The sequence below is a fragment of the Aliivibrio sp. SR45-2 genome (genome assembly GCF_963890165.1).
In the GTDB taxonomy this organism is placed as follows: domain Bacteria; phylum Pseudomonadota; class Gammaproteobacteria; order Enterobacterales; family Vibrionaceae; genus Aliivibrio; species Aliivibrio salmonicida.
In genome coordinates, this window is record NZ_CAWPRC010000099.1 from 1 (window position 1) to 57671 (window position 57671).

General features: G+C 40.0%; 48 protein-coding genes and 2 tRNA genes (1 of these 50 running past the window's edge). 39 read left to right on the forward strand and 11 right to left on the reverse strand.

Features of this window, described 5'->3' with window-relative positions:
* Both srmB and AACV33_RS04350 read right to left on the reverse strand, forming a co-directional pair.
* Positions 1 to 1145 (reverse strand): ATP-dependent RNA helicase SrmB (gene srmB / locus AACV33_RS04345; RefSeq protein WP_182699921.1); only part of this gene is annotated, 1145 nt, incomplete at its 3' end.
* 88 nt (positions 1146 to 1233) lie between these two features.
* Complete coding sequence (locus AACV33_RS04350) at positions 1234 to 1938, reverse strand: tRNA1(Val) (adenine(37)-N6)-methyltransferase (RefSeq protein ID WP_182699922.1); 705 nt, start codon at positions 1936 to 1938, stop codon at positions 1234 to 1236.
* 288 nt (positions 1939 to 2226) lie between these two features.
* On the opposite strand from AACV33_RS04350, the gene brnQ reads away from it, so the two are divergent.
* Positions 2227 to 3540 (forward strand): branched-chain amino acid transport system II carrier protein, encoded by a 1314-nt coding sequence (brnQ, locus tag AACV33_RS04355; RefSeq protein WP_017020417.1) that lies wholly within the window; start codon positions 2227 to 2229, stop codon positions 3538 to 3540.
* Positions 3541 to 3668: 128 nt separating this feature from the next.
* On the opposite strand, the gene fldB is transcribed toward brnQ, so the two are convergent.
* Positions 3669 to 4187, reverse strand: coding sequence for a flavodoxin FldB (gene fldB, locus AACV33_RS04360; protein WP_182699923.1), 519 nt, complete (start codon positions 4185 to 4187; stop codon positions 3669 to 3671).
* A 142-nt stretch (positions 4188 to 4329) separates the two neighbouring features.
* On the opposite strand from fldB, the gene xerD reads away from it, so the two are divergent.
* The 6 genes from xerD to AACV33_RS04390 all read left to right on the forward strand — a co-directional run bounded on the left by xerD (position 4330) and on the right by AACV33_RS04390 (position 12519).
* Positions 4330 to 5226: a site-specific tyrosine recombinase XerD gene (xerD, locus tag AACV33_RS04365; protein ID WP_182699924.1), complete on the forward strand. Its 897-nt coding sequence runs from the start codon at positions 4330 to 4332 to the stop codon at positions 5224 to 5226.
* A gap of 79 nt (positions 5227 to 5305) precedes the next feature.
* The gene (dsbC, locus tag AACV33_RS04370) at positions 5306 to 6082 is read left to right on the forward strand and encodes a bifunctional protein-disulfide isomerase/oxidoreductase DsbC (RefSeq protein ID WP_182699925.1); all 777 of its coding nucleotides are present in this window, start codon (positions 5306 to 5308) and stop codon (positions 6080 to 6082) included.
* A 79-nt stretch (positions 6083 to 6161) separates the two neighbouring features.
* A complete protein-coding gene (gene recJ, locus AACV33_RS04375) occupies positions 6162 to 7901 on the forward strand; it encodes a single-stranded-DNA-specific exonuclease RecJ (RefSeq protein WP_182699926.1) in 1740 nt (579 codons plus the stop codon).
* 266 nt (positions 7902 to 8167) lie between these two features.
* Positions 8168 to 9266, forward strand: a protein-coding gene (gene prfB, locus AACV33_RS04380) for a peptide chain release factor 2 (RefSeq protein ID WP_096325320.1) whose coding sequence is annotated in 2 segments (ribosomal slippage) — positions 8168 to 8242 and positions 8244 to 9266 — 1098 coding nt in all. Because the reading frame shifts where the segments join, the coding sequence is not laid out codon by codon here.
* A 13-nt stretch (positions 9267 to 9279) separates the two neighbouring features.
* Positions 9280 to 10785 (forward strand): lysine--tRNA ligase, encoded by a 1506-nt coding sequence (gene lysS / locus AACV33_RS04385; protein WP_012549374.1) that lies wholly within the window; start codon positions 9280 to 9282, stop codon positions 10783 to 10785.
* Positions 10786 to 11181: 396 nt separating this feature from the next.
* Complete coding sequence (locus tag AACV33_RS04390; RefSeq protein ID WP_012549375.1) at positions 11182 to 12519, forward strand: sigma-54-dependent transcriptional regulator; 1338 nt, start codon at positions 11182 to 11184, stop codon at positions 12517 to 12519.
* A gap of 66 nt (positions 12520 to 12585) precedes the next feature.
* On the opposite strand, the gene mutH is transcribed toward AACV33_RS04390, so the two are convergent.
* Entirely contained in the window at positions 12586 to 13254 is a 669-nt protein-coding gene (gene mutH, locus AACV33_RS04395; protein ID WP_012549376.1) for a DNA mismatch repair endonuclease MutH, read from the reverse strand.
* A gap of 593 nt (positions 13255 to 13847) precedes the next feature.
* Here mutH and rppH point away from each other — a divergent pair.
* From rppH to AACV33_RS04420, 5 genes are all read left to right on the forward strand, one after another.
* Positions 13848 to 14360 (forward strand): RNA pyrophosphohydrolase, encoded by a 513-nt coding sequence (gene rppH / locus AACV33_RS04400; RefSeq protein ID WP_012549377.1) that lies wholly within the window; start codon positions 13848 to 13850, stop codon positions 14358 to 14360.
* A 36-nt stretch (positions 14361 to 14396) separates the two neighbouring features.
* On the forward strand, positions 14397 to 16658 hold the full coding sequence (ptsP, locus tag AACV33_RS04405) for a phosphoenolpyruvate--protein phosphotransferase (RefSeq protein WP_182699927.1): 2262 nt from the start codon (positions 14397 to 14399) through the stop codon (positions 16656 to 16658).
* A complete protein-coding gene (locus tag AACV33_RS04410; protein ID WP_182699928.1) occupies positions 16659 to 17462 on the forward strand; it encodes a sulfite exporter TauE/SafE family protein in 804 nt (267 codons plus the stop codon).
* Between the two features lie 10 nt (positions 17463 to 17472).
* Complete coding sequence (gene lgt, locus AACV33_RS04415; protein WP_012549380.1) at positions 17473 to 18324, forward strand: prolipoprotein diacylglyceryl transferase; 852 nt, start codon at positions 17473 to 17475, stop codon at positions 18322 to 18324.
* A gap of 84 nt (positions 18325 to 18408) precedes the next feature.
* Positions 18409 to 19260 (forward strand): thymidylate synthase, encoded by an 852-nt coding sequence (locus AACV33_RS04420; RefSeq protein ID WP_065611658.1) that lies wholly within the window; start codon positions 18409 to 18411, stop codon positions 19258 to 19260.
* 68 nt (positions 19261 to 19328) lie between these two features.
* On the opposite strand, the gene AACV33_RS04425 is transcribed toward AACV33_RS04420, so the two are convergent.
* Positions 19329 to 20474, reverse strand: a complete 1146-nt coding sequence (locus AACV33_RS04425) for a Na/Pi symporter (protein WP_017020423.1) — start codon at positions 20472 to 20474, stop codon at positions 19329 to 19331.
* A gap of 376 nt (positions 20475 to 20850) precedes the next feature.
* Here AACV33_RS04425 and nhaR point away from each other — a divergent pair, with 376 nt between their 5' ends.
* Positions 20851 to 21753: a transcriptional activator NhaR gene (gene nhaR / locus AACV33_RS04430; RefSeq protein WP_023604103.1), complete on the forward strand. Its 903-nt coding sequence runs from the start codon at positions 20851 to 20853 to the stop codon at positions 21751 to 21753.
* A gap of 50 nt (positions 21754 to 21803) precedes the next feature.
* Positions 21804 to 22100 carry an ArsR/SmtB family transcription factor gene (locus AACV33_RS04435; protein ID WP_023604104.1) on the forward strand — a complete coding sequence of 99 codons (297 nt, stop codon included), beginning with the start codon at positions 21804 to 21806 and terminating at the stop codon, positions 22098 to 22100.
* 121 nt (positions 22101 to 22221) lie between these two features.
* Here the strand turns inward: AACV33_RS04435 and rpsT are convergent, their stop codons facing one another.
* Positions 22222 to 22482, reverse strand: a complete 261-nt coding sequence (rpsT, locus tag AACV33_RS04440) for a 30S ribosomal protein S20 (RefSeq protein WP_012549385.1) — start codon at positions 22480 to 22482, stop codon at positions 22222 to 22224.
* Between the two features lie 221 nt (positions 22483 to 22703).
* Here rpsT and murJ point away from each other — a divergent pair, with 221 nt between their 5' ends.
* The 9 genes from murJ (at position 22704) to carB (ending at position 36030) form a co-directional block, all read left to right on the forward strand.
* Positions 22704 to 24263: a murein biosynthesis integral membrane protein MurJ gene (gene murJ, locus AACV33_RS04445; protein ID WP_012549386.1), complete on the forward strand. Its 1560-nt coding sequence runs from the start codon at positions 22704 to 22706 to the stop codon at positions 24261 to 24263.
* A gap of 90 nt (positions 24264 to 24353) precedes the next feature.
* The gene (gene ribF, locus AACV33_RS04450; RefSeq protein ID WP_182699929.1) at positions 24354 to 25286 is read left to right on the forward strand and encodes a bifunctional riboflavin kinase/FAD synthetase; all 933 of its coding nucleotides are present in this window, start codon (positions 24354 to 24356) and stop codon (positions 25284 to 25286) included.
* Between the two features lie 36 nt (positions 25287 to 25322).
* Entirely contained in the window at positions 25323 to 28181 is a 2859-nt protein-coding gene (ileS, locus tag AACV33_RS04455) for an isoleucine--tRNA ligase (protein WP_065611640.1), read from the forward strand.
* A complete protein-coding gene (lspA, locus tag AACV33_RS04460) occupies positions 28181 to 28696 on the forward strand; it encodes a signal peptidase II (protein WP_017020427.1) in 516 nt (171 codons plus the stop codon). Before ileS ends, lspA begins: the two co-directional genes overlap by 1 nt.
* A 94-nt stretch (positions 28697 to 28790) precedes the next feature.
* A complete protein-coding gene (gene fkpB / locus AACV33_RS04465; RefSeq protein WP_017020428.1) occupies positions 28791 to 29222 on the forward strand; it encodes an FKBP-type peptidyl-prolyl cis-trans isomerase in 432 nt (143 codons plus the stop codon).
* A gap of 24 nt (positions 29223 to 29246) precedes the next feature.
* Positions 29247 to 30191, forward strand: a complete 945-nt coding sequence (gene ispH / locus AACV33_RS04470; protein ID WP_017020429.1) for a 4-hydroxy-3-methylbut-2-enyl diphosphate reductase — start codon at positions 29247 to 29249, stop codon at positions 30189 to 30191.
* Positions 30192 to 30260: 69 nt separating this feature from the next.
* The gene (gene dapB / locus AACV33_RS04475) at positions 30261 to 31070 is read left to right on the forward strand and encodes a 4-hydroxy-tetrahydrodipicolinate reductase (RefSeq protein ID WP_182699930.1); all 810 of its coding nucleotides are present in this window, start codon (positions 30261 to 30263) and stop codon (positions 31068 to 31070) included.
* Between the two features lie 557 nt (positions 31071 to 31627).
* Complete coding sequence (carA, locus tag AACV33_RS04480) at positions 31628 to 32782, forward strand: glutamine-hydrolyzing carbamoyl-phosphate synthase small subunit (protein WP_023604107.1); 1155 nt, start codon at positions 31628 to 31630, stop codon at positions 32780 to 32782.
* Positions 32783 to 32799: 17 nt separating this feature from the next.
* Positions 32800 to 36030, forward strand: coding sequence for a carbamoyl-phosphate synthase large subunit (carB, locus tag AACV33_RS04485; RefSeq protein WP_182699931.1), 3231 nt, complete (start codon positions 32800 to 32802; stop codon positions 36028 to 36030).
* Between the two features lie 101 nt (positions 36031 to 36131).
* On the opposite strand, the gene dacB is transcribed toward carB, so the two are convergent.
* Both dacB and AACV33_RS04495 read right to left on the reverse strand, forming a co-directional pair.
* Positions 36132 to 37544 carry a serine-type D-Ala-D-Ala carboxypeptidase gene (gene dacB / locus AACV33_RS04490; RefSeq protein ID WP_182699932.1) on the reverse strand — a complete coding sequence of 471 codons (1413 nt, stop codon included), beginning with the start codon at positions 37542 to 37544 and terminating at the stop codon, positions 36132 to 36134.
* Positions 37545 to 37686: 142 nt separating this feature from the next.
* Positions 37687 to 38640, reverse strand: coding sequence for a porin (locus AACV33_RS04495; RefSeq protein WP_182699933.1), 954 nt, complete (start codon positions 38638 to 38640; stop codon positions 37687 to 37689).
* A gap of 582 nt (positions 38641 to 39222) precedes the next feature.
* Here AACV33_RS04495 and greA point away from each other — a divergent pair.
* Positions 39223 to 39696 (forward strand): transcription elongation factor GreA, encoded by a 474-nt coding sequence (greA, locus tag AACV33_RS04500; RefSeq protein WP_012549397.1) that lies wholly within the window; start codon positions 39223 to 39225, stop codon positions 39694 to 39696.
* A 94-nt stretch (positions 39697 to 39790) separates the two neighbouring features.
* Here greA and yhbY read toward each other — a convergent pair whose 3' ends face one another.
* Complete coding sequence (gene yhbY, locus AACV33_RS04505) at positions 39791 to 40087, reverse strand: ribosome assembly RNA-binding protein YhbY (protein ID WP_012549398.1); 297 nt, start codon at positions 40085 to 40087, stop codon at positions 39791 to 39793.
* Between the two features lie 118 nt (positions 40088 to 40205).
* Here yhbY and rlmE point away from each other — a divergent pair, with 118 nt between their 5' ends.
* From rlmE to nlpI, 15 genes are all read left to right on the forward strand, one after another.
* Complete coding sequence (gene rlmE / locus AACV33_RS04510) at positions 40206 to 40835, forward strand: 23S rRNA (uridine(2552)-2'-O)-methyltransferase RlmE (protein WP_017020438.1); 630 nt, start codon at positions 40206 to 40208, stop codon at positions 40833 to 40835.
* Positions 40836 to 40920: 85 nt separating this feature from the next.
* On the forward strand, positions 40921 to 42903 hold the full coding sequence (gene ftsH / locus AACV33_RS04515; RefSeq protein ID WP_017020439.1) for an ATP-dependent zinc metalloprotease FtsH: 1983 nt from the start codon (positions 40921 to 40923) through the stop codon (positions 42901 to 42903).
* A gap of 63 nt (positions 42904 to 42966) precedes the next feature.
* Entirely contained in the window at positions 42967 to 43800 is an 834-nt protein-coding gene (folP, locus tag AACV33_RS04520) for a dihydropteroate synthase (protein ID WP_023604111.1), read from the forward strand.
* Between the two features lie 56 nt (positions 43801 to 43856).
* Complete coding sequence (glmM, locus tag AACV33_RS04525; protein WP_182699934.1) at positions 43857 to 45194, forward strand: phosphoglucosamine mutase; 1338 nt, start codon at positions 43857 to 43859, stop codon at positions 45192 to 45194.
* 151 nt (positions 45195 to 45345) lie between these two features.
* Positions 45346 to 45678 carry a preprotein translocase subunit SecG gene (gene secG / locus AACV33_RS04530; protein WP_012549403.1) on the forward strand — a complete coding sequence of 111 codons (333 nt, stop codon included), beginning with the start codon at positions 45346 to 45348 and terminating at the stop codon, positions 45676 to 45678.
* Between the two features lie 9 nt (positions 45679 to 45687).
* Positions 45688 to 45772: transfer RNA gene (locus AACV33_RS04535), tRNA-Leu, on the forward strand.
* Between the two features lie 70 nt (positions 45773 to 45842).
* Positions 45843 to 45919: transfer RNA gene (locus AACV33_RS04540), tRNA-Met, on the forward strand.
* A 167-nt stretch (positions 45920 to 46086) separates the two neighbouring features.
* Positions 46087 to 46542: a ribosome maturation factor RimP gene (gene rimP / locus AACV33_RS04545; RefSeq protein WP_012549404.1), complete on the forward strand. Its 456-nt coding sequence runs from the start codon at positions 46087 to 46089 to the stop codon at positions 46540 to 46542.
* Positions 46543 to 46558: 16 nt separating this feature from the next.
* The gene (nusA, locus tag AACV33_RS04550) at positions 46559 to 48046 is read left to right on the forward strand and encodes a transcription termination factor NusA (RefSeq protein WP_012549405.1); all 1488 of its coding nucleotides are present in this window, start codon (positions 46559 to 46561) and stop codon (positions 48044 to 48046) included.
* A 23-nt stretch (positions 48047 to 48069) separates the two neighbouring features.
* Entirely contained in the window at positions 48070 to 50745 is a 2676-nt protein-coding gene (gene infB, locus AACV33_RS04555; protein ID WP_017021048.1) for a translation initiation factor IF-2, read from the forward strand.
* 113 nt (positions 50746 to 50858) lie between these two features.
* Positions 50859 to 51266 carry a 30S ribosome-binding factor RbfA gene (gene rbfA / locus AACV33_RS04560; RefSeq protein ID WP_012549407.1) on the forward strand — a complete coding sequence of 136 codons (408 nt, stop codon included), beginning with the start codon at positions 50859 to 50861 and terminating at the stop codon, positions 51264 to 51266.
* Positions 51266 to 52222 carry a tRNA pseudouridine(55) synthase TruB gene (gene truB / locus AACV33_RS04565; RefSeq protein ID WP_012549408.1) on the forward strand — a complete coding sequence of 319 codons (957 nt, stop codon included), beginning with the start codon at positions 51266 to 51268 and terminating at the stop codon, positions 52220 to 52222. The genes rbfA and truB overlap by 1 nt, the downstream gene beginning before the upstream one ends.
* Before the next feature lie 162 nt (positions 52223 to 52384).
* Complete coding sequence (gene rpsO / locus AACV33_RS04570) at positions 52385 to 52654, forward strand: 30S ribosomal protein S15 (RefSeq protein ID WP_012549409.1); 270 nt, start codon at positions 52385 to 52387, stop codon at positions 52652 to 52654.
* Between the two features lie 329 nt (positions 52655 to 52983).
* Positions 52984 to 55113, forward strand: a complete 2130-nt coding sequence (gene pnp, locus AACV33_RS04575) for a polyribonucleotide nucleotidyltransferase (protein ID WP_023604114.1) — start codon at positions 52984 to 52986, stop codon at positions 55111 to 55113.
* 111 nt (positions 55114 to 55224) lie between these two features.
* On the forward strand, positions 55225 to 56208 hold the full coding sequence (nlpI, locus tag AACV33_RS04580) for a lipoprotein NlpI (protein WP_182699935.1): 984 nt from the start codon (positions 55225 to 55227) through the stop codon (positions 56206 to 56208).
* Positions 56209 to 56293: 85 nt separating this feature from the next.
* Here the strand turns inward: nlpI and AACV33_RS04585 are convergent, their stop codons facing one another.
* Both AACV33_RS04585 and ubiU read right to left on the reverse strand, forming a co-directional pair.
* Positions 56294 to 57172 carry a U32 family peptidase gene (locus AACV33_RS04585; protein WP_017021051.1) on the reverse strand — a complete coding sequence of 293 codons (879 nt, stop codon included), beginning with the start codon at positions 57170 to 57172 and terminating at the stop codon, positions 56294 to 56296.
* A 9-nt stretch (positions 57173 to 57181) separates the two neighbouring features.
* Positions 57182 to 57671 carry the 3' end of a ubiquinone anaerobic biosynthesis protein UbiU gene (gene ubiU, locus AACV33_RS04590; RefSeq protein WP_017021052.1) on the reverse strand. It continues 512 nt past the right edge of the window, so only the last 490 of its 1002 coding nucleotides appear in the window; its start codon lies beyond the right edge, outside the window — the gene reads right to left on this strand; it ends in the stop codon at positions 57182 to 57184.

A 57671-nucleotide genomic window follows, 5' to 3' on the forward strand; every position in this document is an offset into this window, starting at 1 on the left:
GGTTTTAACCCTTCAACAAAGCGTTCTTTAATAATTTCATCTTCTTCTTTAACGTAACGGCCAACGCGTTCCATCATTTTTTGATCATGTGCTTCAATCAAAGAAACAGCATTGCCTTTTTTACCTGCACGAGCAGTACGACCGATACGGTGTAAATATACATCTGCTGTACGAGGCATATCAAAGTTAATCACATGACTAACATCGGGTAAATCGATGCCACGAGCAGCAACATCTGTAGCAATCAATACGTTAACTTTACCATCACGGAAACGAGAAATTGCATTGTTACGGCTTTCTTGAGGCATTTCACCTTGTAACCAAGCACATGAAATCTTAGCTGTTTCTAAGTGACCACGAAGTTCAGCAAGACGCTCACGAGTTTTTACAAATACAATCGCGCGCTCAGTTTGGTTCGTTAGAATGCTTTTCAGTAATTCTATTTTATGTGGCAAGCTATCGGCACGGTGATACCACTGAGTGATTTTCTTACGTTCACGGCGCGATGGTTCTGCGACAATTTTTGCTGGTTCGTTTAATAGATCAGCGGTAAAACCATCAACACCACGACCTTCTAATGTTGCAGAGAACAAGAAGGTTTGTTTACGCCAGCGACACTCTTTTGAAAGACGATCAACAACAGGACCAAAACCCATGTCTAACATACGGTCGGCTTCATCAAGGATCAGGGTTTCAATGGCACGACAATCAAAACGTTCAGCTTCGATGTACTCCATTAAACGACCTGGCGTTGCTACCACAATATCTTGAGTTCTTGCCAAAATGTCAGCGTGCTCTTGGTAGCTGATACCACCAGTGATAGTAAATACTTTATGGTGAGTGTATTTAGCTAATTCACGAGCTTCATCCGCAACTTGGATAGCAAGTTCACGAGTTGGCGTTAGGATTAATACACGCGCAGGACCTGGATCACGACGAGGAAAATCGTCAAGATGCTGTAAAGCGGGCAGTAAAAAAGCCGCAGATTTACCAGTTCCAGTTGGAGCAGAAGCAAGGATGTCTTTACCTTCTAATGCTTCAGGGATCGCCATAGCCTGAACTTGAGTTGGACGTTGATAACCAATCTCCTCAAGAGCGCGCAGTAGGTTAGGGGATAGATCGAGATCAGCAAACGTTTTGATCACTGTTAGATTCTCCGTTCAGGTCTAAAGAGTATAAATATGATATTAGCCAGACATTATAGTGATTTATTAGAGACGGATCACCGATCTTTTAAGCCATATTGAGATAAAAGTGTCTAGTGAGCTGAATAAAGTCATTACTATAACCATCTTTACTGTGGATTATTAATGTAGTCTCTTGATAAATATAAGGAAAAATTGATAGCTCAATCAATAATCTAGAAACATCTTTTTTTTCTGTGGTTTGTATTTTTGTTAGTTTTGTAAGGTGAAAACTGTGTTTTTTAGCAATTTCAATGAATTGATTACCTTCAATGAATGGAAGAATGAAACTTGCACGCCCTTTAGAGGACATTAATGCCTTACAGCATTTTAATAATTTATCAAAAGGTAGGCTATCAGTATGGCGGGCAATTGAGCGTTCGCCTTTCTGTGATTGCTCACCATTATTGAAATAAGGTGGATTGCAAATAATAGCGTCATATAAATGAGCGGGGTGATAATGAAGAATATCTTGATGAATTAAGTGTAAACGGTTTTTCCAAGGGCTTTGAATAAAGTTTTGTAAAGCAACTTCAGCAGCAAGGGGCATTAACTCTACCGCATCAACATGACTATTTTCATTTCTCTGAGCACTCATAAGGCTTAATAACCCCGTTCCGCAGCCAATATCTAAAATATTTTTGCTTTGTTCAATATTAGCCCAAGCACCAAGAAGCACGCCATCGGTGCTTACTGGCATTCCGCATAGACCAATATTGATATGGAACAGTTTGAAAGTGAAGCCTTTATTCATTAGATGCTCATTTATAGTTATAGTTGTTAATTTTGTGTTTCTTATGTTAAGTGGTTTATTGTTCTATTTTGGATCTATTGTTAAATGCTTAAGTATTGAATTATGGTTCTTATTTTGGCCTATAAAACAGGGTATTAAACTGCTTGGTAGGTTGTGTTTGTATATATTATGGTGTTTTTATCTACACTATTGCGATTTAATGATTAATTGGTCATTATTCTTAAATAAATATCAAAAAAGATATAAAAATACGAAATCAAACACACAACATTATAAGAAGGGTTTTCTGTGAAACAATCACTAAAACTAACCGATATCATAGCCGTTGGCTTTATGCTTTTTGCCTTCTTTTTAGGTGCAGGCAATATTATATTTCCACCAATTGCAGGTCAGATGGCCGGTGAACATGTTTACAGTGCAATGGGGGGGTTCCTTATTACTGCGGTAGGTTTACCTCTTATGACCATTATTGCTATTGGTGTAGCTGGTGGATCTTGGCAGCAACTTACTCGTGATTTACCACCAAAAGTAGCGATTATTATGGCTATTTTGATGTTTGTTATCATTGGGCCTGCATTTGCTGCCCCTCGTACAGGTTTAGTTGCTTATGAAATGGCTGCAAAACCATTTATGTCTGCTGATGCCGGACAAATATCATTAACACTATTCTCAATCGCATTCTTTTCAATCGCAATGTTTTTTGCCTGGTCGCAAGGTAAGCTTATCGATACGATTGGTAAGTTTTTAACGCCAGCATTATTCATTGGTTTAATCATTTTAGCGATTGCGGTATTTGTTAATCCACAAGGTGAGATTGTTGCAGCAACAGGTAACTATATCAATCAACCATTAACGACTGGTTTCTTTGAAGGTTATAACACCATGGATACGTTTGGTGCGTTAATGTTTGGTATTTTAATGATTGATGCATTAAAAAAGAAAGGCATTACAGATCATAAAGCGACCACTAAATATTTAACTGCTGCAGGTTGTATTGCGGCATTAGGCCTAGCATTTGTTTATGTCTCTTTATTCTACCTTGGTGCGACGTCTAGCTCTGTTGCTCCTGGTGCAACAAATGGCGGTGAGATTTTAACTGCATATACTCATGCGCTATTTGGTTCTTCTGGCCAAATCGTATTGTCTATTATAGTCATGATTGCTTGTTTAACGACGGCTATCGGTCTTATTTCCGCTTGTGCTGATTACTTTAGTTCAATTTGTAAGGTGACTTATAAAACATGGGTTATTGTTGTTGGTGTGGCTTGCGCTATTGTGGCTAATGTTGGTCTCACTCAGCTTATTGCACTATCGGTACCAGTATTATTCCTACTTTACCCTATTGCGATGGCTCTGATTGTTTTAGCATTTTTGCGTCATATGATGCCGAATCCTCGTCTGGCATACCGTGTCGTCGTTACTGTTGCAACTTGCTTTGCTGTATTAGATGCGGCGAAAGTAGCGGGTGCAGATATGTCGGCATTCTCGATGCTACCAATGTTTGATCGCGGTATGGCTTGGGTTATCCCTACGTTTGCGTCAATTATCATTGTTCGTTTTATTGGTAAGAAAGAAGACGAGTTAGTGACTAAAGAGGTGTAATTATCTCTAGATAATAGAGTTTCTTGCTTTTCTTCTATTAAGAGCTAATGCTGAACTTGTTAGATATTTAATGTTCTAACTGGGTCACATTAGCTCTTATTCGTTTTCGTTAGTAAAGTGATTTGAATTTAAAGAGAGTCGTGGTATTCCACTAGGATTTGTTCACACCATTGCTCAATACGCTCGTCACTTTTATCGTATTGGCTGTCTTCATCTAATGCCAAACCAACAAAGTGAGATTTGTCTTCTGTTAATGCTTTTGAGGCATCAAATACATAACCTTCATTTTTCCAATAACCAATAAAAGTTGCATCAGTCGCTTTTAATTCATCGTGTAATAACCCCATTGCATCTAAGAACCATTCGCCATAACCTCCTTGATCGCCAAGACCAAATAAAGCAATGGTTTTCCCTTTTAAGGACAGTCCGTCTAATTCTTCCCATACCGCCAACCAATCTTCTTGGATTTCACCAAAATCCCACGTCGAAATCCCGAGTATGAGCAGATCGTAGTCATTCATTGCTGACGCTGACGTGTCTTTAATATTGAAAATATCAACGATATCTTCACCAATGGTTGAGCGTATTTTCTCTGATGCCATTTCGGTATAGCAGGTAGAAGAACCATAAAATAGGCCGATTTTCATTCTATATTCCATAACAATGAGGATTAGTTGTAGTGTACCGCAAATGATTCTTAAAATTAAACTTGCATTGAAAGTCAGTTAAATTGTTTAATACTGTAATTCTAACCAGTGTTTCTGGTATGCAGTTTTTGTGGTGATGGTAATGAATAATGATATGGCGTTGATCGAGCGTTTTTTAGATACCATGTGGATGGAGCGTGGATTATCTGAAAATACGTTATCTTCTTATCGAAACGATTTAATGAAATTATTGAGTTGGTTAGATGAGAATCACTATAAGTGTGCTTCTATCTCTGCAATGGGATTAAATGAATACCAAGCTTATTTAGTTGATAAACAATATAAGCAAACATCTCGAGCTCGTATGCTTTCTGCTTTGCGTCGATTTTTCCAGTATTTACATCGTGAAAAAATTAGAGGTGATGATCCTACCGCGTTACTAATGAGTCCCAAGTTACCGCAACGATTACCGAAAGATCTAAGTGAAGAACAAGTAAATGACTTACTGGAAGCACCTAATGTAGATGATCCATTAGAACTCCGTGATCGCGCTATGTTAGAACTGCTTTACGCGACAGGTTTGCGTGTGACGGAATTAGTGAGTTTAACGATGGAAAATTTGAGTTTACGTCAAGGTGTCGTACGAGTTACTGGTAAGGGAGATAAAGAGCGTTTGGTTCCAATGGGAGAGAACGCGGTTTATTGGATTCAAACATTTTTAGATCAAGGTCGATCAACTCTATTGGGCGAAAAAAGCTCAGATGTGGTTTTTCCTAGTCGACGTGCAAGACAAATGACAAGACAGACATTCTGGCATCGCATAAAGCATTATGCCGTAATTGCAGGGATTGATACGGACAAATTATCGCCTCACGTTTTACGCCATGCTTTTGCGACACATTTGCTAAACTATGGGGCAGATCTTAGAGTCGTACAAATGTTATTGGGACATAGTGATCTTTCTACCACACAAATATATACTCATGTAGCAACAGAGCGTTTGAAACAGATACATCAAGAGCATCACCCTCGTTCTTAATGAATGGGAACTTCTTGGTTTTTCTAAACTCTAATGATTTAAACGTTCTTACATCACACTTTTTTATAGGTAACCTTTTATGTCTTTTATTCGCCGTACTAGCGCAATGATTATTGCTCTATTGAGCGTCGCTTCTTTTACTGCTTGTTCTGATGAGCAAGTAAAAGAAACTGCAACACCGGCTTCTCCTGTAGTGGCATCTAATAGTGATTCAACAATTGCGATTACTCAACGATTAACGACATTAGGTTTACCTGTTGAAGCCATTCATGATTCTGATATTGATGGCTTCAAACAAGTTGAAACCCCATTTGGTATTTTTTACGTCTCTGATGACGGTAAGCACTTTATTCAAGGTCGAATTTTTGAGTTTGATGAAAATGGTAATATGAAAGATTTGTTAGCGGCTCGTTTTGCTAAGCTAGTCGATAGCCAAAGTGAGAACATGATCATGTTCCCTGCAAAAAACGAAAAGTATGTGATTACCGTCTTTACCGACATCACCTGTGGTTACTGTACAAAACTGCATAAAGAGATGAAAGAGTATAATGATGCAGGAATTACGGTTCGTTATTTAGCGTATCCTCGTCAGGGCTACCAAGGCTCAGTTGCCGATAAAATGGCGCAAGTTTGGTGTGCTGATGATAAACAGCAAGCGATGGAAGATGCGAAATCTAATCGCCCAATAAATGGTTCAAAACCCGCGACTGCTCAGTGTAAAAATATCATTAAAGAGCAATATCTTTTAGGTCGTAAAATGGGTGTAAATGGCACTCCAGCTATTGTTTTACCTAATGGCGATTTAGTTCCTGGTTACAAACCTGCGAAAGAATTGCTTGCCGATTTAGAAAAATAATTTCTCTTTCTTTAATCGAAATCCCCGTCTTGTTACGGGGATTTTTTGTATTTAATAAACGTAATGTTAGGCCAATATCATGATTGAAGTGAAACGTCGTATTATTCCTGTTATTCCAAACTTTCCGAGTTCAATTCCTTCAATCTTACAACGGATTTATGCGACTCGTGGGATCACATCCAATAATCAGTTAGAACGCGGTGCTAAGAATTTACTGTCATTTCAATCAATGCATGGTATTGAAAAAGCGGTTGATATTTTAGTTGAAGCGATAGCAAAACAAACACGAATTATTGTTGTGGGTGACTTTGATGTTGATGGAGCGACGAGCTCTGCACTGTCAGTCATGGCATTTCGAATGATGGGCAGCAATAATGTGGATTACTTAGTCCCTAACCGTTTCGAAGATGGGTACGGATTAAGTCCTGATGTGGTTGATCAAGCCAAAGCAATGGGGGCTGAGATCATTATGACCGTTGATAATGGCGTATCGTCTATTGATGGTGTCGCTGCTGCTAAAGCTTATGGTATGCAAGTGGTGGTGACGGATCACCATTTACCGGGGTCATCATTACCAATTGCAGATTCGATTGTGAATCCAAACCTTGAAGAGTGTGCCTTTCCTTCTAAATCGTTAGCTGGCGTAGGGGTTGCTTTTTATTTGATGTTGGCTATCCGTGCGCGTTTACGTGAAAACAACTGGTTTGAAACGCAAAATATTCCTATCCCTAACCTTGCTGACTTATTGGATTTAGTCGCTTTAGGTACCGTTGCTGATTTAGTGGCTTTGGATGAAAATAACCGTATTTTAGTGCATCAAGGTATTCAACGTATTCGAGCTGGGAAATGCCGTCCAGGAATTCAAGCGTTGATCGAAGTTGCCAATAAAGTGCCATCTAGGATCAATGCTTCAGACTTTGGTTTTGCGTTAGGCCCTAGAATTAATGCGGCAGGGCGTTTGGATGATATGTCATTTGGCGTAGAACTTTTGATGTCCAACAATATTCATGCTGCTCGTCGTATGGCGTCAGAATTAGATGCTTTAAATCAAACTCGTAAAGAAATAGAACAAGGCATGAAAGAAGAAGCGATAGCAATCTGTGAGCGCTTAGAGTTTGGTGCACAAAGTGAATTGCCATTTGGTTTAGTTTTATTTCAACGAGATTGGCACCAAGGTGTGATTGGTATTTTAGCGTCTCGTCTCAAAGAGAAATACCATCGTCCAGTGATTGCTTTTGCTGATGGTGGTGATGGGTTAATTAAAGGATCATGCCGTTCAATCTCGGGTTTTCATATGCGTGATGCGTTGGATTTAATTGATACCCGAAACCCCGGTTTAATATTAAAATTTGGTGGTCATGCGATGGCTGCGGGATTAAGTATTAAAGAAGTCGATTACAAACGTTTCTCCCAAGCGTTTGATGACGTGGTCCGTGAATCAGTAGAAGAAGAAGCGTTAACTGGGGTGGTATTATCTGATGGCGAATTAATGCCCGAAGAATTTACCTTAGGAACGGCTGAGATCCTTCGTGCTGGTGGTCCTTGGGGACAAGCCTTCCCTGAACCTATTTTTGATGGTGAGTTTAAAGTATTGAATCAACGTTTGGTTGGTGAAAAACACCTTAAGTTAATGCTAGAGCCAATACATAAAGATTTTCCAACCAACAAAATGATCGATGCCATTGCCTTTAATATTGACGTACGTCGTTGGCCAGATGCTTCAGTACAAAAAGTGAAGTTAGCTTACCGTTTAGACATTAATGAATTCAGAGGCAATCAGACATTGCAGTTAATGGTTGACTATATAGAACCGATATAGAGTCTTGATTTAGGGACTAAAGTTAATTTTAACTAAACCTTGCGTTAATAAATACTTAATGACTTGTTGCATTTATAGCCTGTATGAAAATGGAAAGGCTCGTATTCCAAGCTGAAGTTAAATAAAAAGGGATTTGGTGTGATGAAATTTACACCATTTTCTAAAAGTGTATTGTTCTTGCTTTTAGAGGTTGAAATACCTCGATTTCTATCACACTTTTGGTTAAAATCGTTAGGTTATTTTTTATTCGGCGATGATAAAACACCATGTTCGAAATTAATCCTATAAAAAACCGCCTCCAGGATGTGTCTGAACGCACAAATATCCTGAGGGGGTACCTTTGACTACGATGCGAGAAAAGAGCGTCTAGAAGAAGTCAATGCAGAGCTAGAACAACCAGAAGTATGGAATGAACCAGAGCGCGCTCAAGCGCTAGGTAAAGAACGTGCCTCATTAGAAGCGATTGTTGAAACAATTGACCAATTAGATCAAGGCGGTGAAGACGTTGAAGGTTTACTTGAGTTAGCAGTGGAAGAACAAGATCAAGAAACACTTGATGAAATTGAACCTGAACTTGCTGAATTAGAAGCAAAACTGGCGACACTAGAATTCCGTCGTATGTTCTCAGGCGCGCATGATTCATCAGATTGTTATATTGATTTACAATCGGGTTCTGGCGGTACAGAAGCGCAAGATTGGACATCCATGATGCTGCGTATGTATTTGCGTTGGGCGGAAGCGAAAGGATTTAAAACCGAAGTTATCGAAATTTCTGATGGTGATGTTGCTGGTCTTAAAGGCGCAACAGTTCGAATCTCTGGTGAATATGCTTATGGTTGGTTACGTACCGAAACGGGTGTACACCGTCTAGTTCGTAAATCACCTTTTGACTCAAGTGGTCGCCGACATACCTCATTTGCTTCAGCGTTTATCTATCCTGAAATTGACGATAACATTGAAGTGGATATCAATCCTGCTGATTTACGTATTGATGTATACCGAGCTTCTGGCGCGGGTGGTCAGCACGTAAACACCACTGAATCTGCGGTTCGTATTACTCACGTTCCGACAAATACAGTAGTGCAATGTCAAAATGATCGTTCTCAGCATAAAAACAAAGCACAAGCGATGAAGCAGTTGAAAGCGAAACTGTTTGAACTTGAGCTTCAGAAACAAAACGCAGAGAAACAAGTAAACGAAGATTCCAAATCCGATATTGGGTGGGGCAGTCAGATTCGCTCATACGTATTGGATGATTCGCGCATTAAAGATTTGCGTACCGGCATTGAAAATCGTAATACGCAAGCCGTTTTAGACGGCGATTTAGATAAATTTATCGAAGCCAGCTTAAAATCTGGATTATAAGAAAGGGTTCATTATGACTGACCAAGTACAACTAGATGAAAACAAACTGATTGCAGAACGCCGTGGTAAATTAGACCATATCCGTCAAGCATGTAAGGCTAATGGCCACCCGAATGACTTCCGTCGTGACAGTCTTGCTGCGGATCTTCAATCGGAATTTGGTGAAAAGACCAAAGAAGAGCTAGAAGAATTAAACCACATTGTAGCAATTGCTGGCCGTGTAATGGCGAAGCGCGGTCCTTTCTTATTGATCCAAGAAGTGTCTGGCAAGATCCAAGCTTACGCATCAAAAGATGTGCAAAAAGAGCTTAAAGAAAAATACCAAGGCCTAGATATCGGTGACATCATCGGTGTTAAAGGTGCTCTACATAAATCAGGTAAAGGCGATCTTTACGTGAATATGGAAGAGTTCGTACTGCTAACTAAAGCACTACGTCCATTGCCTGAAAAATTCCACGGTTTAACTGACCAAGAAATGCGTTACCGTCAACGTTATGTTGACCTTATCGTAAATGAAGATTCTCGTACTGCATTTATTATCCGCTCTAAAGTGGTTTCTGCAATTCGTAACTTCATGGTTGATAAAGGCTTCATGGAAGTTGAAACGCCAATGATGCACGTTATCCCTGGTGGTGCATCGGCTCGTCCATTCGTTACTCACCATAATGCACTTGATGTTGACATGTACTTACGTGTTGCACCTGAGCTTTATCTTAAACGTCTAGTTGTTGGTGGTTTTGAGCGTGTATTCGAAATCAACCGTAACTTCCGTAATGAAGGTCTTTCTCCTCGTCATAATCCAGAATTCACAATGATGGAATTCTACATGGCGTATGCAGATTACAACGATCTTATGGATTTAACAGAAGCAATGCTATCTCAAGTGGCTATTTCTGTTTTAGGCAGCGATAAAATGCCTTACGGCGAATACACAGTAGATTTTGGCGGTAAATATGCACGTTTGAGCATGTTAGACGCAATCAAAATGTACAACCCTGAGCACGCTGAAATTCAAGCGCTAACGTATGATGGCGTTCAAGATCGTGATCTTATGGTTTCTATCGCGAAATCAGTTCATGTAGAAGTAGAAAGCTTCTGGACATGTGGTCAACTTCTTGAAGAAATCTTTGGTGAAACAGCGGAACCTAAGCTAATGCAACCAACGTTCATTACTGAATACCCAGCGGATATTTCACCACTGGCTCGTCGTAATGATAATAATGCTTTCATTACTGACCGTTTTGAATTCTTCATTGGTGGTCGTGAAGTTGCAAATGGCTTCTCTGAGCTGAATGATGCACAAGATCAAGATGAACGCTTTAAAGCACAAGTAAGCGCGAAAGAATCTGGTGATGATGAAGCAATGTTCTACGATGCAGATTACATCACTGCACTTGAGCACGGCTTACCACCAACAGCAGGTCAAGGTATCGGTATTGACCGTCTAGTAATGTTATTCACTAACACTCACACTATTCGTGACGTGATTTTATTTCCTTCTATGCGTCCACAAGCATAAGTTGAATAAAAAAAATAGATAACAAATTGAAAGAGCGGCTTTTTAGTCGCTCTTTTTTTATCTGAATTATGACGATATAAAGTGATAAATTTAAAATAAATAGCAGTTATGATTCAATTGACTTAATTTTTACAATTCTCTTCTTACTCACTAATACCTCTAAAAAGTAATTAAAACATGATTCCTTATGGCTTTTTTTTGATTAATTCTCATTAATGAGTCTACCATGAGGCTGTTATGTTAATTATCAGCTATTATTTGGTGTGATTTCATGTTTTTTTTGTTAAAACAATGACGGCCATCTCGTTTGTGAGACTCGTGTTCGTCTTAAAACCTGTATAGTCGTTCTTAAGAGATATTTTAGTTGGTTTATATAAAGAATTTAGAGGTAGTTTTATGGGTACTCAGTTTCGTATGGATTCGGTTCCTGGTTCATTAGTTGTCGTTGGTGGTAGCTACGAACCTTGGTTAGCGGTCTTAGAACAAGTAGGTTGGCGTTGTCACCGTTGTTACGACTTACGTGCAGCACAAACATTATTTGACGAAATTGGACCATGTATTGGGATTGTTGATTTAAGCCAAGATGATTTCAGTTTAAATGGAATTGCCACGCTAGTTAATAATAATAAACAAGTTCGTTGGATTGCGTTTATTCGTGAATCTCAACTGGGTTCTGATACGATTTGCCAATTTATTGTGAATTTTTGTATCGACTTTTTTACCGCTCCAATCCCTGATGCGCAGCTATTGAGTACTATCGGCCATCAACTGGGAATGCTAAAGCTTGAGCGTAAAGTATGGCCAAATTTAGGAAATAAATCAGATTTAGGTATTTTAGGTGAAGCACCAGCAGTGAAACGCCTAAGAGATCAGATCCGAAGAGTTGCCCCTACCGATGTCTCTATTTTAATTTCAGGTGAGAGTGGTGTAGGTAAAGATGTCGTTGCTAAAGCGGTGCATGATTCTTCAGGTCGTAATAAAGGTCCCTTTGTATCGCTGAACTGTGGTTCATTGTCTGAAGTGAAAATTGAACAAGAATTATTTGGTTTGAATTCTGAATTCCCAGAAACATCAAAATTATTACAAGCCAATGGTGGTACATTATTTTTAAATGACATTAATGATTTACCAGTCAGCCAACAACAACTTTTATTACGTTTTCTACAAGAAAGCAATATGGAAACGCCTCAAGGACTTGTTGATCTTGATGTTCGAGTTATTGTTGCAAGTCATATTGATCTTGAAAAAGCGATCGAAGAAGGGGACTTCAAGGAAGAGCTTTATTATCGCTTAAATGTATTGCGTATTCATGTACCTGCATTAAAAGAACGCAGTTCAGACATTTCGATTCTAGCTGAGCATTTTTTACAGCGATATGCGAAAGAATATAATACTCAGGCACGTACTTTCTCAGAAGAAGCACTACAAACGATGATTCATTACCCATGGCCTGGTAATGTGAGAGAGCTGGTTAATCAAGTGAAACGAGCGGTATTACTTGCTGATAGTATGACGATTGATCTTGAGCATTTGGATCTTCCTCAGCGTAATGATACAAAACGCAGTTTACGCACAATCCGTGAAAATTCAGAACGTGATGCTTTACTATTGGTTCTGGAATCACATGATGGTCAAGTATCATCAGCAGCGAAAGAGTTAGGGGTATCCCGTGCTACGATGTATCGTTTATTGAATAAACATAACCTTATTTCTGAGCCAAGAACATACAGTTAATTCGTACAGTAAGCGAGTAACTCACTCATGTTTAAAGCCATTGTATTTATAAATACAGTGGCTTTTTTAGTTAAAAAAGGATGTTAATATAGAGTGGGTAAAGTGCGTTTTTAAGTAAAACCCTCTAGGTAAGGTTTTTATTGGCTGACCATTATCACCATAGGCTTCTGTTAATGCTCTACTGTTTGCTGCTTTTGGTCTTAGTTGTAATACTTCCCCATGCCTTGCCGTAATTGATTCTACTTTTCCTAACACGATGAGATCCATTAACTCCTCCCAATCTTGTTGTAATTGTTGTTCTTCTTTGATTGATGGTTTCCAAAGTACTGGGTAACCGACATGACGATCACCGACCGGAATTTCTCTTTCTCCTTCCACGGGGATCCACAATACATGAGAGAGCTTGTGTCTAACGTGTGATTCTTTCCATTGTAGGCTATGTACGCCAGTTAAGGGGGCGACACACACAAAGGTGGTCTCTAATGGTTTACCAGAATGACTGATTGGAATTGTTTTTAATTCAATATCAAGATCAATGAAATCAGGTACAGGTTTACTGCCTGCTGACGCACCAAGATGCCATTCGAGTAATTGACCTACCCAGCCTTTATCGCGCTTTAGATTTTCAGGTACGGGTATTCCAGCTTGCAGCGCAAGTTCTGCCAAGGTATAACCAGCAATGCTTTCTGCTCTAGATAACAGTTCATCAATTGTTTTAGGTGGTAAGGGAGTCATAGGCCTTAAATTGATTAGATAAAAGATAAGATTACCATATTCTTCATTTTTTATTGAGTTTGTCTGGATCGAATAAAGTTATCCACATTATGCTATATTTTTCTTCCTTAGCTATTTTTCTGGATCTATATACAGTGCTTTATTTATGAATAACTTATTGACTTTTCAATGGTCTAGTCATTAATTACGACTTAGTTGTGGATAGTTGGCTCATTGTTCGATCTTTAACCGATCTGTGTTTATATTATTCAATGGCTTTTTTTGATAAACGATCCTTTAAAAGATCCTCTCGTTAACCTTATGTTTATTATCTGATTTATTGTTTTTGAATGCAGCTCATATTGAAGGCTAAGGATTCACTGCTTTCTCTATTTATTCGCTCTTTTAGGTTTCTACACAAAGTTATGCACAGAAAAGGTGAATAAATGTGGAGTAGCTCTCATTGTTATGTTGATAAGTTACTCGATGATTAAAAGTTATTCAGAATTAACGGTTATTTTAGTAAAACGTGACAAGAAAGCGTGATCCTGTTTGCTCAAAGAGACGATCTGTGAAAAAATCAAGGGAATATAAGTTTATGATGAGGTCATCCTGTGATAGATGGCGATGGTTTCCGCCCGAATGTCGGGATAGTGATATGCAATAGCCATGGTCAAGTATTCTGGGCGAAGCGATATGGACAGCATTCATGGCAGTTTCCGCAAGGTGGTATTGATGACGGTGAAACTCCAGAGCAAGCCATGTATCGTGAATTGTATGAAGAAGTCGGTCTAACTAAGAATGATGTACGTATTTTAGCAAGTAGCCGTCATTGGCTACGCTATAAACTGCCAAAACGTTTAGTTCGATGGGATTCAAAGCCTGTTTGTATTGGACAGAAACAGAAATGGTTTTTGTTACGCTTAGAATGTGATGAATCTAAGGTGAATATGCAAAGAGATCGCTCACCTGAGTTTGATGGTTGGCGATGGGTAAGTTATTGGTACCCAGTAAGACAAGTTGTATCATTTAAGCGAGATGTTTATCGTCGAGCTCTTAAAGAGTTTGCGGCAATTGCAATGCCGTTTAAAGAACGAAAATTTAAAAGGAAAGGTAAAAAAGGGTAAGCTGTCTATACCTTATAGCCTTAAGGATTGGTCAGTATGCTTACTCAACTCAGGGATATTGTTGACCAAGTCGCTAAAGCGGAATCACTGGATGATGCTTTAGCGTTATTGGTTAAAAGTACGCGCCATTCAATGCGCACTGAATGTTGCTCAGTTTATCTTATGAGTAATGACAGCCTGCGCTTAGAATTAATGGCAACAGAAGGCCTGAAGGCCAAACCTAACACGGTTTCCTTAAGTATTGATGAAGGCCTTGTGGGTTTAGTTGCGCGCAGCTGTGAGCCTCTTAACTTAGCAAATGCCTCTGTTCACCCCTCATACAAATACATACCTAGTATTGCTGAATATAAATTTAATTCTTTTTTGGCGACACCGATTATTTATCGACGTCAAAATCTTGGAGTTCTGGTTGTTCAGCAAAAAGAAAAACGTCAATTCACCGAAGTAGAAGAATCATTTATTGTGACTCTGTCGGCGCAATTGGCTGTGGTTCTTGCTCACGCTAAAGCACAAGAGAGCTGGTCAAGCCAACTTCAACTAACGTCTGTTAATCAAAAGCAATTTAAAGGATTGTCAGCATCGACTGGAGTGGCTATCGCCCCTTTGTGGTTTGATGATGCTCAACCTAACGTTGAAGCGGTTTTACCGAGTTCTTGTATTGATACAGAAAAAGAACAAGATCGACTTGGTAGTGCTATTGAGTTTGCATTAAAAGATTTTCGTCGAGCAAAAAAGAGATTTGAACAAGAGTTAAATACAGAAACCTTAGCTATTTTTGATCTGTTTACCCACTTATTGAATGATCCGATGTTGAAGGGGGATCTTAAAAAACAGATCAACCAAGGAGATTCTGCTGAGTGGGCATTACGTCAGGTTATCGAGTCTTATGCCGCGCGTTTTGGACGCATGAGCGACTCTTATTTAAGTGAAAGAGCGAATGATGTTCGAGAATTAGGGCAGCGTTTACTTTATTTCTTAAATTATGAGAATAAATTTGATCTCGAACTCTCGGAACCGGTCATCTTAGTAACTACCCAGCTAACAGCGTCGATGCTTGCCAGTATTCCTAGAGAAAAATTAAAGGCGGTTATCTCATTAGAAGGCGCGGCGAACTCTCACGCGGCAATTCTATCAAGAGCGCTTGGTATTCCTGCGATCATGGGGGTTGAGTTTAATCCTGCGCATTATCATCAAAAGCTTGCCATCGTTGATGGCTATAGTGGCATGCTATATATAAAGCCGACAGAGGCTTTAGTTCAAGAATATATTGAACTGCAAAATGAAGAATTAGCCTTATCTCAGCTTATTACTCTGGATTTAGATAAGCCCACCTTTACTCGTGATGCCCATCAAATGAGAATACATTTGAATGCAGGTCTCAGCGCCGACACCACGATTGCTGTAAACCAAGGTGTTGATGGTGTTGGTCTTTATCGAACGGAAATCCCGTTTCTTTTACAGCAGCGCTTTCCTTCTGAAGAAGAGCAATATCTTCAATATAAATCGATTTTAGAAACCTATATTGATAAACCCGTCATAATGAGAACATTAGATATTGGCGGGGATAAACCATTACCTTATTTACCAATAGAAGAAGACAACCCATTTTTAGGTTGGCGCGGGATCCGTTTTACTCTGGATCATCCTGATATTTTCTTATTACAGTTAAAAGCAATGGTAAGAGCGAATATCGGTAATAATAATCTTTCTATCATGTTACCGATGATTTCTGGTATTCCAGAGCTAAAACAATCAAGAAAGTTGATCAATCAAGCTTATGAAGAAGTATTGAATGAATCGGGTGTTTCTTTTGTTCTACCTCGGATTGGTATGATGATCGAAGTGCCGTCTATGTTGTATTTACTCCCAAGAATTACGGAGTTGGTGGATTTTATTTCTGTCGGGACAAATGATTTAACACAATATTTACTCGCGGTTGATCGTAATAATTCAAGAGTTTCTCATGTGTATGAGTCATATCATCCTGCGGTGCTATTGGCTTTAAAGCAGATTATCGATACGGCTCAGCAATATAATTTACCGGTGAGTGTGTGTGGTGAGTTGGCTGGCGATCCTATTGGCTGTTTATTGTTGATGGGATTAGGTTACGAACATCTCAGCATGAATACCTCTAACGTGGCCAAAGTAAAATACATAATTCGTAAAGTTACATTAGAAGAAGTAAAAGAGATTGTTGAAAAACTTTTATACCATGATGATGCAGAGAGTATTTTGGCTGATATGATGGTCTTTTTTGAAAAGCATGATCTTTCAGGGTTCATCAGAGCAGGAAAATAAATGGTCATTAGTGTATGGGAGCTATTTGCTCTCTATCTTGCCTTAGGCAGTATTGTTGGTGTTATGGCAGGGTTATTAGGGATTGGCGGGGGCTTATTAGTTGTGCCTGCATTACTTTGGTTACTGCCCCAAGCTGGGATTTCCTCTGATATTGTGATGCAAATGGCTTTAGGAACTTCTCTGGCGACGATTATTTTGACATCCGCGTCATCTGCATTGAACCATTTACGGTTAGGCAATGTCGAATTCAAACTCATTAAAGGGTTAGCACCAGGCGTTATTGTTGGTGGTTTTCTAGGGAGTTATGCGGCTGAATTAATTCCTAGTCAATATTTACCTAAAGTATTTGGTGTGATTGTCTTACTATTAGCTTTACAAATGTTATTAGCGTTAAAATTTACAGCGACAAGACCGTTACCACCGCCATTAAAAGTGGGTATTAGTGGTGGGTTCATAGGTGTGATATCAAGCCTTGCTGGGATCGGTGGTGGTTCACTTACCGTACCTTATTTAAATTTTCATGGTGTAGAAATGCGAAAAGCCATTGGGAGTTCTTCATTATGTGGAATGCTTATCGCAATGGCAGGTATGATTGGCTTTATTATTCATGGTGCACAAGTCTCTGATTTACCACCAATGAGTTTAGGCTATGTTTATTTACCTGCATTATGCGGGGTTGGACTTACCTCCATTTTTACAACCCGTATTGGTGCAAAGTTAACATCGTATTTACCTACACCAACATTAAAAAAAATCTTTGCCGTATTTCTAGTATTTATCGGCACTAAAATGTTCTTAGGATAAGAGAGTAATCATGAGTCAGGGGTATTTAAACTTCCCACATATCGATCCAATATTATTTCAAATTGGACCATTGGCGATACGTTGGTATGGCTTAATGTATTTATTTGGTTTTATGTTTGCATTATGGCTAGCAAATAAACGTGCAGATAAACCAAACAGCGGTTGGACGAAAGATCAAGTCAGTGATCTTCTTTTTGCCGGCTTTCTTGGTGTCGTTATTGGTGGTCGAATTGGTTACGTCCTGTTTTATAATTTTGGATATTTCCTAGATAATCCGTTGTATTTATTTGAAGTATGGACCGGTGGAATGTCTTTCCATGGTGGGTTATTAGGTGTTATTAGTGCGATGCTTTGGTATGGCTATAAAAACAACCGTAGCTTTTTTACCATTGCCGATTTTGTTGCACCCTTGGTTCCGTTTGGCTTAGGCGCTGGTCGTTTAGGTAATTTCATGAATGGTGAACTGTGGGGAAGAGTCACTGATGTGCCTTGGGCGATGGTATTCCCTAGTGGTGGTCCATTTCCGCGTCACCCATCGCAATTGTATGAATTTGCATTAGAGGGAATTGTACTCTTCTTAATTTTGAACTGGTTTATTCGTAAACCTCGTCCATTAGGAGCGGTTTCTGGTTTATTCTTATTTGGATACGGCACATTCCGTTTCTTGGTTGAATATGTTCGTGAACCTGATGCACAATTAGGGTTGTTTGGCGATTGGATTTCAATGGGACAAATTCTATCATTACCAATGGTGATAGGTGGTTTATTGATGATGGTTTGGGCATTTAAGCGTAATCTTTATGCGACTGATTTGAAGAACAGTGGCGATAAGCAAAATAGCTCAAAACAAAAAGCAAAATAAGCTAGAATAGCGATAATAACGATTTTTAGTAATGGCCTCTTCGTTAGAGGCCATTTTTTTAAGCCAATTTTAGAGAGCATGACCGTGAAGCAGTATTTAGACTTATGCCAACGTATCGTTAGTGAAGGAACTTGGATTGAGAACGAGCGCACCGGAAAGCGTTGTTTGACGGTAATTAATGCCGATTTAACTTACGATGTTGCCAATGGTGAATTTCCTTTGGTGACAACTCGCAAGAGTTTCTGGAAATCTGCGGTTGCCGAAATGATTGGTTATATTCGTGGTTATGATAATGCCGAAGATTTTCGTCAGATTGGTACTAAAACATGGGATGCCAATGCGAACTTAAATAATGCTTGGTTAAATAACCCTCACCGTAAAGGTGAAGATGACATGGGACGTGTGTATGGCGTTCAAGGTCGTTCATGGGCAAAACCTAACGGTGAGTTTATTGATCAACTAAAAAAGATCATTGATGATTTAAGCCAAGGTATTGATGACCGTGGGGAAATTTTAAATTTCTATAATCCAGGCGAGTTTGATATGGGGTGTTTGCGTCCGTGCATGTACTCACACCACTTTTCGCTATTAGGTGATACATTATACTTAAATAGTACTCAACGCTCTTGTGATGTCCCTCTAGGCTTAAATTTCAATATGGTTCAGGTGTATTTTCTACTGGCTATCGTTGCTCAAATTACAGGACATAAAGCAGGTAAAGCGTACCATAAAATTGTGAACGGTCACATTTACGAAGATCAGCTTGAATTGATGAAAGACGTCCAGTTGAAGCGTGAACCGTTGAAAGCGCCGGTCTTTAAGATTAACCCTAAGATTACTTCTTTAGAAGATTTAGAAACCTGGGTCACAATGGATGATTTTGAAGTGATTGGCTATGAAAGCCATGAAGCGATTAAGTATCCTTTTTCTGTATAATATGTACTGAAAAATAAAAAGCCCCAGAGTGATTACCACTCTGGGGCTTTTTTATTTATCTGCTCAGTTTACACGGTTAACGCTAAAACACTGCCAGGAAGGATAATAAATACAAAGCTTAAATATCCAGCCACAACACCTTTGTTGCGGTTTGCCATTTCAGCAATCCATTCTGCGCCTTTCAGTGGCAATTCACGTAGGAAAGGAGTGCCATAAATAACTAAGGTAGCAATAACATTAAAGCATAAGTGAACCAGTGCAATTTGCAGAGCAAATACTGCGTACTCACCAGAGACTGCAGTCGCTGCTAATAACGCGGTAACACACGTTCCAATGTTTGCTCCAAGAGTAAATGGGTATACATCACGAACTTTAAGTACACCAGTTCCAACTAAAGGAACCATTAGGCTTGTTGTTGTCGATGAAGATTGAACTAATACCGTCACAACAGTACCAGAAGCAATACCATGCATAGGACCACGGCCAATTGCGCTCTTTAGAATATCTTTAGCACGGCCAACCATTAAGCTCTTCATCAATTTACCCATTAAGGTAATCGCGATGATAAGAATAGCAATACCAAGACCAATCATAACTAAACCTCCCGTCATGCTTCCAAAGCTAGACAATGGTTCTTTGATTGCGCTAATTACTGGTTTTGTAATTGGTTTAATGAAATCAAATCCTTTAATACTCATGTCGCCTGCGTTTAGCAGTGGAGATACCAACCATGCAGATAATTTTTGGAAAATACCAAACATCATCTCTAGTGGTAAGAAGATAGCAACAGCAAGTAGATTAAAGAAGTCATGCACGGTAGCACACGCAAAAGCACGTCTAAATTCAACTTTACAACGAGCGTGACCAAGGCTGACCAGAGTATTGGTGACTGTTGTTCCAATGTTTGCACCCATCACCATAGGGATGGCTGTTTCTACTGGTAAACCACCGGCGACTAATCCAACAATAATTGAGGTTACTGTAGAAGATGATTGAATTAATGCCGTTGCCACTAAGCCGATCATTAGACCTGCTATTGGGTGAGAAGCAAATTCAAATAGTACTTTAGCTTGTTCACCAACAGACCATTTAAATCCTGTTCCGACCATTGCAACAGCTAATAAAAGAAGGTAAAGCATAAATGCTAAGTTTGCCCAACGCAGCATGCGTGAGGTATTGCTCATTGTTGCTGCAGGAATTGATTGGGTATTCATAGTAAAGCTCCGTACCGAAATAATAGGTTGTCGGTTTATTTAATCTGAAGCGATAGTAGATAATGAATATTTCAGAAATATTACAGTGGTGGATAAAACGGTAATAAATCCGTCACACAATGTGGAATGGGATTCATTATGTTTGTATTTCATTTTAATTTATTGATATTTAACAGGTTTTATTCTTTATGACAAAAGGTAATATAAATTATTTTTTGAAACTATTTTGTTCTATATTGCGTAAAGATGACGTTTATAATAATTTAAATACGGAATATCCGATGTTTTTGGTGTTTTTTTTATGCTTTTTACGAAATGAATGTCTTCGCTGTCATAAATGACGTATCTTTTGGAAAAGATCAATGTAGGAACCGTTATGTCACATTTAAACTATAACCATCTTTATTATTTTTGGATGGTGTGTAAACAAGGATCGGTAACTAAAGCTGCTGAAGCATTATTTTTAACGCCGCAAACGGTGACTGGGCAAATCAAGGCATTGGAAGAACGCGTTGATGGTAAATTAACGAAACGTAATGGACGCAACATTGAGCCAACAGAATTAGGGCAATTAATTTATAAATACGCCGATCGTATGTTTGGCCTTAGTTATGAGATGTTAGATATAGTTAATTATAGTCAACAATCAAATGTGCTATTTGATGTTGGCGTTGCTGATGCTCTTTCTAAACGATTAGTGAGTAAAGTACTTTCAACCACTATTCCTGAAGATGCATCAATACATCTTCGCTGCTTTGAATCGACCCATGAATTGCTACTTGAACAATTATCTCAACATAAATTAGATATGATCTTATCGGATTGCCCTGTTGACTCAAGTCAGAATTCTGGACTTTTCAGCAAAAAATTGGGTGAATGTGGAATGAGTTTTTTCTGCTCTAAAGAAATGACGGATATTCAATTCCCGGAAGTATTAGAGAAAAAAAAGGTACTGATCCCTGGCAGTCGAACATCAATGGGAAGAAAGGTGGTTCAGTGGTGCGATCAGCAAGGTATTACGCCTAATATTCTAGGGGAATTTGATGACGTTGCTCTAATGAAGGCCTTTGCCCGTGAGAATGACTCTGTATTTTTAGCCCCCACGGTTTATATGAATGAGGCTGACTCTGATCTTTCTTTGCACCGAATCGCTGATGTAAAAGATTTAAAAGAAGAATATTACGTTATTTTTGCAGAACGAATGATTCAGCATCCGGCAGTAAAAAGTATTTGTGAAGCTGATTTTTCACAGTTATTTGATTTTAATTTGCAAAAATAGAATGCTTTAAGCTAAATTAGCAGAAACTAAATTAGATGGCAGGTATATTTATGGATTTACAACAAATGGAGAAAAACGCTCCGCAAGCAGTCACACTACTAAAAGCAATGGCTAATGAACGTCGATTATTTATTCTTTGTTTATTGCTGGAAGGTGAACTTTCAGTGGGTCAAATAGCAGAACAGTTGTCATTAAGTCAATCTGCATTGTCTCAACATCTTGGTTGGTTGCGTAAAGATGCGTTGGTTTCGACAAGAAAAGAGTCTCAAACCGTGTTTTATTCATTAAGCAGTCATGAAGTTAAATCAGTAATCCAATTATTACATAATTTATATTGTTCAAAATAAAACAGAATTAACGTAGATAAGGAAGATGAAGAGGTGGCACTCTTTGTTTTCTAAATAACAGACATAAAAAAACCGACCTAGGTCGGTTTTTTCTTATTTCTAACTGAGAATCAAATTTCTATTAAAGAGCTTTGATTGCTGCAGTGAAACGCGCTTTATGACGTGCAGCTTTATTCTTATGAATAAGGCCTTTAGTCGCCATGCGGTCTAGAAGTGGAGTTGCAATAGCTAGTGCAGCAGTTGCAGCTTCTTTATCACCAGCTTCAATAGCTGCGATAGTTTTTTTCATGTAAGTGCGCATCATTGAACGACGGCTAGCGTTGTGCTGGCGACGTCTTTCAGCTTGAGTTGCGCGCTTCTTAGCAGATTTACTATTTGCCAAGGGTTTAACTCCCAAAAACGTAGTTCGGTGACAATTTAAGGTCGGGAAATATGCACCCATTGAACCTAAATGTCAAATGATTTGTGTAAAAACCAAGCTGTCTCAAACAAAAGTTTGATGAGAATGGCAAAACACGGTTAAGATGGCGTGCATTCTAACAGCATTTTTTACAGTTAGTAAGCTCTTTATGGTCATCATCACCATCTTTGTGAGGTTTTTTTGTGAGTAAACGACTTTTACGTTCTGGCTTAATCGTCAGTATCATGACTTTAGTGTCTCGAGTACTCGGTTTAGTCCGTGATGTAGTAGTGGCAAATTTAATGGGCGCAGGGGCATCTGCAGATGTTTTCTTCTTTGCGAATAAGATACCTAACTTCTTACGCCGCTTATTTGCTGAGGGGGCTTTTTCACAAGCCTTTGTCCCTGTATTAACCGAATATCACGCCAGTGGTGATGATAATAAAACGCGAGAATTAATTGCGAAAGCGTCGGGAACTCTTGGTGTGCTTGTCACCATTGTTACTTTTTTCGGTATTTTAGGCTCTGGTGTCGTAACTGCATTATTTGGGGCCGGTTGGTTTATGGATTGGTTGAATGATGGGCCTAATGCGCCTAAATTTGAGCTTGCTAGCTTCTTATTAAAAATAACCTTTCCTTATCTCTGGTTTATTACCTTTGTTGCTTTATCCGGTGCGATTTTAAATACGTTAGGTAAATTTGCCGTTTCTTCTTTTACTCCTGTTTTTTTAAATGTAGCCATTATTGCTTGTGCCTATTTTATTTCACCAAACTTAGAGCAACCTGAAATTGGGTTAGCGATTGGTGTTTTTCTTGGCGGTTTAATTCAATTCTTATTCCAGATCCCATTTCTTTATAAAGCCAAAATGTTGGTTCGTCCGCAATGGGGTTGGAATGATCCTGGTGTTGTAAAAATTAGAACCTTAATGATCCCTGCATTATTTGGGGTATCGGTAAGTCAAATTAACTTATTGTTTGATACTTTTATCGCGAGTTTCTTAGCGACGGGTTCTATCAGTTGGCTTTACTATTCGGATCGTTTATTAGAGTTCCCATTAGGGTTATTTGGGATTGCTATTGCCACTGTGATCCTACCTGCACTCTCTCGTCAGCATGTTGATGCAAAAGGGGCGGGGTTCTCTAATACGATGGATTGGGGAGTCAGAATGGTTATTTTACTTGGGATCCCTGCAATGTTAGGTTTAATGGTATTAGCAAAACCCATGCTAATGGTATTGTTCATGCGTGGTGAATTTTCACCAAATGATGTACATAACGCCTCGCTGTCTTTGATCGCCTATGGGTCAGGCTTATTAAACTTTATGTTAATCAAGATATTAGCGCCTGGTTATTATGCAAGGCAAGATACTAAAACTCCGGTTCGTTACGGCATCATTGCGATGGTTACGAATATGGTTTTTAATGCTATTTTTGCGTCTTTCTATGGCTATGTTGGCCTAGCAATGGCAACAGCATTGTCTGCATTTGTGAATATGGCATTATTATATCGCGGATTACATTTAGCGAATGTTTATAAATTATCAAAAGAAACCATGATATTTATTGTGAAATTGGTTTTATCTGGTGCCATTATGGTTGGCGTTTTATTGTGGTTTATACCAGCAATGAACGTATGGCTTGAGTGGGATCTAGCAAAAAGAATGGCCATGTTATTAAGCTTTATTGCTCTTGGTGCGGTAAGTTATTTAATTCCTGCTGTGATATTGGGTTTGCGCCCACGTCAATTACGAGTTAATGCATAATCTTGTTATTCACTGAGTTGAGTGGTTTGGCTAGTAAGATTAGTATATAATTCGTCAGTTTTTTTGAGCAAATAAATTGATATTGAGATAATGGAATTAATCCGAGGCATTCATAATATTACGCCAAACCATCAAGGTTGCGTAATGACTATTGGTAATTTTGATGGCATTCACTTAGGACATCAACAAGTATTACAACAAGTTAAGGCCAAAGCTAAGCAATTAGGTTTGCCTTCTGTTGTCATGACATTTGATCCTCAGCCAATGGAATTTTTTGCTAAAGAAAAAGCGCCAGCTCGACTGACTCGTTTACGAGATAAATTTGTTCAGCTTAATAAGTTGGATATAGATCGCCTGCTTTGTATTAATTTTAATCATAAATTTGCACAGCAAACGGCAGATGAATTTGTTGAACACTTGTTGGTTAAGCTATTGGGTGTTAAGTTTCTGGTTATTGGTGATGATTTTTGTTTTGGAAAACATCGCTTAGGTAATTTCGATATGCTACAAAAAGCGGGTGAAAAATACGGCTTTGAAGTAGTGAATACAAAAAGTTTTTGTATTGAGAAACAGAGAGTCAGCAGTACTGAAATTCGTAATGCGCTTGCTGAAAACAGATTAAAAGATGTCGCCGTGATGTTAGGGCGAGATTACAGTATTACCGGCCGTGTATCCCATGGTCGAAAGTTGGGGAGAACGATTGGTTTTCCTACAGCAAATATTCCATTGAAGCGTTGTGTTTCTCCTGTGTCTGGCGTTTATGTTGTTCAAGCCAAAGACAGCAGTGGTAAGCAATTAGGTGGTGTGGCCAATATTGGTCATCGCCCAACGGTAGATGGCGTTCGTCAACAACTTGAAGTTCACTTCTTTGACTATAAAGGCAATTTATACGGTCAACAATTGGATGTGGAGCTACTTTGTAAGTTGCGTGATGAGCATAAATTTGAGTCATTTGACGCTCTAAAACAACAAATAGAATTAGATTCTCAGGCAGCGCGGGTGTGGCTGTCTGAAAACAAATAACATTTCATTTCGCCCAAGTAACGGAATTAAGAATCGATGAGTGACTATAAAGAAACCTTGAACCTGCCTGAAACAGGATTCCCAATGCGTGGTAACTTGGCTAATCGTGAGCCAGTAATGCTTAAGCATTGGTATGATGAAGATCTTTACGGCGAGATCCGTAAAGCGAAAAAAGGTAAAAAATCGTTTATATTGCATGACGGCCCTCCGTATGCAAATGGTGACATCCATATTGGTCATGCACTGAATAAGATTCTTAAAGACATTATTATTAAGTCAAAAACGCTTTCTGGCTTTGATGCACCATACATTCCTGGTTGGGATTGTCATGGTCTACCAATTGAATTGATGGTAGAGAAGAAAAAAGGCAAGCCGGGTCAAAAAATCTCTGCGGCTGAGTTCCGTGAAGAATGTCGTAAATACGCGGCAGTTCAAGTTGAAGGCCAAAAAGAAAGCTTTAAGCGTTTAGGTATCATGGGTGAGTGGGACAAACCATACCGCACTATGGATTTCGGTACTGAAGCAAACATCATTCGTTCATTAGGTAAAATTGCAGACCAAGGTCACTTACTTAAAGGATTTAAACCTGTTCACTGGTGTACCGATTGTGGTTCAGCATTGGCTGAAGCGGAAGTTGAATACCAAGATAAATTCTCCCCATCTATTGATGTGCGTTTTGTTGCTGCAGATGAAGCGGCAACATTAGCTAAATTCAGTACGCCTGAAGGTCATCAAGGTGAAGGTGAATTATCGGTTGTTATTTGGACTACAACACCTTGGACATTACCTGCAAACCGTGCAGTAGCACTACATGCTGATCTTGAATACGTATTAGTTCAAGTAGAAGCACACGGCGAACAAAAAGCAGAACGTTTAATTCTTTCATCTGAGCTAGCAAAATCTGTGATGGATCGTGCGGGTATCGAGCATTTCCATAACTTAGGTTTTGCAAAAGGGTCTGATCTAGAGCTTCTTCAATTTAACCACCCATTCTATGGTTTTACGGTTCCAGCTATTTTAGGTGAACATGTAACGGTAGACTCAGGTACAGGTATCGTGCATACGGCACCTGGTCACGGTCAAGAAGATTTCGTTGTTGGTAAAAAATACGATTTAGAAATCGCAAACCCAGTAGGATCAAACGGTGTATACCTTCCTGATACTGAATTGTTTGCTGGTCAACACGTATTTAAAGCGAACGACTCAGTTATTGATGTATTAAAAGAGAAAGGCGCATTACTGCACCATCACGCGATTGAACACAGCTACCCACATTGCTGGAGACACAAAACACCAATCATCTTCCGTGCAACACCACAATGGTTCATCTCAATGGATCAAGCGGGTCTTCGTGCAAAAGCATTAGAAGAAGTGAAGAGTGTTGAATGGATGCCTGAATGGGGTCAAAGCCGCATTGAAGGTATGATTGAAGGTCGCCCAGAATGGTGCATCTCTCGTCAACGCACTTGGGGTGTGCCAATCGCTCTATTCGTTCACAAAGAAACGTCTGAACTGCACCCTGATTCACTAGAGCTAATTGAAAAAGTAGCAAAACTAGTTGAAGAGAAGGGCATTCAAGCATGGTGGGATCTTGATATCGCCGAGCTAATGGGTGAAGGCGACGCAACGAAATACGAAAAAGTATTAGATACATTAGATGTATGGTTCGACTCAGGTGTTACTCACTTCTCTGTTGTTGATTCTCGTGAAGAATATAACTTCCCTCAAGAAGAGAGAACACACAGTGCTGACCTTTATTTAGAAGGTTCAGATCAACACCGTGGTTGGTTCCAATCATCGTTGATTTCATCTGTTGCAATGAAAGGTAAAGCACCTTACCGCCAAGTACTAACACACGGTTTCGTGGTAGATGGTAATGGTCGTAAGATGTCTAAATCTGTCGGCAACGTGGTTGCACCAAAAGACGTAACTAATAAACTGGGCGCAGATATCCTTCGTCTATGGGTTGCTTCTACTGATTACACTAACGAAGTTGCGGTTTCTGATGAAATCCTAAAACGTTCAGCGGACGCATACCGTCGTATTCGTAATACGGCACGTTTCTTCTTAGCGAACTTGAATGGTTTTAACCCTGAAACAGACATCGTTCCTGCTGAAGAAATGGTTGCTCTTGATCGCTGGGCTGTTGGTCGTGCGTTTGCTGCACAAGAAGAAATTATCAAGTCTTACGATGAATATAATTTACATGAAGTAACTCAACGTTTGATGCATTTCTGTTCAATCGAAATGGGTTCTTTCTACTTAGATGTGATTAAAGATCGCCAATACACAGCGAAGAAAAGCGGTCATGCTCAACGCAGCTGTCAAACGGCGCTTTACTACATTGTAGAAGCATTAGTTCGTTGGATGGCACCAATCATGTCATTCACGGCTGATGAAATCTGGAATGAAATGCCTGGTAAGCGTGATAAGTTTGTCTTTACTGGCGAATGGTATGAAGGTCTGTTTGATCTTGCTGAAGGTGAAGATCTAAATAACGAATTTTGGAGTGAAATCCAAGCGGTTCGTGCATCAGTTAATAAACTTCTTGAAGCGGCTCGTGGTGAGAAAGTTATTGGTGGTTCACTTCAAGCTGAAATCACGCTATATGCAGATGATGCGCTCGCTGCAAAAATTAATAAGCTTGATAATGAATTACGTTTTGTTCTTCTAACATCAAGCGCAACAGTGAAACCACTAAGCGAAAAATCAGAGTCAGCAAAAGCAACAGAACTTGCTGGTCTGTTTGTTGATGTTGCGGCTTCTGAAGCGGCGAAGTGTGAGCGTTGTTGGCACCATGTTGCTGATGTAGGTACTATCGAAGGGCACGAAGAAGTGTGTGGTCGTTGTGTATCTAACGTTGAAGGCGAAGGCGAAGAGCGTAAATTTGCATAATGACTAGCGATAATAAGACATTACCGCTGCTTAAAGAATCTGGACTTCGCTGGCTATGGCTAGCGGGGTTGGTTTTTATGGCAGACATCAGCATTAAGTTATTTGTGATGAAAGAGATGACTTATGGTTGGGCGAACCGAATTGAAGTTTTGCCTTTCTTTAATTTTCTTTACGCTCATAACTATGGTGCTGCATTTAGCTTTTTAAGTGATCAAGCCGGTTGGCAACGCTGGTTTTTTACCGGTATTGCTATCGCTGTATGTGGTTTACTTGCCTATTGGATGCGCAAAGCACCACAAACGGACAAGTTAAATAACATCGCGTATGCACTGATCATTGGTGGTGCGATTGGTAATGTGTTTGATCGCTTAGTTCATGGTTTTGTAGTGGATTATCTTGATTTCTATTGGGGTAGCTACCATTGGCCAACGTTCAACTTAGCGGATGCTGCGATTTGTATTGGTGCGGGATTGATCATCTTAGATGGATTTCGTTCTAATAAAAAAGAACAATAAGATAAAGTAAAAACATAAGCGCTGCCCGTGAATTCGAGGTGGCGTTTTTTTTAAGTGTTATACCAATATTATTGGTGTTATCTAAGGAAAGACAATGTCAAAAATTGAAAGTAACAGTGAAGTAACCTTACACTTCACTATAAAATTAAAAGATGGCTCGATCGCAGATAGTACCCAGACATCAGGAAAAGCCGCTAAGTTTACAATGGGTGATGGCAGTTTAAGTGAGAATTTTGAACAGTGTTTATTGGGTTTAGAAGCGAATCAGTCTAAGAGCATTGAATTAAATGCAGTTGATGCATTTGGTTTACCTAATCCTGATAATATTCATCATATGGATCGTAATCGATTTGTAGGTGATGCTGCCGCTGAAGTTGGTACTATTATGGCATTCACCGGACCTGATGGTGTTGATATTCCGGGGATCATTACTGATATTGCCGGAGATTCCGTTACTGTCGATTTTAATCACCCATTATCTGGTCAAGATGTTATCTTTGACGTAGAAATCGTAGCGGTTGGATAACCCAACAAAAAATAGAGATAAAAGATGAAAATAGTATTAGCGAACCCTCGTGGATTTTGTGCCGGTGTTGACCGTGCCATTAGTATTGTTGAACGAGCGCTTGAATTATATAAAGCCCCTATTTATGTACGTCATGAAGTGGTTCATAACCGTTTTGTCGTCGAAGGATTAAAGCAACGCGGTGCTATTTTTGTTGAAGAGTTAAGTGAAGTTCCTGATGATAATATCGTGATCTTTTCAGCTCACGGGGTATCTCAAGCAGTGCGTACTGAAGCAAAAGAGCGAGCATTAACCGTATTTGATGCTACTTGCCCATTAGTAACAAAAGTTCATATGGAAGTTGCTCGTGCAAGTAAAAAGAGCATTGAAGTTGTTTTAATTGGCCACGCTGGTCACCCTGAAGTTGAAGGGACCATGGGACAATATGCGAGTGAAACCGGTGGAATGTATTTAGTCGAGACACCTGAGGATGTTGAGAAGCTGATTGTTCAAGATCCAAATAATCTTCATTATGTTAGCCAAACGACTTTATCAGTTGATGAAACCGCAGATGTTATTGATGAATTACGCCGTGTATTTCCAAAGATCCAAGGCCCGCGTAAAGATGATATCTGTTATGCCACACAAAACCGTCAAGATGCAGTGCGAGATATGGCAAGCCAAGTTGATGTGATGATAGTTGTTGGCTCTAAAAATTCATCTAATTCAAATCGATTGCGTGAACTGTCTGAAAAATTAGGCACTACGAGTTATCTGATTGATTGCCCTGAAGAGCTGAAAGAAGAATGGTTAACAAACCAAGCGAAAGTTGGTGTTACCGCCGGCGCATCAGCACCTGAAGAATTAGTTAATCAAATCATTGAACAAGTAAAAGCCTTTGGTGGTACGACTGTGGATGAGTTGAAAGGGCGTGAAGAAAACATGTTTTTTGAAGTACCAAAAGAATTACAAATTAAAACTGTGTCTTAAAAGTTCGCATAGCGATTCATAATAATTTGAGATAGAGTGAAAGATACAAATTTAAAGGAGTACACGAGAATGGTAAGAGTCGCAATTGCTGGTGCAGCAGGAAGAATGGGCCGTAATTTAATTAAAGCTGTTAATGGTTCTCAATATGCGGTTCTTGCAGCAGCGAGTGAGCATCCTGAGTCAAGTTTGATTGGTGTTGATGTTGGTGAAATGGCAGGGTTAGGTAAATCAGGCATTGTTATTGTCGATGATCTTGCGAAAGCCGTAGATGACTTCGATGTCATTATTGATTTTACGTTACCGATTTCAACATTAAAAAACATCGAACTATGCCAAGAGCATAAAAAAGCGATTGTTATTGGTACGACTGGTTTTAGTGAGCCGGGCAAAGAGTTGATTGATCTAGCGGCTAAACAGATCCCTATCGTCATGGCGCCAAATTACAGTGTTGGTGTTAACCTCGTTTTTAAGTTACTAGAAAAAGCCGCAAAAGTAATGGGTGACTACTGTGATATTGAAATTATAGAAGCGCATCACCGTTATAAAGTTGACGCACCGTCAGGTACTGCTATTGGCATGGGAGAAGCAATAGCGGGAGCCATGGGCAATAAGCTTGATGATGTCGCTGTTTATACTCGAGAAGGTATTACCGGTGAGCGCACTAAGAATGAAATTGGTTTTGCTACGATTCGAGCGGGTGACATTGTCGGTGAACATACCGCCATGTTTGCTGATATTGGTGAGCGTGTTGAAATAACACATAAAGCCACCGATAGAATGACGTTTGCAAATGGAGCGGTGAGAGCCTCCCATTGGTTGCATCAAAAGTCGCCAGGTTTTTATACCATGCATGATGTTTTAGACTTGGATCAGATTTAATTATTAAGCCCAAATCATTTATTGATTTGGGCTTTTTTTATCTTAGTGATCTCAAACGCTATAATCATACTTTATGCACGAACGCTGCTCTGTATCAATGGTTTTTGTCGTTTTATATTCTTTATTAGCTTATGGCCATTATTATTGAAGGGTATATTACCGATTAGATAAGTTGTTTTTTATTTGGCTATAGCGTGTTTATTGGTTTAGTTGCTTGTTTTTATATGTTTCATGTTCATATTAACGATTGCTTTATTTCTATGAGTAATTTATAGATGTGAAATAAGTAAAGTTATGCATAAATCCAGTTTTTTACAGGTTTGACCAGAATTGAGTAAGGATAAATGAAGTTTTTGGCTTGAAATGAACGTTTTCTTGATGAGTCGGTTAAAAAACTTGTTTTATAATACAGTTTTTGTTGACACTTACCCTATAGATCTCTAAAATTTCGCCAATTTGTCAAAAATCGAGATTTAATTTCGGTTTTCGGGTTTAAAAAAAGAAGTTTTGCATCGTTATGTATGCATGCTGAATGTTTATTATGTTTGGAGGTTGTCTTGAGTAAATCAGCGCTATTAGTCCTAGAAGATGGGACAGTGTTCCGCGGTCAATCGATTGGAGCAGATGGCTCGGCCGTTGGTGAAGTCGTTTTTAATACCTCGATGACGGGGTACCAAGAAATTCTCACTGATCCTTCCTATTCTCAACAAATCGTTACTCTTACTTATCCTCACATTGGCAACACCGGAATCAATTCCGAAGATGAAGAATCTTCTTCTATCCACGCTCAAGGCCTTGTGATTCGCGATCTTCCTCTCTTAGCTTCAAACTTCCGCAGTGAACAAACTCTTTCTGAATACCTCAAATCTCAAAATATTGTCGGCATTGCTGATATCGATACGCGTAAGCTGACTCGTATTTTGCGTGAGAAGGGTGCTCAAAACGGTTGTATCATTGCTTGCTCTTCTAAGAAAGAAAGCAATTTAGATGAAGCATTTGCTCTTGCTCAAGCAAAAGCATTCCCGGGTCTTAAAGGAATGGATTTAGCGAAGGAAGTTACCACGTCAGAAGCTTACCAGTGGAAACAAGGTTCTTGGACTCTTACTGGCGGTTTGCCAGAAGAAAAAGCAGATAGCGAACTACCGTTCCATGTTGTTGCTTATGATTTTGGTGCTAAACGTAATATCTTACGTATGTTGGTTGACCGCGGTTGTCGTCTAACGGTCGTTCCGGCACAAACTTCAGCAGAAGAAGTATTAGCGATGAACCCAGATGGCGTGTTCTTATCAAATGGCCCTGGTGATCCGGCGCCATGTACTTACGCTATTGAAGCAACGAAAGTGTTCTTAGAAAAAGGGTTACCAATCTTTGGTATCTGTCTTGGTCACCAAATTCTTGCTCTAGCATCAGGCGCTCAAACAGTAAAAATGAAGTTTGGTCACCACGGTGCAAACCACCCTGTTAAAGATTTGGATCGTGATGTAGTTATGATCACTGCACAGAACCACGGTTTTGCGGCAGATGAAGAAACACTTCCAGAAAATTTACGTGCAACACACAAATCATTGTTTGATGGCACTCTGCAAGGCATTCATCGTACAGATAAGCCTGCATTTAGCTTCCAAGGTCACCCTGAAGCAAGCCCTGGCCCACATGATGCAGCGCCATTATTTGACCATTTCATTGAATTGATTCAGCAGCATAAAGCTTAATTCGGAGTAGTAATAAGATGCCAAAACGTACTGATATTAAAAGCGTTCTAATTCTAGGTGCAGGCCCAATTGTTATCGGCCAAGCGTGTGAATTTGACTACTCTGGTGCACAAGCGTGTAAAGCACTTCGTGAAGAAGGCTACCGCGTTATTCTTGTGAACTCTAACCCTGCAACCATCATGACTGACCCAGACATGGCTGATGCAACGTACATTGAACCTATCCATTGGGAAGTGGTTCGTAACATCATCGAAAAAGAACGTCCAGATGCAGTACTGCCTACGATGGGTGGTCAAACGGCATTGAACTGTGCGCTTGATTTAGAGAGACACGGTGTTCTTGCTGAGTTCGGTGTTGAGATGATTGGTGCAACGGCGGATGCGATTGATAAAGCAGAAGACCGTTCACGTTTTGATAAAGCAATGAAGTCAATTGGCCTTGAATGTCCAAACGCTGATACCGCAAAAACAATGGAAGAAGCTTACAAAGTTTTAGACATGGTAGGTTTCCCTTGTATCATTCGTCCATCATTTACGATGGGTGGTACTGGTGGTGGTATCGCGTATAACAAAGAAGAATTTGAAGAAATTTGTCGCGGTGGTTTGGATCTTTCTCCAACCAACGAGCTTCTAATCGATGAATCATTGATCGGTTGGAAAGAGTACGAGATGGAAGTGGTTCGTGATAAAAACGACAACTGCATCATCGTATGTACGATTGAAAACTTTGATGCAATGGGCATTCACACTGGTGATTCCATCACTGTGGCTCCAGCTCAAACGCTAACAGATAAAGAATACCAACTAATGCGTAACGCTTCTCTAGCAGTATTGCGTGAGATTGGTGTTGAAACGGGCGGTTCAAACGTACAGTTTGGTATTAACCCGAAAGATGGCCGTATGGTTGTTATCGAAATGAACCCACGTGTATCGCGTTCATCAGCTCTAGCGTCTAAAGCAACTGGTTTCCCTATTGCAAAAATCGCAGCTAAATTAGCGATTGGCTATACGCTTGATGAGTTAATGAATGACATCACTGGTGGTGCAACTCCAGCATCATTTGAACCAACAATCGATTATGTTGTTACTAAGATCCCTCGTTTTAACTTCGAAAAATTCGCAGGTGCTAACGATCGTCTAACCACGCAGATGAAATCGGTTGGTGAAGTAATGGCTATTGGCCGTAACCAACAAGAATCACTGCAAAAAGCACTTCGTGGCTTAGAAGTTGGCGCGGATGGTTTTGATGAAATGGTTGATCTTGATGCACCCGATGCATTAACTAAGATTCGTCACGAATTAAAAGACGCAGGTGCTGAGCGTATTTGGTACATTGCGGACGCATTCCGTGCTGGTATGTCTATTGATGGTGTGTTTAACCTAACGAATGTTGACCGTTGGTTCTTGGTACAAATCGAAGATTTAGTTAAGATGGAAGCAGAAGTTAAAGCGGGCGGTTTTGCTAGCTTAACTGCGGATAGCCTTCGTCAATTAAAACGTAAAGGCTTTGCTGATGCTCGTCTATCTAAGTTATTAGGTGTTGCTGAAAGTGAAATCCGTCGTCTTCGTGACCAGCATGATATTCATCCTGTCTACAAGCGTGTAGATACGTGTGCTGCTGAATTTTCTTCGGATACTGCTTACATGTATTCAACGTATGATGAAGAATGTGAATCGAATCCAACCGACAATGATAAGATCATGATCTTAGGTGGCGGTCCAAACCGTATCGGCCAAGGTATTGAATTTGATTATTGTTGTGTACACGCATCATTAGCACTTCGTGAAGATGGCTATGAAACGATCATGGTTAACTGTAACCCTGAGACCGTTTCTACTGATTACGATACGTCTGACCGCTTGTACTTTGAACCAGTAACTTTGGAAGATGTACTAGCCATCGTTCGTATTGAAAAACCAAAAGGTGTTATCGTTCAATACGGTGGTCAAACACCACTTAAATTGGCTCGTGCTCTTGAAGCCGCAGGTGTTCCAATTATAGGTACAAGCCCTGATGCTATCGATCGCGCAGAAGACCGTGAGCGTTTTCAAGTTGCAGTAGACCGTTTAGGCCTTCTACAGCCAGAAAATGCAACGGTAACAGCGATGGAACAAGCGATTGAGAAATCAAGAGAAATTGGTTTTCCACTGGTTGTTCGTCCTTCTTATGTTCTTGGTGGTCGTGCGATGGAAATCGTATATGACGAGCAAGACTTACGTCGCTACTTTAATGAAGCGGTAAGCGTTTCAAATGAATCACCAGTTCTACTTGATAGCTTCCTAGATGATGCCATCGAAGTTGACGTAGATGCAATTTGTGACGGTGAGCAAGTAGTTATTGCTGGTATCATGGAGCACATCGAGCAAGCGGGTGTTCACTCTGGTGACTCAGCATGTTCTCTTCCTGCTTATACACTAAGCGAAGAAATCCAAGACGTAATGCGTGATCAAGTACGTAAGTTAGCATTTGAGCTAGGTGTACGTGGCTTAATGAATACTCAGTTTGCGGTTAAGAATAACGAAGTTTACTTAATTGAAGTTAACCCACGAGCGGCACGTACGATCCCATTCGTATCTAAAGCTACCGGTGCTCCAATTGCTAAAATTGCAGCACGTGTAATGGCGGGTCAATCTCTAGAGTCTCAAGGCTTTACTAAAGAGATTATCCCACCTTATTTCTCAGTAAAAGAAGTGGTATTGCCGTTTAACAAATTCCCAGGTGTTGATCCACTGTTAGGCCCAGAAATGCGCTCAACGGGTGAAGTCATGGGTGTTGGTAATACGTTTGCAGAAGCCTTTGCTAAAGCTGAATTAGGGTGCAGTAAAGAGTACCCAGAAGGCGGTCGTGCATTACTTTCTGTTCGTGATGGTGATAAGAAGCGTGTTGTCGATTTAGCAAAACACCTTGTTAAAATTGGTTATCAATTAGACGCAACGCACGGTACTGCGGTGATTCTTGGTGAAGCGGGTATTAATCCTCGTTTAGTCAACAAGGTTCATGAAGGTCGTCCTCACATTCTTGACCGTATTAAGAATGGCGAATACACCTACATTGTAAACACGGCATCTGGTCGTCAAGCGATTGAAGACTCTAAACTTCTTCGTCGTGGCGCTCTCGCGGGTAAAGTGAACTACACAACAACATTAAATGCAGCATTTGCAAGTTGTCTAGCTCATGAAGCGGATGATCGTAATACGATTAACTCCCTGCAAGAATTGCACGCAAGAGTAGCGGCTAAATACGCTTAGTCACAACGAGTACTAATACTTTAAGTGCTAAATGATAAAAGCCCGAAGAATGAGATTTCTTCGGGCTTTTTGTTGCTGCTAATGTCGGTGTTCCTTAAAAATCAATCGTTTGATAACTTAATTAGCGCCTGATAGAACGCTTTCTCAAAGCTATCAATTGGTCGCTCTACTGGTAAAACACCTTCTTTTGCTGCTATTGGGTGATAATCTGCAACAAATTGAACAAATAGCTGTGGATTATTTCCTTCTAAACCTACAAATCCTGCCATGTTATAGCTACCAAACAATGAGCCACTTTTCGATTTTATGCTGCCTTTAATTGGCTCTTTTCTCATACTATTGCGGTATATCAATGTGCCATCGATACCGGAAGTCGGTAGTAAGGCGATTAACCCTAACTCTTTATCGTATCGATAGGCAAACTGAAGAAGACTTTTCATCTGATTCGCCGTCATTCTATTATTTCGGGATAAACCAGAGCCATCTACAATAACTGCGTTGGTTAAATCCACATTAGCTTGTTTTAATAAGATGTCTTTAACCGCTGCGGTGCCATTACTAAAGCTTCCCGGTTGTTGGTAATGATAATGGCCTAACGTTTTCACTAAATTATCAGCGTAGTGGTTATCTGATTTTTTCAACATGTGATTAAGTAATACCATTAGCGGTTCTGATTGGTGAGAGGCAAGCAGCACTGTTTTCTGTATTTTCCCGGTCGAATTACCGAATATTATTTTTCCAGATAAATTAATATTTTGTTCATTAAGGATGCGTAATAGCGTTTGTTCGGTGAATTCTGTTGTATTTTGCACTGCAAACTTTAATGGTAATGGTTTGCTTCTTGCGACTAAGCAGCCTGATAGGTGGTAGTTATTGCCTTGAGTTGTTAGTTCTAAATCACAAAATGAATTTTTTTGCTCTTTGGCACTGACAGTCCGTGCAGTTGTCGTGAATGAAATTGGTTGGTGTATTGGCACGAAGACACGGGTAGTCCCGTTCTCATTTGTTGATATTGATGCTTGCACACAGTTTTCATCAATGCTTAATGCGCTTGATGGTGCGCTGTAACACACGCCGAGAATATCCCATGGCCAGCCGACAGCACGCTCATAACCAGTGAAAATCGAATCATCAACCCATAGATCGCCTTTAATGTTTTTTAATCCGCTATTTTTAAATAGGGATGAAAGGTTATCTCTTGTTAGTGAAGGATCTCCAGAAAAGGTTAATTGAACACTATTGTGTTTTGTTTTATGCAAAGTCGTTTTAAATTGAAAGTTTTCCCCAAGAGCTAAACGAGAAGCAAGTGCTGTCGCTACTTTTAATGTACTGGCTGGGGGGAGAAGCTCATTTTCTTTTTGCTGAAACTCAATACTCTGATCGTGTAGAGATTCAACCACAATAGCAGCACGGCTCCCACTAGGAAGGAGTTGAATGCTTGATGGAATGCTGCTGGCAAAGGTTGAAAAAGAATAAAGCGAGAGAGATAAGATAAATAATCGAGATAAAGGCATGGTCAACTCGTGCTGAAAATAATAAGGACATTTTACAGGTTTGAGTCGGTTTGTATGCGGAAAGTGAATAAAAATAAGGGGGATAGTAATAAAAAACGCCCACCGAAGTGAGCGTTTTATTTAAGTATTTATTAAGACTTTATTAGAAGTCGTAACGCATACCTAGAGCTAGCTCGTCTTCAGCTGCTGCAGAACCAACTTTATCAGAATCTAACATGTTAAAGTTGTAAGAGATGTAAGAACGGAAATTAGCATTGAAGAAGTATGTAGCATCTACTGCAAAGTTGTCCGCTGATGTTTCGTTATCAGTTTCAGCATTGTTGTATGTAGATGTAAATACTGTTTTACCCATAGTATAAGCTACTGCCGCTTCATAACCAGTGTAATCTACTGAGTTACTCGTAGTAAGTACTTGTTTCTCACCATCAGTGAAAGTACCTGCAAAGTATAGGTCGCCCATAGTGTAAGAACCAGCAAACATCATTTCATTTGATGCGCCTTGATCTGCGTAACCGCCACCCAGTTTAAAGCCAGAGTCACCAAATGCGTAGATACCAGAAGTAGAGAAACCATCGTTGCTTTCGTCGCCTTTAGCTGCATCATCAAAACGGTAATTCGCTTTAAATGCGAAATCACCAAATTGACCTGCGTATGCAATTGCGTTGTCTTCGCGATCCGCTACAGCGATTTTGTCAGCTGCTGTGTTACCAGCGTATGCCATGATATCGGTAAAATCAGTAATAACGCCTAGAGCACCGTCGTTTTTACCGTAAGTAACTTCACCAAAAGTGCCGCCCATACCTGCAAACATGTAACGGTTTTCAAGATTACCGTTTTCGCCAATAGTATCATTAGTTGTAAATTCGCCTTCCCAGAAACCTACACCGTATAGGCCGTCAGAAATTTGAGTAGTACCTTTAACGTTTAGACGGACACGCGATGCATCTGTCGCATCACCATCTTTCATAGATAGACGCGCTTCAGCACGACCGCCCATTTCTAGAGTTTGGTCTGCGCCTTTGTAGATCTCTGCTGCGTTAACTGCACCAGTTGACATAATAGCGGCTACTGCAAGAGCCAATACGTTCTTGTTCATTATGTAATTTCCTATAAGGGTGGAGGAGAAATAAGTTTAGTATAATTCGTATCGTTTGTTGATAACTTATTACGTTTAAAAAAGAGTTATCAATAGATACCGTTGTTTCAATACCTATATTTTCAGGGTTAAACCAATAGAAAGGTTAGTAAAACAATCTAAAAACTCCAATTGAACACTGTTTTTAATGGTCATAGTGTGAGATGTGTCTTTATTTTTCAGTTGGTTACGTTTTTTTAATAAAGTTTTACTCATTTTTGTTTTTTGGTGGTTTTTATGTTTTTTTTTCTTTTAGTTCTAAAGTTAGTGTGACGTCTATCTCAAAATGTATGAATTTACCTATTTATTAATTGAGCTGTTTTCTTTTTTGAGACTGAGTTCTTAATTATATGAAACTCATTTAATTAAAACTTGTGCGTTTTAGTGTAAATAGATAGGTGATAAAATTTATTTCTTTGTTTACACTAAGAGCATCGAACATAAACAGAAAACACACTTAGGTCCCTTCCTTAATGAAAAGGGGATACCTTGAGTGGGATTTTTATTTGCTGAATTTTGGTTTCAGCTTTAGAGGTAGGAAATATGGACAAGGTACCAATGACAATACGTGGTGAGAAACTACTGCGTGATGAATTAGAAGTACTATTAAAGCGTCGCCCTGTGATTTCAAAAGCCATTGGTGAAGCTCGTGAACTTGGTGATTTAAAAGAAAATGCCGAGTATCATGCCGCCCGTGAAGACCAAGGTATTTGTGAAGCTCAAATTCGTGATATTGAATATAAGCTATCAGTTGCTCAGGTTATTGATGTAACAAAGATGACTAATACAGGAAAGGTTATTTTTGGTGCGACAGTGACTTTACTCGACGTTGATACTGAAGATAAAGTGAAATACCAAATTGTTGCAGATGATGAAGCAAACATAAAAGAGGGACGAATTTCGGTTAATTCCCCTATTGCTCGTGGTTTGATTGGTAAACTGGTTGAGGATGAAGTTAGTATCCGAACCCCTGGTGGAACGAAAGAGTTTGAAATTGACGCGGTAGAATATATTTAATCGCGCTTATATTAGTATAAAATAAAAGGCCGCCTAGCTATGAGCTATTGACGGCCTTTTTAATTTCTTTGCATATACTGTTTATGCTAAGTTATTATTTTCTAGGGATCTCAATTTTACGAGCTTCGCTAGCGCGGTATAACACAAGTGTTTTACCAATAACTTGAACTTTTTCTGCTTCTGTTTCACGAATGATTGCATCAACAATCAATTGCTTAGTATCACGATCTTCAGATGCGATTTTAACTTTAATTAATTCGTGATGATTAAGTGCAATCTCAATTTCAGCTACAACTGCTTCAGTTAGACCATTTGAACCCATCATTACAACGGGTTTTAAATAGTGAGCAAGGCCTTTAAGGTGTTGCTTTTGTTTTGTGCTTAGGTTCATATATACCCGATTTTTTCTATATTAAGGGTTGAAAACAGCCTATTCTAACGCCATCTATCCCTGAAGACTATTTTTTGTTTCAGTCTTCTAATTTAAATTAAGTATTTTTAGGTAATGCATGAGTAAGAATAAACTTTCAGCAAGCTCTGGCCGCTGGTTAAAAGAACATTTTGATGATAAATACGTTCTTGAAGCGCAAAAAAGAGGCTATCGCTCTCGTGCTATTTTTAAACTTGAAGAAATTCAAAATAAAGACAAGCTATTAAAGCCAGGAATGACGGTGGTTGACCTTGGTGCTGCTCCAGGTGGGTGGTCACAATATGCGGTTGAGCAAGTCGGTGATTCTGGTCAAGTAATCGCTTGTGATATTTTAGCTATGGACTCAATTGCGGGTGTGAGCTTTTTACAAGGGGATTTTAGAGAAGAAGCGGTACTAGACGCATTGCTTGAACGCATACAACCAGATATGGTAGATGTAGTAATGTCGGATATGGCACCAAATATGAGTGGTAACCCTGCGGTGGATCAACCAAGATCAATGTATCTTGTTGAGTTAGCGTTGGATATGTGCCGCCAAGTATTGGCTCCTAATGGCAGTTTCACGGTCAAAGTATTCCAAGGTGAAAGCTTTGATGCATACTTACAAGAAGTACGTAAGGTATTCAAAGTCGTTAAGATTAGAAAACCTGATTCATCACGAGCTCGCTCTCGTGAAGTGTATATTGTAGCCACTGGTTACAAAGGATAATTCTTACGTAGTAGCTACAGGATATAAACTGTAGTACTCTTTCATTCATCTATTTAGTTAACGCGGGGTTAACACCTTGAGTGACATGGCAAAAAATCTAATATTATGGCTGGTTATCGCGGTTGTTTTAATGTCGGTATTCCAAAGCTTTGGACCGAGCGACAGCTCTGGTCGTTCAGTTGATTACACCACTTTTGTTAAAGAAGTTGGTAATAGTCAAGTTCAAGAAGCAACCTTTAATAATCGTGAAATTAAAGTAACAAAGAGTGATGGTACTCGCTATGTGACATACATGCCGGTATACCAAGACCCTAAATTGCTTGATGACCTGATTAATCAAAATGTAATCGTTAAAGGCACACCACCTGAAGAGCAGAGCTTACTTGAGTCTATCTTTATTTCGTGGTTCCCAATGATTCTTCTTATTGGTGTTTGGATCTTCTTTATGCGTCAAATGCAAGGCGGCGGTGGCAAAGGGGCAATGTCCTTTGGCAAAAGCAAAGCTAAGATGATGACGGAAGAACAGATCAACACAACCTTTGATGATGTTGCTGGTTGTGATGAAGCAAAAGAAGACGTTAAAGAATTAGTTGATTATTTACGTGAACCAAGCCGATTCCAGAAACTAGGTGGTAAAATCCCAACAGGTGTTTTATTGGTTGGTCCTCCTGGTACTGGTAAAACGCTAATTGCAAAAGCAATTGCAGGTGAAGCGAAAGTACCGTTCTTCTCAATTTCAGGTTCTGATTTCGTTGAAATGTTTGTTGGTGTTGGTGCATCTCGTGTGCGTGACATGTTTGAACAAGCGAAAAAATCATCGCCTTGTATCATCTTTATCGATGAAATCGATGCCGTAGGCCGTCAGCGTGGCGCCGGTGTTGGTGGTGGTAATGATGAGCGTGAGCAAACATTGAACCAAATGCTGGTTGAAATGGATGGTTTTGAAGGTAACGAGGGTGTCATCGTTGTTGCTGCGACTAACCGTCCTGATGTACTTGATGCTGCACTATTACGTCCGGGTCGTTTTGACCGCCAAGTTGTTGTTGGTTTACCTGACATACGTGGCCGTGAGCAAATTCTTCAAGTACACATGCGTAAAGTACCATTAGGCAGTGGTGTTGAACCATCGCTAATCGCACGTGGTACACCAGGTTTCTCTGGTGCTGACTTAGCTAACTTAGTTAATGAAGCCGCATTATTTGCAGCTCGAACCAATAAACGTGTTGTGTCAATGGTTGAGTTTGAACTTGCTAAAGACAAAATAATGATGGGCGCAGAGCGCAAATCAATGGTAATGACGGAAGAGACTAAAACCTCAACGGCTTACCATGAAGCTGGTCATGCTATTGTTGGTCGTTTAGTGCCTGAACATGATCCTGTTTATAAAGTATCGATTATTCCACGTGGCCGTGCGCTAGGTGTAACAATGTATTTACCAGAACAAGATCGCGTAAGCATGAATCGCCAGCACTTAGAGTCTATGATTTCAAGTTTGTATGGTGGTCGATTGGCTGAAGAGCTAATTTACGGCGTTGATAAAGTATCTACTGGTGCTTCAAATGACATCGAAAGAGCCACTGATATTGCGCGTAAAATGGTAACTCAATGGGGCTTTTCAGAAGCACTAGGTCCATTGTTATACGCAGAAGATCAAGGCGACCCTTTCTCTGGCCACGGTGGTTCTCATCAATCAAAGCATGTTTCTCCTGAAACATTGAAACTTATTGATGCAGAAATTCGTACTATCATTGATCGTAACTATGCTCGTGCTAGACAGATCCTTGAAGATAATATGGATGTGCTGCATTCAATGAAAGATGCATTGATGACATTTGAAACCATTGATGCGGGTCAAATTGATGACTTGATGGAGCGTAAAACTGAAATTCGTGAGCCTCAAGGGTGGGGAGATGATAATCAAACCAAACCTGAAGAGAAAAGCGAAAAACCAGCTGAAGCAGACGTTGAGACTAAAACTGAAGAATCTAAAGTAGAAGAAAGTACAGAGGAAGAAAAGCCTCAAGTCACTGAAGAAACGAAAAAAGATTCCGATTCATCAGAAAAATAAGATGAGTTAATAAAAATAAACCCCGAGTTCTGCTCGGGGTTTTTGTATTTAAAAGGACTGATCATGAAATTGATAAGCAAAGAGAAGACGTTAATATTAGATCGCTCTCATGTAATGGGGATCCTTAATGTAACGCCTGATTCTTTTTCTGATGGTGGTAAATTTACTGATTTAGAGGCGGCTTTAAGACAAGCTGAAAAAATGGTAAATGCTGGTGTTAGTTTTATTGATATTGGTGGTGAGTCAACCAGACCAGGGGCACCTGAGGTTGGAATTCAGCAAGAATTGGATCGGGTTATTCCGATCATTGAAGCTATTCATCAGCGATTTGATACATGGATATCAATTGATACCAGTAAAGCGGTCGTAATGGATGAAGCTGTAAAGTTTGGTGCAGATTTAATTAATGATGTGCGGGCATTACAAGAGCCTAATGCGCTAGAGGTTGCGGCAAAAGCGAATGTACCAATTTGCTTGATGCATATGCAAGGTCAACCAAGAACGATGCAATCAAACCCTACTTATGAAAACGTATTTTCAGATGTTTCTCTTTTTTTAGAAGAAAGAATAGCGGCTTGCCAATCGATTGGTATCACAAAAGATAAATTAATTCTCGATCCTGGGTTTGGATTTGGGAAAAGCTTGGCGCATAATTACCAATTACTTACTGAATTAGAACGTTTCCATCAATTTGGGCTTCCTATATTGGCGGGAATGTCTCGTAAATCAATGATTTTTAAATTGCTGGATATTGAGCCCCAAGAGGCTATTTCTGGAAGCTTGGCGTGCGCGACCATTGCAGCAATGAAAGGCGCACAAATTATCCGAGTTCATGATTTTGAACAAACAATGGATATTGTGAAAGTTTGCCAAGCAACATTGGAGCAAGCTTCTTAGTGAGAAGCATGCTCATTTAAAGAATAAATTATTAAAATTAAAACATGGAGTACAACATGGCTGAGCGTAAATATTTTGGAACAGATGGAGTTCGTGGATTAGTGGGGCAAGCGCCGATTACTCCTGATTTTGTTATGAAACTTGGTTGGGCTGCCGGAAAAGTATTGGCTAAACAAGGTACAAAGAAAGTTATTATCGGTAAAGACACGCGTATTTCAGGCTACATGTTGGAATCAGCATTAGAAGCGGGTTTAGCTGCCGCAGGCCTTAAAGCGAAGTTCACTGGCCCAATGCCAACCCCAGCAGTTGCGTATTTAACGCAAACTTTTCGTGCCGAAGCCGGTATCGTTATTTCGGCTTCTCATAATCCGTATTACGATAATGGCATTAAATTTTTCTCATCTGAAGGTACGAAATTACCGGATGATATCGAAATGGCGATTGAAGCTGAACTTGATAAACCAATGACGTGTGTTGAATCGGCATTATTAGGTAAAGCGTCACGTTTAAATGATGCGGCTGGTCGTTATATCGAGTTTTGTAAAAGTACATTTCCAAAAGAACTTAGCTTAGCTGGCGTTAAAATGGTTGTCGATTGTGCTCATGGGGCGACATACCATATTGCCCCTAATGTTTTTAAAGAGCTTGGTGCAGAGATTATTACGATTGGTTGTGAGCCTAATGGTACGAACATCAATCATGAAGTAGGGGCAACGGATGTTCGCGCCTTACAAGCAAAAGTACTTGAAGAAAAAGCCGACTTTGGTGTCGCTTTTGATGGTGATGGTGACCGCATCATTATGGTTGATGATCTTGGTAATAAAGTCGATGGTGACCAAATTGCCTATATTATTGCCCGTGATGCATTACGTCGTGGTGAGTTAAAAGGTGGTGTTGTAGGCACTCTAATGACCAATATGGGCATGGAAGTAGCTTTGCGTAATTTAGGTATACCTTTTGTACGCTCTAACGTTGGTGACCGTTACGTCATGGAAAAATTATTGGAAAATAATTGGAAAATTGGCGCTGAAAATTCAGGTCATGTTATTTTATTAGACAAAGTAACGACGGGGGATGCAATTGTAGCGGCTCTGCAAGTTATAGCATCAATTGTTGGCAGTAAAATGTCATTGAAAGAACTTTGTAATGGCATGACGTTATTCCCGCAAGTTTTGGAAAATATCCGTTTTGTTGGTGATAATAATCCATTAGATACCGAGTTAGTTAAAGCAGTTCAGGCTGATGTAGAAACTAAACTTGGTGATAATGGTCGAGTTTTATTACGAAAATCAGGAACTGAACCATTAATTCGCGTTATGGTTGAAGGTGAAAATGCTGAGCTTGTGCAGCAATATGCTCTTCAAATTGTAGATGCAGTAAAAGAAAGCTGTTAATTTAAGCAATTAAATGAAATTGAACGTTTTTTGTTAATTTTAGCTTGTCATAGTAGCCTAGTTTGGTTAATATCCTCCGGCCTCTTAATTGAGAGCGCGCTGGTGTTGCCAATGGGCTACCGGTACATTAATTAGATACATAGGTGACGGAATGCATACGATTCTACTTGTGATTTATCTGATTGCCGCAGTCGGTGTAATTGGCCTAGTATTGGTACAACACGGTAAAGGCGCAGATATGGGAGCCTCATTTGGGGCTGGAGCATCAAATACAGTATTTGGCTCTGGTGGCTCTGGAAACTTTTTAACTCGAATGACTGCAATTTGTGCAACAGTATTTTTTATTATCAGTTTAGCATTAGGCAATATGTCTACGCACAAATCTGAAGGTTTTGATCTTAAATTAGATCAACAAGCAACAGAGCAAGTAACTGATAATGTGAGTGACGTTCCTGCTACTGAAAACAGCGACGTTCCTCTTTAAACGAATTTAGCCGAGATGGTGAAATTGGTAGACACGCTAGCATGAGGTGCTAGTGCCTTAGGGTATGAGGGTTCAAGTCCCTCTCTCGGCACCATATTTCAGACAAGAATCTGATTCTTGTAATAAAAGGATAAAGAAACTATACTTTCTTTGTTCTTTTCGGACGCGGGATGGAGCAGTTTGGTAGCTCGTCGGGCTCATAACCCGAAGGTCGTCGGTTCAAATCCGGCTCCCGCAACCAATTATCTAGTAAGAGTAATTGCTATTATTAGATAAGTCACGCAAGTGGCATTCAGGGTCCAGCAGTATTAAACCCCGCAATTATCGGGGTTTTTTGCTATCTGAAACAGACTGTTTTTTAAAAAATTGGGCCTTTTAGTGCCCTTTTTTTGTTTTCAGGGGATATCAATGACAGGATTAGAAAGACAACTAACAGAAATGCTTGAGGCTCCTGTTGGTGCTTTAGGTTATGAATTGGTCGGTTTAGAATTTATTCGTGCGGGTGAACATTCAACGTTACGTGTTTTTATCGATCATGAAAATGGCATATTTGTAGAAGACTGTGCGGAAGCTAGTCGTCAAATCAGTGCTGTAATGGATGTAGAAGATCCAATCACAGTAGCATATAACCTAGAGGTTTCGTCTCCAGGTCTTGAACGTCCACTGTTTAAAGCAGCACATTATCAACAATTTGTTGGTCACGAGGTCAGCCTTGTATTAAAGATGCCGATGAATAACCGTCGTAAATGGAAAGGAGACATTCTGGACATTAACGGTGAAATTGTTACGGTTACAGTTGATGGTAACAATGAAGAATTTGCGTTAAGCAACATTTCAAAGGCGAACTTAGTTCCTAAATTTTAAGGCTGAAGAGGCTAAAATGAACAAAGAAATCTTAGCTGTTGTAGAAGCAGTATCAAATGAAAAAGCTGTTCCTCGTGAACGAATTTTTGAAGCATTAGAAATCGCATTAGCAACAGCAACAAAGAAAAAATCTGCGCTGGAAATTGAAGTACGTGTAGCGATTGATCGCAAAACAGGTGCAGTTGAAACTTTCCGTCGTTGGGTTGCGGTTGCTCAAGTTGAGCACCCTACATTAGAAATTTCTATTGAAGCGGCACAATTTGAAGATGAAACAATCGAAATCGGTGGTTTTATTGAAGATGATATCGAATCAGTAACGTTTGACCGTATTACGACACAAACAGCGAAGCAAGTTATCGTACAAAAAGTACGTGAAGCTGAGCGTGCGATGATCGTTGAGCAGTTTATTGATAACGAAGGTGAGTTAATCACTGGTATCGTTAAAAAAGTAAACCGCGATGCAATTATCGTTGATCTAGGTAGCAACGCTGAAGCGGTTATTTTACGTGAAGATCAACTTCCACGTGAAAATTTCCGTCCAGGTGACCGTGTTCGTGGTCTGCTATATGCAGTTAAACCAGAAGCTCGCGGTTTCCAGTTATTCATGACTCGCTCAAAAGGCGTAATGTTAACTGAATTGTTCCGCGTTGAAGTGCCTGAAATCGGTGAAGAACTGATTGAAATTAAAGCCGCTGCTCGTGATCCAGGTTCTCGTGCTAAAATCGCTGTGAAAACAAACGATAAACGTATTGATCCTGTTGGTGCGTGTGTTGGTATGCGTGGCGCTCGTGTTCAAGCTGTATCAAATGATCTTGGTGGTGAACGTATTGATATCGTGCTTTGGGATGATAATCCTGCACAGTTTGTTATCAATTCTATGGCTCCAGCAGAAGTGGCTTCTATTATTGTAGATGAAGACAACAATACGATGGATATTGCTGTTGAAGCTGATAATCTAGCACAAGCAATTGGCCGTAGTGGTCAAAATGTACGTCTAGCGTCTCAACTAACTGGTTGGGAACTTAACGTAATGACGGTTGCTGACCTTAATAAGAAGCACCAAGAAGAAGCTCAAGGTTCTATTGATGCATTTGTTAAGCATTTAGACATTGATGCAGATTTTGCTCAACTATTAGTTGAAGAAGGTTTCACTACGCTTGAAGAGATCGCTTACGTACCAGTAAACGAACTATTAGAAGTGGAAGCTTTAGACGAAGAAACAGTGGATCTTCTTCGTACTCGCGCTAAAGAAGCATTAACAACTCTCGCACTAGCACAAGAAGAGTCTCTTGATGGTATTGAACCAGCAGAAGACTTACTTGCTCTTGAAGGTCTAGAGCGTGAATTGGCATTTAAATTTGCAGCTAAAGGTGTAATTACACTTGAAGATCTTGCAGACCAAGGTGTTGATGAGTTGTCTGATATTGAAGACTTAACAGAAGAACGTGCTGGTGAGTTAATCATGGCTGCACGTAATATTTGTTGGTTTAGCGACGAAGCATAATTATTTCAGCAAGGAGAAGCGGTATGACAAAGCTTACGGTAAAAGCACTTAGTGAAGACATTGGAACTCCAGTTGACCGCTTACTTCAGCAATTTTCAGATGCTGGTATTAATAAAAAAGATGGAGACTCTGTTTCTGAAGGTGAAAAGCAATCATTGCTTATTCATCTAAAAAAAGAGCATGGTAGCGCTGATGAAAGTGCTTCACCAACCCGTCTCACTCTTCAACGCAAAACTCGTAGCACGTTAAGTGTTGCTGGTTCTGGCGGTAAAAGTAAAGATGTGCAAGTAGAAGTGCGTAAAAAACGTACTTATGTAAAAGCGAGCACGCTTGAAGAAGAGAAAAAAACTGAGCAAATGAAAGTAGAGGCTGAAGACAAGGCCAAACGTGACGCAGAGGAAGCTGCCGTTCGCGAACTTGAACAAAAGGCTAAACGTGAAGCGGAAGAAAAAGCTAAACGTGAAGCAGAAGCAGAAGTCAAAGTAAAGCGTGACGCAGAACAAACAGCGAAACGCACTAAGACTGAAAAGGCTAAAAAAGAAATGACTACTAAAAATGATCAAGCAAAAACAGAAGCTGATGAATTGAAACTTCGTCAGGAAACAGAAGCGACTCGTAAAGCAGAAGCAGAAGCTGCAAAACTAGTTGAAGATGCACGTAAACTGGCTGAAGAAAACGAAGGCCGTTGGAAAGAAGAAGAACAAAAGAAAACAGCTGCTGAAAAAACGGCTGATTATCATGTAACAACGTCAACTCACGCTCGTGAAGCTGAAGATGCAGCTGACCGTAAAGATGAGCAACAGCCACGTCGTCGTAAGAAAAAAGCGAAAGCGGCACCAGTAGAACGCGGTGGTCGCAACCAACGTGGCGGACGTAACAGAAAACCTCAAGTTAACAAACCAACCTCTATGCAACATGGCTTTGATAAGTCAGCGACTGTTGCTAAGCAAGATGTTGCGATTGGTGAAACAATTGTTGTTTCTGAACTTGCAAACAAAATGTCAGTTAAAGCAACTGAAGTAATTAAAGTTATGATGAAGATGGGCGCTATGGCGACTATCAACCAAGTTATTGACCAAGAAACTGCAGCATTAGTTGCTGAAGAAATGGGTCATAAAGTGGTTCTTCGTAAAGAAAACGAATTAGAAGAAGCGGTACTGTCTGATCGTGATAACAGCGCAACGGTTGAAGGCCGTGCACCAGTTGTTACTATCATGGGTCACGTAGACCACGGTAAAACATCTACACTGGATTACATTCGTCGCGCACACGTTGCTGACGCTGAAGCTGGTGGTATCACACAACACATCGGTGCATACCACGTTGAAACTGACAACGGTATGATCACTTTCCTTGATACTCCTGGACACGCAGCCTTTACTGCAATGCGTGCTCGTGGTGCTCAAGCGACGGATATCGTTGTTCTTGTTGTTGCTGCAGATGATGGTGTTATGCCACAAACAATCGAAGCTATCCAACACGCAAAAGCGGCTGGTGTACCTCTGATTGTTGCTGTAAACAAAATCGATAAAGAAGGCGCTAACCCAGATAATGTTAAAAATGAGCTTGCTCAATATGACATTATTCCTGAGGAGTGGGGCGGTGAGAACATGTTTGTTCACATCTCTGCTAAGCAAGGCACTAACATTGAAGGTCTTCTAGAAGCCATCCTTCTTCAATCTGAAGTACTTGAATTAACTGCGGTTAAAGAAGGTATGGCATCAGGTGTTGTTGTTGAATCTCGTCTTGATAAAGGTCGTGGTCCAGTTGCTACTGTTCTTGTTCAATCAGGTACTTTACACAAGGGCGACATCGTTCTTTGTGGTCAAGAGTATGGCCGTGTTCGTGCTATGCGCGATGAAAACGGTAAAGACATTGACAGTGCTGGCCCATCAATTCCTGTTGAGATCCTTGGTCTTTCAGGCGTTCCTGCATCAGGTGATGAAGCGACTGTTGTTCGTGATGAGCGTAAAGCTCGTGAAGTTGCGAACTACCGTCAAGGTAAATTCCGTGATGTGAAACTTGCTCGTCAACAAAAAGCGAAACTAGAAAACATGTTTGCAAACATGGAAGCTGGTGAAGTTGCTGAATGTAACGTTGTACTTAAAGCGGACGTTCAAGGTTCTGTTGAAGCGATTGCTGATTCACTACGTAAACTATCAACTGACGAAGTTAAAGTTAACATCGTAGGTTCTGGTGTTGGTGGTATTACTGAAACTGATGCAACTCTTGCTGCGGCTTCAAATGCGATTCTTTTAGGCTTCAACGTACGTGCTGATACAAGTGCACGTCGTACAATCGAAAATGAAAACCTAGATCTTCGTTACTACTCAATCATTTACCAATTGATTGACGAAGTTAAACAAGCGATGGGCGGTATGCTTGCTCCTGAATTCCGTCAAGAAATCATTGGTCTTGCACAAGTACGTGAAGTATTCAAATCTCCTAAGATTGGTGCTGTTGCTGGTTGTATGGTTACTGAAGGTACGATTAAGCGTAATAACCCAATCCGTGTATTACGTGACAATATCGTAATTTACGAAGGTGAACTAGAATCACTACGTCGCTTTAAAGATGACATGCCAGAAGTTAAGAATGGCTACGAATGTGGTATCGGCGTTAAGAACTACAATGATGTTCGCGTTGGTGACCAAATCGAAGTATTCGAAATTGTTGAGATTCAACGTACTCTTGATTAATTGACTATAATTACACCTATTATTAAATAAAAATAATAGGGTAATCGGTTGTTAAATACACCATGGGGGGCTGGTAATTACCACGCCCCCCATCTTTCTAAGTGAGAAATGATATGTCAAAAGAATTTAGCCGCGCACAACGTGTGTCGCAACAGCTACAAAAAGAATTAGCCGTAATTCTACAACGTGAAGTTCGTGATTCACGTATCGGTATGGTGACTATTTCAGATGTTGAAGTATCTCGTGATCTTGCTTACGCAAAAGTATTCGTTACTTTTTTCTGTGTTGGTGAGCAAACACCTGAAACATGTCTAGCGGCATTGAAAGAACACGAAGTACCTGTTCGAATGATGCTTGGTAAACGTATTCGTCACCGTTTAACGCCTGAAGTACGTTTTACTTACGACAACACTTTAGTCGAAGGTATGCGCATGTCTAACCTAGTGTCAGATGTTGTGAATACTGATAAGCGTAAAATGGCAGAATCAGGTCGTACTGAATCTGACGAAGGGGAAGAGTAATGGCTCGTCGTCGTAAGGGTCGTCCTATTGATGGTGTTATCTTAATTGATAAACCGGCAGGAATTACGTCGAACGATACATTGCAAAAAGTAAAACGCATCTACTTTGCAGAGAAAGCGGGCCATACTGGTGCGCTTGATCCTCTTGCTACAGGTATGCTGCCTCTTTGTTTTGGTGAAGCGACGAAGTTTTCTCAATTCTTATTAGATTCAGACAAGCGTTATCGTGTGGTTGCTAAATTAGGTGAACGCACAAATACATCTGACTCTGATGGTGAAGTGGTTGAAACTCGTGAAGTAAAAGTTGACCGTGGTCAGCTTGAGCGTTGCATTGCTAAGTTTCGTGGCACGACAGATCAAATTCCATCAATGTTTTCTGCGTTAAAGCATGAAGGTCGCCCTTTGTATGAATACGCACGTGAAGGCATTGAAGTTCCTCGTAAGTCTCGTAAAATTACGGTTTATTCTATTGAATTAATCCGTTTTGAAGGTCATGAAGTTGAAATGGAAGTGCATTGTTCAAAAGGCACTTACATTCGAACAATAACGGATGATCTTGGCGAAATGTTGGGTTGTGGTGCTCACGTAACGTATTTACGCCGCACTGGGGTGTCAAATTACCCATATGAAAATATGGTGACGATTGAACATCTTGAAGCATTATTAGAGAAAGCACATCGTGAAGAGATTTCACCTCGTGAATTACTTGATCCTCTATTAATGCCTATGGATTCTGCAGTACAAGATTTACCTGAAGTAAATATGATCACAGAATTAGCCGATCATGTTTTACATGGTCAGCCTGTTCAAGTATTTGGCGCTCCACAAGATGGCATTGTTCGCATGACATCTGGTGAAGAACGTTTATTTATTGGTATTGGTCATATTGATGATGATGGTCGAGTTGCACCAAAGCGTTTAGTTGTATTTAGAGATGAAATCGAAGAAGACAAATAAGTCGCATTGAAGCAATATAATTAAGAAAGAGTAAAGGCCTTGGTGTTTTTACTCTTTTTTATTGCTTTATTATTGTTCATCCGTATAATTCGCTCTTCGCGTAGTGGCTGAATCAGAGATTGGCTGCTGCAAATATTAAACACTCTTACTCAGGAGAGATTTATGTCTCTGAATGCAGAAACTAAAGCAGCAATCGTTGCAGAATACGCACAATGTGAAAACGATACAGGTTCACCAGAAGTACAAGTTGCACTACTTACTGCTTCTATCAACCACCTTCAAGGTCACTTTGCTAATCACAAGCACGATCACCACAGCCGTCGTGGTCTATTACGTATGGTTTCAAGCCGTCGTAAGCTTCTTGATTACCTTAAAGGTAAAAACAGTACTCGTTACCAAGATCTAATCAAACGTCTAGGCCTACGTCGCTAATTTGCGATGTCTGTAAAGACAGTTTGAAAAAAGGAGCGTTTATCGCTCCTTTTTTTATGCCTGCAATTCCCATTTTTCAATTCTGAAACTCGCATATTGCCCTAATTGGGGTATACTGTGGCCGTTGAAATCGCAGTGTGCGTTTTGACAATATAATCTTATTCATCGTATTACAGTCACCGAAGTCGGCCACTAGGTCGCGACTATTACAAGTTATCTTTTATTAAGTAAATTTGTACTAGTCGCGACTGGTAATATGTTGAACCATCTACGTAAAGTGTTTTAGTTGCAGATAGAAATATATGTGTATTAAGACCAAAGGAAAAAAAATGTTCGAGAAACCAGTCGTAAAATCATTCCAGTACGGTAACCACACCGTAACACTAGAGACGGGCGTAATGGCACGTCAAGCAACTGCAGCAGTAATGGCAAGCATGGACGATACATCAGTATTCGTTTCTGTTGTTGCTAAGAAAGAAGCAGTAGCGGGTCAAGATTTCTTCCCACTAACCGTTAACTACCAAGAGCGTACTTACGCTGCTGGTAAAATCCCTGGTGGTTTCTTTAAGCGTGAAGGTCGTCCTTCTGAAGGCGAAACATTAACGGCTCGTCTAATTGACCGTCCAATTCGTCCACTTTTCCCAAGTGCGTTTAAAAACGAAGTTCAAGTTATCGCTACGGTTGTTTCTATCAACCCTGACGTAAACCCAGACATGATCACTATGATCGCAACGTCTGCGGCACTTTCTATTGCGGGTGTTCCATTTAATGGTCCTATCGGTGCTGCACGTGTTGGTCATATTAACGGTGAGCTTGTTCTTAACCCATCAAACACTGAGCTTGCAAACTCTAAACTAGACCTAGTAGTGTCTGGTACAGAAGCTGCTGTATTAATGGTTGAATCTGAAGCAGATAACCTATCTGAAGAAGAAATGCTTTCTGCTGTTGTATTTGGTCATGACCAACAACAAGTAGTAATCAAAGCAATCAACGAATTTGCTGCTGAAGTTGCAACTCCGTCTTGGAACTGGGAAGCACCTGTAGTAAACGCTGAGCTTAAAGCACAAGTTGCAGAACTTGCAGAAACTCGTCTTTCTGAAGCGTACCAAATTACTGAAAAAATGGCGCGTTACGAGCAAGTTGGCGCAATCAAAAGCGAAGCTGTTGCAGCACTTCTAGCTCAAAATGAAGCACTAGACGAACGTGAAATCCGCGGTATGCTTGGTGCTCTAGAGAAAAACGTAGTACGTAGCCGCATTATTGCTGGTCACCCACGTATCGATGGCCGTGAAAAAGACATGGTTCGTGCGCTAGATGTACGTACTGGTGTTCTTCCTCGTACTCACGGTTCAGCTCTATTCACTCGTGGTGAAACTCAAGCACTTGTTACTGCAACGCTTGGTACACAACGTGATGCTCAAATTATCGATAGCTTAATGGGTGAGAAGAAAGATCACTTCCTTCTACACTATAACTTCCCTCCATACTGTGTTGGTGAAACTGGTTTTGTTGGTTCACCTAAGCGTCGCGAAATCGGCCACGGTAAACTGGCTAAACGTGGTATCCAAGCGGTTATGCCTTCTGTTGAAGAATTCCCATACACAGTACGTGTAGTATCGGAAATCACTGAATCTAACGGTTCATCTTCAATGGCTTCTGTATGTGGTACATCTCTAGCGCTTATGGATGCTGGTGTTCCAATTAAAGCATCTGTTGCTGGTATCGCAATGGGTCTTGTTAAAGAAGGCGATGATTTCGTTGTTCTTTCTGACATCCTTGGCGACGAAGATCACCTAGGTGACATGGACTTTAAAGTTGCGGGTACTAATGCTGGTATTACTGCACTTCAAATGGACATTAAAATTGAAGGTATTACTAAAGAGATCATGCAGATCGCTCTAAACCAAGCACAAGGTGCGCGTAAGCACATCCTTTCTGTTATGGATGAAGCAATCTCAGGCGCTCGTGAAGATATCTCACAATTTGCACCTCGTATCCATACAATGAAAATCAGCTCAGATAAGATCAAAGATGTTATCGGTAAAGGTGGCGCTGTTATCCGTGCTCTAACTGAAGAGACTGGTACAACTATCGAAATCGAAGACGATGGTACTATCAAAATCGCTGCGACTGAAGGTGCTGCTGCACAAGAAGCTATCCGTCGTATCGAAGAGATTACTGCTGAAGTTGAAGTGGGTAAAATCTACCCAGGTAAAGTAATGCGTATCGTAGATTTCGGTGCGTTCGTTACGGTTCTTGGTCCTAAAGAAGGTTTAGTACATATTTCTCAAATCGCTGAAGAGCGTATTGAGAAAGTTGCTGACCATCTACAAGTTGGTCAAGAAGTTCAAACTAAAGTACTAGAAATAGACCGTCAAGGCCGTATTCGTCTAAGTATTAAAGAAGCAACTGCAGAGCTAAACCCTGTTGCTGCAACTGAAGCAAAAGACGCAGAATAATCTGATTGATTACAGTCTTTTGATGTAAAGCGTGTTATAAAGGGAGCAGAGATGCTCCCTTTTTTTTTGCATCAGGGCGAGTAAAAATAGATTTATTATAGGAGATAATGAGTGAATTGGATTCGAATTACGCTAGTCAGTGCCGTCTTAATATTATCAGGATGTGCATCAACAAAGGATTCTTCAAGTTGGATGTACCCGCCAATGGCAGTGCCTTTACAACCGAGTATTCAGCAGGAGATTCAACTTTCTCGACTTAATCAATTATTATTACGCACTGATATTGACGACGTAACTCGTGCAAAAATGTTTTATGATCGTGGGTTAATAAATGACAGTTTAGGGCTACGTGATTTAGCGCGAGTGGACTTTACTCAGTCTTTAAATTTAAAACCAGATCAAAGTGATGTATTTAATATTTTGGGTGTTTACTACACGCAAAATACCGATTTTGATGGTGCTTATGAAGCCTTCGATTCTGCCTTAGAATTAGATCCATCGAATCAATTTGCAGAACGAAATTTAGCGATTGCCCTTTATTATGGTGAGCGTTATGACCAAGCTTATGAGATAGCAAAGAAACACTATAATGATGCACCAAGTGATCCGTACCGTGCTATTTGGTTATATTGGATTGGTTTAAATGTGGATGTGACAGCTGCAACAGAAGCATTTAAAATACAGTACCAAGAAAGAACAGATGAAGATTTTGGTTGGGATTTAGCGGGTGTTATTTTAAAAGAAACATCGGATGATGCTTTCTTTCAAAAAATCTTAACGACGACTCGAAATAATACCGCACTTGCTCAGAAACTAACAGAAGGGTATTTTTACCTTGGTAAGCGTTATCAGTATGAAGGGGATTACCCTAATGCGATTGCATTATACAAGTTAGCTATGTCAAATAATGTGTATGAATTTGTAGAACATCGTTACTCTTTCATTGAACTGGGTAATATCTTTAAAACGCTGCGTGAATTACAAGAACAAAAACAGAAAGAACAGCAAGCGTTAGAAGTGAAAGAAAAGCAGAATAGCCCAGAGCAAGACAGTGTAGAAAAAGAAGAATTAAAGAAAGAAGCGACGACTAAATAATATAGATTATTTGATCGTGGTTCATAATATAAAAGGCCCTTATTGTTAAAGATAAGGGCTTTTTATTTATAGCGAAAACTCACTGCTACATTTGAACAGCAAGCCCAGCAATATTATGCCAATAACCATTGCAATGACGGGAATCGTTTAGTTGATACTTTTCAATTCCTTTTTCGTTGAGTTTGAATTTATTTATTTCATCGAACGTATCTACGCTCAATGGACTCAATCTGACGACATCAACGAGATCAATCATGCTTGGTAGATCATTAATTAAGTTATAGCAATAACCTGATTGAGTTTGGATGCCATTAAGAGTGAAGACTTCTTGACCTTCTTGACTATTTACAGTGATACCGTTTGGGTATTTGATACAACAGGTTTCACATTCATCTTTTGGTTTGTTCTCGGCTCTTGCGGTGAAGCATCGAGCAGAATAGGCCAAAGGAAGATAACCATAACTGAACACTTCGGTTTCAAACTTTCCTTTAATACCTAACTCATCACATTGTATTAGCACATTGTTGAGCCATTCACGTGAAAGCTCTACAGGCATACACCAACGAGTCATACCTTGCTTTAAGAATAAGTTCAATGTTTGGGCGTTATAGCAGTTAACCGCAGGGCCAACAACAAATGGAACCTTACTTTCTGAGGCAAGTTGAATTGCTGATACATCATTAGCTTCAATAATAAAATCGCCATTATCAATGTACTTTTTCATCGCATTGACTTCGCTTGGCGCTTCTAAAAGAGCCATCGTTGACAGCACAACTTGTTTTCCTGAACTTGATAGATCCTTGGCTATTGAAAACCAGTCTTTAGGTTTTATTTCTCTTCGTTTAGAGCAAACACTTTCACCTAAATAGATAATATCAGCTTGGCTATTTGAAGCCTGTTGATAAAATTGTTCTACATTATCTTTAGACCAAAAATACAGCAGTGGACCAAGTGCATATTTCATTATTTTCTCCTACTGCCATTTCTTATGGTAAGCACCAAGGGTAGTTTGTGTGCCTTCTGATACATTCGCTAATGTTGCATCCCATTGAGGTTCAACAGAATAACCTTCAGGATTTGCTTTATAGCGATCAATCGCTGCACGCCATGTACGAGTTACTTGTTCCACATAAGCAGGGCTGCGTTGGCGACCTTCAATTTTTACTGACGCGACGTTGGCTGCAAATAACTCAGGAACCAAAGATAGGGTATTTAAACTGGTTGGCTCCTCTAATGCGTGAAATGTTTTTCCTTGGACATCAAAGCGGCCTTTACACAACGTAGGATAGCCAGCGTTTTCACCTTCACCATAACGATCGATCAGAATATTATTCAATCGTGATTCTAATCCGTTTTCTGTTTCTTGCCAGCGAACGTATTTTGCAGGGGAGCAAGCACCCACGGTATTTGGTGATTCACCGGTCATATAAGAAGAGAGATAACAACGCCCTTCAGACATTATG

Bases quoted from the DNA above. Each gene is read 5' to 3' on its own strand.
- AACV33_RS04350 (WP_182699922.1), bottom strand. From the start codon at position 1,938: ATGAATAAAGGCTTCACTTTCAAACTGTTCCATATCAATATTGGTCTA.
- fldB (WP_182699923.1), bottom strand. From the start codon at position 4,187: ATGAAAATCGGCCTATTTTATGGTTCTTCTACCTGCTATACCGAAATG.
- xerD (WP_182699924.1), top strand. From the start codon at position 4,330: ATGAATAATGATATGGCGTTGATCGAGCGTTTTTTAGATACCATGTGG.
- dsbC (WP_182699925.1), top strand. From the start codon at position 5,306: ATGTCTTTTATTCGCCGTACTAGCGCAATGATTATTGCTCTATTGAGC.
- recJ (WP_182699926.1), top strand. From the start codon at position 6,162: ATGATTGAAGTGAAACGTCGTATTATTCCTGTTATTCCAAACTTTCCG.
- lysS (WP_012549374.1), top strand. From the start codon at position 9,280: ATGACTGACCAAGTACAACTAGATGAAAACAAACTGATTGCAGAACGC.
- AACV33_RS04390 (WP_012549375.1), top strand. From the start codon at position 11,182: ATGGGTACTCAGTTTCGTATGGATTCGGTTCCTGGTTCATTAGTTGTC.
- mutH (WP_012549376.1), bottom strand. From the start codon at position 13,254: ATGACTCCCTTACCACCTAAAACAATTGATGAACTGTTATCTAGAGCA.
- ptsP (WP_182699927.1), top strand. From the start codon at position 14,397: ATGCTTACTCAACTCAGGGATATTGTTGACCAAGTCGCTAAAGCGGAA.
- AACV33_RS04410 (WP_182699928.1), top strand. From the start codon at position 16,659: ATGGTCATTAGTGTATGGGAGCTATTTGCTCTCTATCTTGCCTTAGGC.
- lgt (WP_012549380.1), top strand. From the start codon at position 17,473: ATGAGTCAGGGGTATTTAAACTTCCCACATATCGATCCAATATTATTT.
- AACV33_RS04425 (WP_017020423.1), bottom strand. From the start codon at position 20,474: ATGAATACCCAATCAATTCCTGCAGCAACAATGAGCAATACCTCACGC.
- nhaR (WP_023604103.1), top strand. From the start codon at position 20,851: ATGTCACATTTAAACTATAACCATCTTTATTATTTTTGGATGGTGTGT.
- AACV33_RS04435 (WP_023604104.1), top strand. From the start codon at position 21,804: ATGGATTTACAACAAATGGAGAAAAACGCTCCGCAAGCAGTCACACTA.
- ribF (WP_182699929.1), top strand. From the start codon at position 24,354: ATGGAATTAATCCGAGGCATTCATAATATTACGCCAAACCATCAAGGT.
- ileS (WP_065611640.1), top strand. From the start codon at position 25,323: ATGAGTGACTATAAAGAAACCTTGAACCTGCCTGAAACAGGATTCCCA.
- lspA (WP_017020427.1), top strand. From the start codon at position 28,181: ATGACTAGCGATAATAAGACATTACCGCTGCTTAAAGAATCTGGACTT.
- fkpB (WP_017020428.1), top strand. From the start codon at position 28,791: ATGTCAAAAATTGAAAGTAACAGTGAAGTAACCTTACACTTCACTATA.
- ispH (WP_017020429.1), top strand. From the start codon at position 29,247: ATGAAAATAGTATTAGCGAACCCTCGTGGATTTTGTGCCGGTGTTGAC.
- dapB (WP_182699930.1), top strand. From the start codon at position 30,261: ATGGTAAGAGTCGCAATTGCTGGTGCAGCAGGAAGAATGGGCCGTAAT.
- carB (WP_182699931.1), top strand. From the start codon at position 32,800: ATGCCAAAACGTACTGATATTAAAAGCGTTCTAATTCTAGGTGCAGGC.
- dacB (WP_182699932.1), bottom strand. From the start codon at position 37,544: ATGCCTTTATCTCGATTATTTATCTTATCTCTCTCGCTTTATTCTTTT.
- AACV33_RS04495 (WP_182699933.1), bottom strand. From the start codon at position 38,640: ATGAACAAGAACGTATTGGCTCTTGCAGTAGCCGCTATTATGTCAACT.
- greA (WP_012549397.1), top strand. From the start codon at position 39,223: ATGGACAAGGTACCAATGACAATACGTGGTGAGAAACTACTGCGTGAT.
- yhbY (WP_012549398.1), bottom strand. From the start codon at position 40,087: ATGAACCTAAGCACAAAACAAAAGCAACACCTTAAAGGCCTTGCTCAC.
- rlmE (WP_017020438.1), top strand. From the start codon at position 40,206: ATGAGTAAGAATAAACTTTCAGCAAGCTCTGGCCGCTGGTTAAAAGAA.
- ftsH (WP_017020439.1), top strand. From the start codon at position 40,921: ATGGCAAAAAATCTAATATTATGGCTGGTTATCGCGGTTGTTTTAATG.
- folP (WP_023604111.1), top strand. From the start codon at position 42,967: ATGAAATTGATAAGCAAAGAGAAGACGTTAATATTAGATCGCTCTCAT.
- glmM (WP_182699934.1), top strand. From the start codon at position 43,857: ATGGCTGAGCGTAAATATTTTGGAACAGATGGAGTTCGTGGATTAGTG.
- secG (WP_012549403.1), top strand. From the start codon at position 45,346: ATGCATACGATTCTACTTGTGATTTATCTGATTGCCGCAGTCGGTGTA.
- rimP (WP_012549404.1), top strand. From the start codon at position 46,087: ATGACAGGATTAGAAAGACAACTAACAGAAATGCTTGAGGCTCCTGTT.
- nusA (WP_012549405.1), top strand. From the start codon at position 46,559: ATGAACAAAGAAATCTTAGCTGTTGTAGAAGCAGTATCAAATGAAAAA.
- infB (WP_017021048.1), top strand. From the start codon at position 48,070: ATGACAAAGCTTACGGTAAAAGCACTTAGTGAAGACATTGGAACTCCA.
- rbfA (WP_012549407.1), top strand. From the start codon at position 50,859: ATGTCAAAAGAATTTAGCCGCGCACAACGTGTGTCGCAACAGCTACAA.
- truB (WP_012549408.1), top strand. From the start codon at position 51,266: ATGGCTCGTCGTCGTAAGGGTCGTCCTATTGATGGTGTTATCTTAATT.
- rpsO (WP_012549409.1), top strand. From the start codon at position 52,385: ATGTCTCTGAATGCAGAAACTAAAGCAGCAATCGTTGCAGAATACGCA.
- pnp (WP_023604114.1), top strand. From the start codon at position 52,984: ATGTTCGAGAAACCAGTCGTAAAATCATTCCAGTACGGTAACCACACC.
- AACV33_RS04585 (WP_017021051.1), bottom strand. From the start codon at position 57,172: ATGAAATATGCACTTGGTCCACTGCTGTATTTTTGGTCTAAAGATAAT.